The organism is Salipiger sp. 1_MG-2023, from assembly GCF_030547555.1.
In the GTDB taxonomy this organism is placed as follows: Bacteria; Pseudomonadota; Alphaproteobacteria; order Rhodobacterales; family Rhodobacteraceae; genus Salipiger.
This window is the reverse complement of the sequence record NZ_JAUOQN010000032.1, coordinates 1-56,798: the sequence shown is the minus strand read 5'-3', so window position 1 is coordinate 56,798 and position 56,798 is coordinate 1. Positions and strand designations below refer to the sequence as shown.

The window sequence follows — 56,798 nt, the reverse complement described above, 5'->3', positions numbered from 1 at the left end:
TCGACATAGGCGGCGGCGGCATCAAGCGTGGCACTCAGCGTCAGCTTGCGCTCTGCCAGGAACTCTTCGAGCTCGGCATCGACGATGGGGCATTTGCCCGCATTCACCATGTCGACCCGCTCTTGCGAGACATCGACGGCGGTGACCTCGTTGTTCTGCGCAAGCAGCACGGCATTCGACAGGCCCACGTAGCCCAGGCCGGCAACGGCGATCTTCATCTCGGTATTCCTTTTTGCGGCAACGGCCTGACACATTGCGCCCGGTGTAGAATCCTTTGGCCGAGGCCTCAAGACGCCGCTGGGCCGGGTCCCTGCAACGCGCGGTGCTCCAGAGTATTGTTAAGATTTTCGACGGATCGTCGGACCGGTAACGCCATACGGACAGGGCTTTCCTGTCCCGACCGCCGGAGGAACGATGAGCGAGAACACCCCGCAGCTGGGCCTGCCCTGTATTCAGCCCTCGCAGGCACAAAAACACGTCACCCATAACGAGGCGCTGCGCCTGCTCGACACGCTCGTGCAGATGCGCCTTGAAAGCTTCGGCGCCGTGACGCCCCCTGCCAGCCCCGTATCCGGCGAAAGCCATGCGTTGGGGACCGGCGCCACCGGCGTCTGGACCGGCCATGACAACGAGATCGCCAGCTGGGACGGCACCGCCTGGACCTTCCTTGAACCGCGCGCTGGATGGTGCGCCTTTGGCCTTGCCGAGGCCGAGATGCGCACATGGTCGGGCAGCGTCTGGAGACCGCTGGCCTCGGGGGCGAGCACGTTTTCCATGCTTGGCATCAACGCCACCGCCGATGCCACCAACCGGCTGAGCGTCAGCGCCGATGCGACGCTGCTCAACAATGCCGGCGCGGACCACCGGCTGGTGCTGAACAAGGCAGGTGGCACCGACACCGCCAGCCTGCTCTACCAGTCGGGCTGGACCGGCCACGCCGAGATGGGCCTTACCGGAGACAGCAGCTTTCACCTCAAGGTCTCCGCCGATGGCAGCGTCTGGACCGAGGCGCTGGTGATCGATGCCGCCAGCGGGCTGGCCTCGGGCGCGGCGGTGCAAAGCACGGCCACCGACATCACGCCGGGGCGGCTGGCGCGGGCCGATTACGCCTATGGGCGCGGCAACCTCGTGGGCACGGTGGCGCAATCGGGCGGCATCCCGACCGGCGCCGCGATCGAAAGCGGCGACAGCGCCAGCGGCAGCTATGTGCGCCACGCCGATGGCACGCAGATCTGCTCTGCCACGGTGTCGGTCGCGGCCTCGGGCTCCAGCACGGTGAGTTTTGCCGCCGCCTTTGCCGCCGCGCCGCGGGTGACGGTCGCGGGCAAGGGCGCCACGGCAATCATCGCCACCTCGGATGCGGCCAGCGCCAGCACGGTCGATGTCTATGCCTTCGACACCTCCGGCACCCGCATCGCCGCCTCGGTCGAGGTCATCGCGATGGGCCGCTGGTACTGAACGCGGCGGTGGGCCTCTGGCCTGCCGTCAGCCCCCGCCCGGGTTTCGGGCATGATCGAGCGGCGTGCCCAGCACCCGCTCGATCACATCGGGCTTCATCTCTTCACCCAGAAAATCGAACAGCGCCTTCAGTGTTTCGGGCGCGCTGACATAGGTGTCGTAATGGACGCGGTGGCAGACCCGGGGATGCTTTGTCGCATAGGCGGCGAACAGCTTTTCTGCGGTCTTGAGTTCCTTGCGCACCGCCTCCGGATCCATCTTTGCCCACCAGCCCGACCGGCCCACCGCCGCATGATCGCGCGTGTTGAACACAAAGCGGCTTTGCGGAAGGAACCTGCGGATAAAGTGTAGCGTCGGGGCGAACAATCCGGGGCGCAGGTGAAAGCGGATCTCCTTGAATCCCGAAACCCGCGTGCCCGGGTCAGGGTGCAGCACCTCGCGCACGAAAGTGTCGGCCAGCGCCTGCCCCCAGGCATCTGGGTCGATCTTTTCCGCGCCATAAAACGGGTCTTCTGGCGGTGTCGGCACGCCCGCCTTGCGCGCGCCGCGCATCGGCTCGGAGCTGTTCACCGCCGCCCAGCTTTGCGCCAGCGGCTGGATGGCATAGTTGTTCTCACCCCGGATCTGATAGCCGGGGATGGCGTTCAGGATGTTCTGCAGCAGCGTCGATCCCGATCGGCCATAGGTGACGATGAACACGTAGCCGCCGGGGGGATGAGAGAAATTTCCTGTCATGACGAGGGCTTGCAAAGCTGGTCAAGCAGCGCCACCGCCTGCGGATAGCCCGGCACAAGATCCGCGATGTCTTCGGATCCCTGCTTGCCGCCGCGATCGAACCAGCGCAGCGCCGCATCGTCCGGGGCCACCTCGCTGCCCATTTCGGCGGCCAGTTTGCGCGCCTCTACGGCGGAATCGACACCCGCGCCGAACAATTCCTCGAAGTGGCGGCAGCTGTGGGCGATGCCCTCCTGCGCGAGTTGTCCCTTGACCAGCGCCAGCCGCTTGCGATCCTCGGCGAGGCGGCGGCGCACGTTCAGCTCCTTGATCGGCTTGGGCGTGATGCGCCCTGCGCGGATCTCGGGATAGATGCGGCGCGCCTCGGCACCGCCCCAAGCCCCGGTCGACAGCGCCAGGAACAGCGAGCGCAGTCGCCGCGCCTCGTCGCCGCGCGTGTACAGCAGGATGGCATAGCCGCGCGCGGCGCAGGCGCGGATCAGTTCGGCGGTCAGCGCGGGCGGCACCACGTCGAAGCAATGCTTGATGTTGGGCCGCTTTGCCGGGTCATCCCCCAGCGCCTGTGCGATGCCAGCGCGCAGCGCGTCCAGATCCTGAGTATCACGAAAAGCGCGGGTGACGGGGCCGAACAGGCGGTCGATGTTGAACGGCTCGTGCTCGATGCTGGGAAAGGGCGAGATCCCGGCCAGAAACGTGGTCAGCGATGTGCCTCCGGTGCGGCGCAGCGTCAGGATGAGCCAGGGTTTCTGCGGCATGGGATGTCCTTTCGCGGGCACGGGGTCGGCTGACAGAAACCGCCCTTTTCGCGGCAGGTCAAGGCTGCGAAGGGACGGGCCGGGCAGGAAAAAGGGCCCGCAGAGCATGTCTGCGGGCCCTTTTCTGTCGTGCCGGGGCGATCAGCCGAAGATGAAATCGTCGACCGAAAGGTTGGCCAGCGCGGTGTTTTCGATGGTGATCACGTTGATGCCGTCGCCGCCGCGATCATAGATCACGTCATCGCCAACTTGGGCGGCGTTGTTCACGAACTGCGCAAAAGTCGCCACCTCGGCGCCCGCGGCAAAGTGGATCACGTCGTGCTGGGTGTTGAAGGCCGCGGTGGCGAAGTTCGAGATCGTGTCGCTGCCGAAATTGCCGTTGCCGAAGACAAAGCTGTCGGCCCCGGTTGCACCGTTCAGCACGTCGTCGCCTTCCATCCCGTTCAGCGTGTCATTGCCCGTGCCGCCGAACAGCACGTCGTTGCCGGTCGATCCGAACAGATTGTCGGCCCCGGCCTCACCATAGAGCGTGTCGTTGTCGAGGCCGCCTTTGAGCACGTCGTTGCCCACACCGCCAAACACGCTGTCGGCGCCGTCGTGGCTTTCGAGCGTGTCGTTGCCGGCGCCGCCCAGCATGCGGTCATCGCCCGCGTTGCCGAACATGCGATCGTTGCCGCCGCCGCCTTCGACGGTGTCGTTCTCGCCGCCGCCAGCAAGGATGTCGTTGTCGTTCCCGCCCATCACCACGTCGGAGCCCGCGCCGCCGAACATGCGGTCAGAGCCGATGCCGCCGTCGAGGCGGTCGTCGTTATTGCCGCCAAAGATCATGTCGTCGCCCGCATCACCGGACACCCGGTCATTACCGGTACCGCCCAGCAGCGTGTCGTCGCCGATGCCGCCGCGCAGGGTGTCATTGTCTTCGAGACCGAGCACGAAATCGTTGCCGGCGTCGCCCATCACCACGTCGCGCCCGCGATTGCCCGCCAGCAAATCGTCGCCATCGCCGCCCGAGATCGTGTCGCGCCCGGCCTGGCCCTTAATGTCGTCATTGCCGCCCCCGCCGGTGACCGAGTCATTGTCACGGCCCGCCTCGACAACGTCATTGCCGTCGCCGGCGATGATGGTGTCATCGCCCTCGTCACCGAGCAGCCGGTCGTTGCCGCCCTCGCCGAACAGCCGGTCATTGCCGATGCCGCCGTCCAGCGTATCGTTACCGGTTTCGCCGTTGAGCGTGTCATTGCCCGCATCGCCCATCAGGGTGTCGTTGCCGCCGCCGCCAAGGATGTTGTCGTTGCCGCCGCCGCCATTCACCGTGTCGGCGTAGATGCCACCGCCACCGTCCAGCGTGTCATTGCCCCAGCCACCGTCGATCAGGTCGCGGCCAAGACCGCCGACCGCGCTGTCATGGCCCGCGCCGCCGCTCAGCGTGTCTTCGCCCGACCAGCCGTAAAGCTCGTCGTTGCCGGTGCCGCCGTCGAGCACGTCATAGCCCTGACCGCCCTTGAGCGTGTCGTTGCCGCCGTCGCCATAGATGGTGTCGTCGCCGTAATCGCCGAACAGCACGTCATCGCCGTCGGCGTAGGACAGGCTTGCCGGGATGGTGATGAGATATTGCGACGCCGGATCGGAGGGATCGTAGAATTCCGGCCGGATGCGCAGGTTTTCAAGATCGAGATAACCCACGCTGTGGATTGCCGGATCGTAGGCTGCCATGGTGACGTCGTAGAACTGTGTGATCACCCATTCGCGGAATTCGTCCAGCGTGGTGGGGCTGTCGCCGCGGATCAGGTCGTTGCCGTTCGAGCCGTCGATGGCGTCATTGCCGCCCCCGCCAATCAGCGTGTCGTCGCCGAAGTCGCCGGTCATGGCATCGTTGCCCCAGCCGCCGTCGAGCCAGTCATCGCCAAAGCCGCCCAGCAGGTTGTCGCTGCCAGCCTCGCCCAGCATCATGTCGTTGCCGCGATTGCCCTCGGCCCGCTCGTCGCCGGTGCCGCCGATCACGAGGTCGGGCTTGTCGTCGCCGTGGATCTCGTCGTCGCCGTCGAGCATGATGATGATGTCACGCCCGGCGTTGCCGCCGATGTTGTTGCCCTGACCGTTGTCGAAATAGATGTCGTCACCAAACCCGAGGGTCTGGGTTGAATCGCGCAGATCGAGCTGGGTATCGAGCCTTTGCGACGAGGTGAACCAGATGTGGTCATGCCCGTCGGTCTGGCCAAGATCGAGCGCGGTGTCGTCGGCGACCACCACCTTGATACTGTCGTCGGCGGGGCTGTCGTCGATCTCATCCGGGGTGGGATCGACGATGAAATCATCGAGGAAATGCCCGGTGCCCGACTGATCTGCGCCGTCGAGGTTGAAGATTTCGAGCGTCAGGTCGGACAGCAGTGTGTCCTTGAGGATCACCGTGCCGCGCGCCGTGATCAGCTTTACGTCGGCCCCGTCCTGCATCATCTGGCTGAACAGGTATTCGGCGCTGCGATCCGCCGCGCTCATGTCGAGCTTGTCATGCGCCGGGTCGAAATCCATGATCACGTCGGTGCCGTCGGCCGGGTTGGTGATGATCTGGGTCGGCGTCGCCTCGTCGATGAACAGGTAGTCGTGGTTGCGCCCGATGACGAAGATGTCGGTGGCCTGGGGCGCGGCGATCAGGTTGCCGGTGACCATCGAATTCTGGAAATCGAAGATCCAGGCCAGCGCCGCCTGCCAGCTGGCGGTGTTGTCGGCCGCACCCGCAAGGCTGTCGAGCAGCGCGATCTGCGGGGCGAATTCCAGCGCGGAATCGCCGTAGAAGGTGTTGTTGGTGGCGCTGCCCATCAGGATGTCATGGCCTGCGCCGCCCATGATACGGGTGCCGCCGTCGATCTCGAAAGTGTCGCCGTTGCTGTCGGTGATCCGGGTGCGGGCCGTGGTGCCGTCGACAAGGTCGTTGCCCGCGCCGCCGCCGAGAAAGCCGACAAGATCGGCGCCGCGCACCACGTCATCGCCGGTGCCGCCAAAGGCGCCGGCAAAGCCCCACAGCGGGCCAGAGTCGACGGTGATGTCGGCAATGGTGAAGTCGGGACCCGCCTGGTAGACAAAGATCAGCGTGTCATCGTCGGCGCCGCCATGCAGAAAACGGTCGGGGCCGTGGTTGGCCTCGAGATAGTCGTTGCCAGTGCCGCCGAAGGCGACGTCGATGTCGTGATCGCCGAAGACGAAGTCGTCGCCGGCGCTGCCATGCACGAAATCGTCGCCCTTGTTGCCGCCGACATGGTCGTTGCCAAAGCCGCCGAAGATCACGTCGTTGCCGTCGTAACCCGAGACGATGTCGTCGCCATTGCCGCCAAAGACGGTGTCGTCGCCCTCGTTGCCGGTGACGAAATCATTGCCGCTGCCGCCGAAGATCAGATCGTTGCCAAGCCCGCCGCCGATCAGCGGATCGTCGCCCTCGCCGCCGTCGAGATGATCGTTGCCATCGCCGCCGTAAAGCTCGTCGGCGCCGGTTTCGCCAAAGACGGTGTCATTGCCCTTGCCGCCCGACAGGATGTCGTTGCCCTCGTTGCCGCGCAGCAGATCAAAGCCGTCGTTGCCATCCAGCGTGTCGTTACCAAGCCCGCCGATCAGCGTGTCGCGCCCACCTTCGTCGCCGCCCGACAGCATGTCATCACCCACGCCGCCCTCCAGCAGGTCGGAGCCCAGACCGCCGGTCAGCGTGTCGTTGCCCGCGTTGCCGATCAGCGTGTCATTGCCATCCTCGCCGTCGACGGAATCGTTGCCATCGCCGGCGGTGACGCTGTCGTTGCCCTCGTTGCCGTTGATGATGTCATCGCCGCCGCCCGCCTCGATGGTGTCATTGCCAAGCCCGCCATACAGGGCGTTGGCGGGTTCATTGGCGGTCAGAAGGTCGTTGCCATCGCCGCCATACAGCGTGTCGAGGCCGGGGCCCGCATTCAGCGTGTCGTTGCCCGCGCCGCCCGACAGGATGTCGTCGCCCTCGCCGCCCTCGAGCAGATCGAAGCCGTCGTTGCCATCCAGCGTGTCATCGCCCAGCCCGCCGATCAGCGTGTCGCGCCCGCCGCCATCGCCGCCCGACAGGAAATCGTTGCCCTCGCCGCCGTCGATGGCGTCGGTGCCAAGCCCGCCCGACAGCGTGTCGTTGCCGCCCTCGCCCAGAATGGTGTCGTCGCCATCCTCGCCGTCGACGCTGTCGTTGCCGCCGCCGGCGGTGATGCTGTCGTTGCCCTCGTTGCCGTTGATGGTGTCGTCACCGCCGTTCGAGGTGAGGGTGTCGTTGCCAAGCCCGCCGTACAGCCCGCTGCCATCGGAGCCGCCGGTGATGCTGTCGTTGCCCTCGTCGCCCAACAGCAGATCGCTGCCCAGACCCGCGAACAGTGTGTCATTGCCGGTGCCGCCGGTCAGCGTGTCATCGCCATCGCCGCCATCCAGCCGGTCGCCGAATTCGTTGCCGTCAAGGCTGTCATTGCCCGCGCCACCGATCAGCGTGTCGGACTGATCGCCCCCCGACAGCGTGTCGTTGCCAGCCCCGCCATCCAGACTATCGGTGCCGAGACCGCCGGTCAGGCTGTCATCGCCATCCTCGCCCTGCAACGTGTCATTGCCCTGCTCGCCGATCAGCGTGTCATTGCCAGCCCCGCCTTGCAGCGTGTCAGAGCCGTCGTTGCCGTTCATCATGTCGGCGCCGTCGCCGCCCTGCAGGACATCGTTTTCGGTGCCGCCATACAACGCGTCGCTGCCGCTGCCGCCGATCAGCGTATCGGCCCCGTCCGAGCCGATCAGTTCATCGTCGCCGTCCTCGCCCGACAGGCTGTCGTTGCCCGCCCCGCCGACCAGGCTGTCGTTGTCCGCGCCGCCGTCCATCACGTCGTTGCCGACGTTGCCCTGCATGTCGTCATTGCCCGCGCCGCCCTGCATCAGGTCGGCGCCGCCTTCGCCTACGAGCGTGTCGTTGCCATCGCCCCCGCTCAGGCTGTCGGCCTCGTCCGAGGCACCGCCCTGAATCGAATCGTCTCCCGCTCCGCCGTCCAGCACATCCTGCCCGGTGCCGCCCAAAAGGGTGTCATTGCCCCCAAGCCCCGTGAGCGTGTCATTGCCGGCAAACCCGGTGATGCTGTCCGCACCTTCCGTGCCAGCAAGCGCTTCTGAATTCGGGGTTCCGTTCACTACAGCCACTGATGTCTACCCTTGTCCTGAGTCTGGGAGTCGCGCGACCATGGCCGCGCCCGTCTTACCTTCTGGTTAAGACAGGCTTGTCGGCAGCGTCTCAATTCAGATGATTTTCTGTGCTCTCGCCGTTGTTTCGCCGCTTTTCCGCCCGCCTGCCGTGTCCGGAGTGGCAGGGTAACAACCTCAGGAAAGCTGTACAGACTTATATCGGATCACGACCGGTTGTCTGGCCCGGGGACAGCATCGCCCCCGCCTGCCCCGTTCCGGCCTCGCGCCTTCAGGCGGCAAAAGGGTGTCGGATGGGCCGCGCTTTGCCCGGCCCCGCCGCGCATGGCTTGACCCTTGCCCGCATTGTGCTGCACAGACGTTCAAACCTAATGCACCCCGGGGGCCCGCGCTGGCAGAGCCTTCGGCACGGCCCAGAAGAACCAGAAGAACCGGACCACATGGCAAAGACGCTCATTCTGCACATCGGTCACTACAAGACCGGAACCACCGCCCTTCAGGTCTTCTTTTCGCAAAGCGGCCGTTTCCTGAGAAACAAGGGCGTCGATTACCCCGACCTGTGGATGCACAACGCCAAGCATTCGGCCTTTGCCTTTTCGATCCTCAAGGCGGCGGGCGTCACCGGCCCGCTGATGTTCGATTACACCGATGAAACCTCGCCGCGGCAGATGTGGGGAATGTTGCTGGATCATGTGCGGCGCAGCCCGCAGGACCGGGTGCTGATCAGCTCCGAAGAGCTGATGCGCCTTGGTCAGTTTCCGAAGGCCGTCGAGATCCTCAAGGAGTTGCTGGGGCAGCGCGGCGACATCCAGATCAAGGTCGTCGCCTATCTGCGCGAACCCGGTGCGCATGTGCAAAGCTGGTACAACCAGCTGATCAAGATGAACATTCCGGTCTCGGACATGGAAACCGCCCTTGGCGGTGAAATCGAGGACGTGCATTTCGACTATCGCCGCGCGCTGCAGCCGTGGATCGACATCGCCGGCAAGGACAACGTCATCCTGCGGCCCTACCGCTTCGATCGCAACGATCCCAACGCGCTGCACCGCGATTTCCTGAAGGCGCTGGACATCGCGCTGCCGGTCGAACTGGAACGGGCCCAGAGCGATCCGAACCCGCGGCTTGACGATCGCATCGCCGAATTGCTGCGCCTGATGCAGAACCTCGGCTTCCCGCGCGCCAGCGTAAAGGCGGTGCGCAATCAGGCACTGTCCTATCTGGGGGCGCAGGACAAGCTGCGCGCCGAGCGCCTGCGCGGCATGGACGAGATCCGCGCCCAATCGAAGGACGGGCTGGACTGGCTGGCCGAACAGGCTGGCGGCAGCCTGCCGATCGACAGCTTCGCCCAGAACCTGCCCAAGGGGCGTTCGCAGGAAGAGATCGACCGCAACATCCTGATCGGGTTCGTCTTCACCGAATTCATCCAGCTGCGTCAGCGGGTGCAGAACTTCGGCATCCCCGAACTGGCAAAGCGGATCGAGGCGCTCGAGGCGCAGCTTCTCAAGAAGGAAGACTCATGAGGATTCTGTTCTACAACTGGGTCGATTATCTCGACGACGAGCGGCGCGGCGGCGGCGTGTCGATCTACCAGAAGAACGTGATCCATGCGTTGAACGGTGAAGGCGCGACCGACTGCCTGTTCCTGTCTTCGGGCATTTCCTATGACATCCTGTCGGATGTGCCGCGCTGGGAGGCGATGAAGCACGGCCCCGCCGAAGATCGCGCCCTGCGCTACGAGATCGTCAATTCCGGCGTGCTCGCCCCCGGCCATCATTCCTATGGCGATCCGCGTCAGGTCGAAGACCCGGCCACCGAAGCGGCGTTTTTCGATTTCCTGCGCGCCAAGGGCCCGTTCGACGTGGTGCATTTCAACAATCTCGAAGGGATCCCCGCCGGGGTGCTGAGGCTCAAGGAACATTTCCCCGACACAAGGGTGATCCTGTCGCTGCACAATTATTTCCCGGTCTGCCCGCAGGTGAACCTGTGGTATCAGGAAGCGGAAAACTGTCTCGATTACGATCAGGGGCGCAAATGCGTGAGCTGCCTGCCCTACCAGCATGACCAGCGGGTGATCCGGCTGGCCAATGGCGTGGCGTTCAACCTGAAAAAGGCCGGCATCCGCCCCGGCTCGCGCCTGTTCGATCGCGGCTTCGGCCCGGCGATGCGGGTGGCCAACCGCGTGGTGCGGTTCTGGTCGCGGCGCATCCGCCGCTCGCGCCCGGCCTCGATGGCAGCGCAGGTCAGCGTGCAGCGCAGCCCCGGTCAGGTGCTGGAAAAGCTCGAGGCGCGCAACCTCAAGTTCGTCAAGCGCCGCCGCGACATGGCGACCCTGATCAACACCCATTGCGACAGCGTGCTGTGCGTGTCGCACCGCGTCGGCGAGGTGGCCGCACGTTACGGCATCGCGCCCGAACTGCTGGAAACCAGCTATATCGGCACCCGCCACGCCGAGAAATTCGCCCAGACCAGCCCCGCCCAGACCCTGCTGGGCGAAGACGGCACGCTGACCATGGCGTTTCTGGGCTACATGCGCCGCGACAAGGGCTTTTACTTCCTGCTCGAGGCGCTGGAAGAGATGCCGATCGAGCTGGCCGAGCGGGTCCACCTTGTCATCGCCTCGCGCCGCGGCGATCACGAGACGATGGAGCGCGTGGTGGCGCTGTCCGAACGCTTTGCCTCGGTGCAGTATGCCGACGGCTATTCGCACGATCAGCTGGATGCGCTGCTCGAAGGCGTCGGTGTCGGGGTGATCCCGGTTCTGTGGGAAGACAACCTGCCGCAGGTCGCCATCGAGATGCACGCGCGGCACATCCCGCTGCTGACCTCGGATCTGGGCGGCGCGCAGGAGCTGGGCAACAGCCCCGAGATGCGCTTTGCCTCTGGCGACATCGACGATTTCCACGCCCGCGTGCAGGCGATGCTCGACGGCGAGATCGACCTGTCGGACTACTGGTCGCGGGCGCTGGCGCCCTATTCGATGGAAAACCATCTGGCCGAGCTTCATCAGGTCTATGCCGCGCCGGTGCGTCCCATCGGTCTGATGCCCTCGGCCCCCGGCGCCGACCCCGAGATCGGCGCGGAATTGCGCGCAAGCGTTGTAGAGGACGTGCCCGTCGGCGCCTACCGGATCGAACCGGGCGAGATCACCGAAGAGGACAAGTACTGATCGACCTCTCCAGAGCCGACATAGAAAAAGACCCGGTGCCGATCATCTTCGGCACCGGGTCTTTTCATGTCATCGCTGCGAAAGCGCTCAGGCTTTCAGAAGGCCCGCCAGATACTTGCCGTAGTCGTTCTTCTTGAACTTTTCGGCGCGCGCCGCGAGTTCTTCGCGGCTGATCCAGCCCTGATCAAAGGCGATCTCGTCCGGGCAGCCGGTCTGCAGGCCTTGGCGCTGTTCCAGCGTGCGCACGAAATTGCCCGCATCAAGCAGCGAGGCATGGGTGCCGGTATCCAGCCAGGCATAGCCACGGCCCATGCCTTTGACGTCCAGCGCGCCCTCGTGCAGGTACATCTCGAGCAGCGTGGTGATTTCCAGCTCGCCGCGCGGCGAAGGCGCGACAGTCTTGGCCCGTGCCGGTGCGGTGCCGTCGAGGAAATAGAGCCCCGTGACCGCGTAGTTCGAGGGCGGCACCTCGGGCTTTTCGATGATCGAGGTGGCCTTGCCCGCCGCGTCGAACGCCACCACGCCGTAGCGCTCGGGGTCGGCGACGCGGTAGCCGAAGACGGTGCCGCCGGAGGGCCGTGCATCCGCCTCGGCCATCAGCTCGGGCAGGCCATGACCGTAGAAGATGTTGTCGCCCAGCACCAGAGCCGAGGGCGCGCCATCCAGAAACTCCTCGGCAAGGATGAACGCCTGCGCAAGGCCATCGGGAGAAGGCTGCGCCACATAGGTCAGCGAAATACCCCACTGGCTGCCGTCACCGAGGGCGCGCTTGAACTGCTCTTGATCCTGAGGCGTGGTGATCATGCAAATCTCGCGGATTCCGGCCAGCATGAGCACCGACAGCGGGTAATAGATCATCGGCTTGTCGTAGACCGGCAGCAGCTGCTTGGACACGCCGATGGTGATCGGGTAAAGCCGGGTGCCGGAGCCACCGGCGAGGATGATGCCTTTACGATTGGTCATTGGTCTAAAAGCCTCAAGTCTCAAGAAATTGGGGAAAGGTCAGGTCTTGCGGATCGCAATGCTTGGCATAAAGCGCCATGTCATCTGCGTAAAGTTCGGCAACCCGTGCCGCCAGCGTAGCGTCGTAGAGCTGCGCATGAGAGGGCAACCGGCCGCTCCGCTTCAGGGCGGACAGCTCGTGCAGGGGGGTGTCGGCAAAGCCGCCCTCGCGGATCAGCTCGACCCGGTCGGTGCCATGACCGGTCAGGCTGCGGGCATCCTGCACGGCGAGGCCCGCTTCGTCCTGCAGCACCGGGATCGCCTCGCGGAACCGTTCCAGCGCGAAGACGCGGGAATACTGCTCGTAGACGAGGAAATCGATCTGGGGGCGCCAGTGAATATTCAGCTTCAGCAGGTTTTCCTCGTCCAGCAAGGCGATGAAGCTGCGAAAGGTCAGCCCCTCGGGCGCGAAGCCGTCGCGCATCTTGCGGTAGAGCTGCCACAGCTCGGGTGTGCGGTCGACGATCTTGTCGAGGAACACGCTGGCCAGCCGGGCATGCGGGCAGCGCAGGACGACGAAACTGTAGGGCGCGCGTACCAGCTCTGGCAGGGTCGCCGCGAAGGTGCCGTTATTGAGATGGATCCAGGTCCAGTCCTCGGGGCCTGAAATGCAGCTGTTGGCGATGGCCATGGAATAGCGCAACGTCGAACAGGCGTTCTTGGGGATGAAGCTGTAGACCGTCCCCGATTTGTAATGCACCAGCGCGTGATGCGCGGCAAAGCCATGCGCCCCGTTCTTTGGCAGGGCCACGTCATCGCCGCGCGCATATCGCAGCAGGCCGGTCATGCGCCGGCCTGATCCTTTTTCACATCCTCGAGGATCTCGCGCAGGCCCGCGCGCCAGTCGGGGCGGGCGATGCCGAAGGCGGCTTCGGTGGCGCTGTTGTCCATGCGCGAATTGGCCGGGCGCTGCGCCGGGGTGGGATAGTCGCTCGACGGGATGTCGGCGACCTCGCAGCTGATCCCGGCCTCGTCAAAGATCGCCCGGGCGAAATCCGCCCAGCTGACATCAGGGCCGCCCGAGAAATGATAGGTCCCGGACTTTTCCGGTGCCTCGCGCAGCTGGCGCGCGATGCTCAGGCAGGCATCGGCGATGTCGGCGGCGCAGGTCGGCCCGCCGATCTGGTCGGCGACGATGGTCAGCCTGTTGCGATCCGCGCCGAGCCGCAGCATGGTCAGAACGAAGTTCTTGCCATGCGAGGACACCACCCACGAGGTGCGCAGGATGGCAAAAGCGCCGCCTGCGGCGCGCACCGCCTCTTCGCCGGCCAGCTTGCTGCGCCCATAGGCGCCCAGCGGGGCGGTGGGGTGATCGGGGGCAAAGGGCGCACTGCCGCTGCCGTCAAAGACGTAATCGGTCGACACCTGCACGAAGGGGATGCCCTTGGCCGCACAGGCCGCCGCGATGGCGCCCGGGGTCGTGCCGTTGACTGTGGTGGCCAGCGCCTCTTCGTCCTCGGCCTTGTCTACTGCGGTATATGCGACGGCGTTGATCACCGCACCCGCATCAGAGGCGGCGACCAGCGCCGCGCAGGCGGCGGGATCAGAGAAATCCGCCGTCTCGCGGCCGTGCATCTCCAGAACCGCATCGCCGGCCCGGCGCTGAAGCTCCATCGCCAGCTGACCGGTTTTGCCGAAAACCAGAACCTTCATGCCGGAGCCTTCGCGGTGCCGGTGCCGAGCCGCTCGCCGACACCATAGCGCTGCTGCAGGGTGCGCCACCATGTCTGGTTGTCGAGATACCATTGCACGGTCTTCTCAAGCCCTTCCTCGACCGTGACAGAGGGACGCCAGCCCAGCTCTTCGCGGATGCGGGTGGGATCGATGGCATAGCGCGCATCATGGCCGGGCCGGTCGGTGACAAAGGTGATCTGGTCGGCGTAGCTGCCGCTGTCCTTGGGCTGCTTGGCATCAAGGATGGCACAGAGCGCTTTGACCAGTTCGAGATTGGTGCGCTCGTTCTCGCCGCCGATGTTGTAGCTGCGACCAAGCACGCCCTTTTCCACCACCAGCAGCAGTGCGTCGGCGTGATCTTCGACATAGAGCCAGTCGCGGATGTTGTCGCCCGCGCCGTAAATCGGCAGCGGCTTGCCCGCCAGCGCGTTCAGGATCACCACCGGAACCAGCTTTTCGGGGAAATGGAAGGGGCCGTAATTGTTCGAGCAGTTGGTCAGCACCACCGGCAGCCCGTAGGTCTCGTGCCAGGCGCGGACCAGATGGTCCGAACTGGCCTTGGAGGCCGAGTAGGGAGAACGCGGATCGTAGGGAGTGTCTTCGGTGAACATCACCGACGGATCTGCGGGCAGCGAGCCGAACACTTCGTCGGTCGAGATATGGTGGAAGCGGAATCCCTCGGGCTTGCCGGCCTGCATCCAGTAGGCACGGGCGGCTTCCAGCATGTTGTAGGTGCCGGTGATGTTGGTCTCGATGAAATCGCCCGGCCCGTCGATGGAGCGGTCGACATGGCTCTCGGCGGCCAGATGCATCACCGCGTCGGGCTTGTGCTTTGCGAACACCGCATCCAGCGCCGCGCGGTCGCGGATGTCGGCTTGCTCGAAGGCGTAGTTCGGACTGTCCGCCACCGAGGCGACATTGTCGAGGCAGGCGGCATAGGTCAGGGCGTCGACATTGACGACGGAGTGGCCGCGCCCGATGGCAAGGCGCACCACAGCGGATCCGATGAAGCCTGCGCCTCCGGTAACCAGCAGTTTCATATGTCAGTCCTCGTAGGTGAAGGGGCTCTGGAAATCGGCAAGCGTCTGGGCCTGCTCGTCCTTGGGCGAAATGGCAGGGGTGATCCCCTCCAGCGGCCAGTCGATGCCGCAGCTGTCCCAATGCACGGAGCCGTCGGATTCGGGCGCGTAGTGATCGGTGCATTTGTAGACGATCTCGCTGTCGGGCTCGAGCGTCATGAAACCGTGCAGGAAGCCGCCGGGAATCCACAGCTGGCGGGCATTTTCAAAGCTCAACTCGGTGCCGAACCATTGCCCGTAGGTCGGGCTCCCGATACGCACGTCGACAGCGACGTCAAAGATGCGCCCGCGCCCGCAGCGCACCAGCTTGCCCTGGGCGTTCGGCGGCGCCTGGAAATGCAGCCCGCGCACGGTGCCGACCTGGGACGACATCGAATGGTTGTCCTGGACGAATTCCGGCAGATGTACGCCCTGTGCCTCCAGCGCCTTGCGATTCCAGCTTTCGGAAAAGAACCCGCGGTGATCGCCAAACCGGGGCGGGGTGATGAGCAGGACATCCTTGAGCGGAGTCGTCGCGATCTCTAAAGGCATTAAGTTATCCAGTCTGCGTCACGTTCAGGGCCGGAATAGCATAAATCAAGGAGGGCTGCACCGAAAACTCCAGCAACGGTGGCATGATAGGGCGGAAACCTGCTGGAAGTTCAAATCCCCGCCGAGAAATACAACTGGCTCATCCGCTGAGATCCTTTGCGTGCGCCCGGCGTGTTCTGTATCAGGTCGGTCTCACTGGGCCGCTTCAGGCGCAGGCCGTCATGTACTCAGCCTGAGCCGAGTCTCTGCATGGTCCGATCGACATGCTCGTGGGACATGCCCTCACTCGGATGCCCCTGGGTTACCTCCCCACGTATCGATATCCGCGCGATGCGCGCGCCCTCCTGCTGTCCCAGAGTCAGGCCCAAAAGCCGCTCAAGCCCATGCTCGAGCGCCCCATCCGCCTGGTAGCCGCCGCGATAGCCACGCAGCTGCCGCACCAGCGGCACCAGCGGCAAGAGCGCCTGCGGGCGTATCCAGAACATGGTGCCGGCAACGAAGCCCCAGTCAGCGCTACCCTGACGCAGCCGCCGCCCCAGTCCCGCACGCTCGGCCAACGGGACGAGCTGCGTCATGCTGGCGGCGGGGGTGTTGCGCAGGCCATGCTTGTAGAAATCGGCAGCGCAGGCCATCATCAATCGGTCGTCAGCGCGAAAGAGCTCGAGAATATCACGGACGCGATCCTGTGTGCCAAGGATCGGCTGCATCAACCCGCGCCGCCAAGCGCCGCCCCAAGGTGCCACGTCGCGCTTGGTGTGGATCTTCAGCACCAGCGCATAAGGCTTCAGAGTCGATATCAGCTCGAGGAACGGGCCGATATCCGCGCCGAGATTGGGAAAGACCAGAATCCGTGCTGCCGGGTGGCGCGCGCGCAACTGAGCCAGTGCCGGGTGATCCGCTGCCAGCGAGGTGGTGACAAAAAGATCGAACGGCTCCCCCAAGCTGTCCAGATGGGCCAGGCATTCCAGACATTCCGCCAGAAGATCCGGGTGATAGACATGCAGCACCGCCGCGATCCGCCCGGCTGCGGCATCGGCCACCACCGGGGCGCGGAGCGCCAGCTCTGCCGACGCGTTCCGGACCCGCTCGATCAACTCGCGGGTCTGGGTTTTCGCGGTGCCGATGCGGTTGGTGATGCGCGCCTCGGAACCGTCGTAATAATTGACCCCGACCCAAGGCAGCCCGGTGAGCCGCGTCGTCGCGGCGATGCGCAGAATGTAATCCCAGTCCACCAGACGCTGCAATGTCTCGTCGAAGCGGTGCGCTGCCAGCGGCCCCTGCCAGCGCAGGAAAAATCCATTCAGATCTATGAAATTCCCGCGCAGACAGCTTTCGTAGTCGAAATCCGCGTAGAGTACGTATTTGCCCTGGCCCGCATCGTCCTGCACATGCACGGCGCAATACCCCGCCGAGCTACCTGAAGTCCGGGCGTGGGCGAGCATGGTCGCGAGCATCTGCGAATGCCAGGTATTGTCGGAATCGAGGAAGAACACCCAATCCCCCCGCGCCAGATCAAGCCCGGTGTTGCGGGCGCCCGACACACCCTTGCTGCGGCGGTTGGCGGTATAGATGATGCGCCTGTCCTGAAACTGCGCGACCACGGAGGCCGTATCGTCCTCACTGCCGTCGTCAACAATGATCAGCTCGAAATTGCCATGGCTTTGCCCCAACGCAGAGCTGATCGCGGCGCTGATCCGCGCCGCGCGGTTGAAGGTCGGCATGATGATCGAGACCAGGTGCCCCTGCGCCGCGGCTGGCGCTGCCAGCGCCTTCTGGGCGCGCCAGTCCCAGTCCTGACGGTGGCTCTGCAGCAGCCGATGGCAGGCATCCGTGTCTCCCGACGGCGTGGGGCGCATCAAACGCCCCTCCTGTTGGCCCGAGCGCAGGTAATGTACCAGCGGATTGATCCCGGCGGTCCGCACGTCGGGATTGGCCTCGCAGTAGGCCGACAGGCTGAACCGTGATGATGGATCGCGGCCGATCCGGTACCCGAGCCAGAGGAAGTGGGTCAGCGGATCCAGTCCTGACATGACAACATCTGGATGACGCGCAGCATACCACTCTGCATCAAACAACGCCGTGTCCCCGACCAGCCGGGCCTCGGCGGCGGAAATGGCCGGGCGGCGTCTCATTCTCCTGCGCGCTTCATCTCACCGAGTTCGTTCAGCAGCCTGTCCTTCTCCTGGCTGATCCGACGCAACCGGTCGATCTGATATGCGCGCTCGGCGTCGAATCGCCGCTCGGTCTCAAGCAGCAGGTCCGACAGGCGCAGGATTTCCTCGGACTGCTTGGCCAGCTGCGCCTCGAGCGCGCGCAGGCTCTGCCGCATGATCTCTCGTTCCTCGTCCTGCATCGGCACGATACCGCGATCCTCTGGCTGGGAGAGCATGTCGGGCTTCGCCATCAGGTCTCTCGCAGCCGCGCTTCGCCGTGCGCGGCATCGATACCGCCCAGTCGGACCTCGGCTTCGCCCAGCGACGGCACCTGCGTGGCAGTCTCTTGCTGTGCCGTGCCTGTCGAGGCCAGTTCGGCCAACTGCGCCGCCAGTTCCTCGAGCCGCCGCGTTGCCAGATCCTGCACCTCCGCCGAAGCGCCCAGTTCGTCTCTGAGCGTGGCTATAGCAGCCTCCGAGTCCCGGAGGTCCTCGGCCAGACGCCTCTCGCGGGCATTTTTTTTCGTCAAGGTTTCAGCAAGCAATCGCTCGGCGGCCTGTCGCGCTGCGTCAGCCTTCTCGATCTCCTTGCACAGCGTCGCGATCTGCTTGTCCTTCGCCGCGCGCTCTGCGTCGAGGTCAGCTTGGGCTTGCCGACGTTCCTCATCCCGGGCGGCTTCCAGCGTCACCTTCGCGGTCTGCACCTCGCCAAGACACTCCTGGGCCTTCGCCAACTCGCCGCGCAGACTTTCGAGCGCCCCGTCTCGTTCGGCGATCTTCGCGGCGCTCGCGGCCAGCTCGCTCTTCGCCATTTCTACCCGCCGCGCGGTTTCGCGGCCTCGCGTCAGTAGCCCGCCGAAGGCCGGGCCCGAAGCGTTTAACATCTCGCGGATCCTGTCCAGTCGCGGATAATCGGCGCTGTCCTCGCCCTTCCGACTCCAGCGCTCGACGATCTCCAGCGTATCGCGCATCCAGCTTGATAGTGTCGGGTTGGTCAGCGTCAGCTCCACCCGCTCCGCGTGATGTTTGAGATCCGACGTCAGGAAGTCGCCAACCTCCGCCGCTGCCAGCTCTGGCAGCCTCGGCCAGCTCAGCTTCATTGAGCGTTCGGCTTCGGTGACCACCCGGGCCCATCCCTCCAGAAGCATGGTGTAGCTGGTGAAATGCCGTGGGAGATTGCGACTGCCGTATTCGGCATCAAGCACGTGCCGCATCCACAGGAGATATGCATAGCTCGGGTCTATCCCGTCACGCTTTTGCAGCGAGCTGGCCACCTCGATCGGGTTGCGGTGGATATGAAGCGCCTTGGGGATGATTTCGGCTTCGGCCAAAAGTGCCTTCCAGAAGGGCATCAGCCGACAGATCCGCGGATCCTTCAATACGAAAAGCGGTGAGTTGCCAAATTCCTCTTGCAGCAATTCAAGCCCGCGCTCCAGAAATTCCTCCATCCGCGCCGAGGAGAACCAGCCCGGATTGATCTCGCGCCAGTCGTCCCAGCTCGATCCAGCGGAGGACAGCAGCGCCTCTTGGTATTTCCAGACCTTGTCGGATTCGAAAAAGCCCTTTGGGTTTGTCGCATGGGCCGGCATCAGCGTCGCCGGGGCATCAACGCCAAGCTTGTTCAGCACCCCCGAGAGAGCAGATGTGCCCGACCGGTGCATGCCGAGTACAAGAACGCAAGTCCGCCGGTTCTGTCTGGATTTCGTCATCGCTGGACACTCCCTTGTGACGGCCTTGCTTCCGTCGCCCACCCCTGGTCCGGAGCGGATGTCGTTGTAAGTCGACCCGTTCCTGCCTGGCCCGCGGGGGCGGGCCAGTAACAGCCGTCCCCTTGTACCGGTTCAGCGTTGATCCTGCCAAGGCAGGTTGGCCGAGAAGGCGGCAAGATTGGCGCGCCCGTCCCCCTCGTATGGTTCCATCACGGCACCTTCGGCCCATTCGTTCCAGGCGTTCACAAAGAGGAACGGTGTCATCGTCGCCCCTGTGGCCCGCTTGGCGACGGTGGCGTGGGCGGCATTGCGCACCCATTTTCCGAAGCGCTCTGGCGTGGCCCCCACGAGGATATGCGCTTTCTGCGCCCGTCGCGAGGCGTTGTCCCAGTCCGGACAGACCCCAGGCTGGAGCCGCGGAACCATGTCCAGCGCCTCGAGCGAGTGCTGCGCGACCGAGCTGTAACTCTCGAAGAAATCCTCACGCGAAGGATCGAAGATGCGCGGTCCCTTCTCACCGCGCAGCAGGTCGCGGTCGCGCTTGCGCGGCGTCCGATGCGGCGGAAATTGGGCGACGAAATCGACCAACCCTGCCCACTCTTCACGGAACTCCGGATTGTAGGTGGTGCCAAGGCAGATCTCTATCCCCAGCCGTGCCCGCATGCCCTCACGAAAGCGATTCAGCGTGTTCTCGAGGTCAGGCAGCTTGTTGAGCTGGTAGATCATGAACACCGGCTTTCCGTCGACGCGGATGTAGCGGGTGTCCGAGCAGACCCGGACCAGGTCATCTAGGATCAGCGAGATCGTCCGGTCGGAATAATCCTGCTTGAGGTTCACGTCGTCCGAGCGCCCGTCCCATGCCCGGGTCCAGTCCTCGTTGGCCCAGCAGTAGAAAAAGCGCAACGGTACGGTGCCATTGGCCAGCAGCACGTCGGTCGGCTCTTCCATCAGGCGCTTGTCGCCGAAACGGTAGTAGTAACACGCCATGCCGTGCAGCCCGTGCAGTTCTGCCAGCTCGCCCTGCGCGCGCAGCGTATCTGGTGTGCGCAAGTCGTAGTAGCCAAGATCACCCGGCAGGCGCGGCTGATGATGCTCGGGGAACCGCGGGCGTGCCCGCACCACGTTGCGCCACTCGCTGAAGCCTGCGCCCCAAAGTGTATCGTTGGTCTCGAACGGGTGAAACTGCGGCAGGTAGAACGCCACTGGCGAGACTTGCGGCGACACAGTGCGGTAGCGCCGCAGCAGCCGGTCAAGGAAGACCTTTGCCGAATCTGGCTGGTCTGCGGTCTCGCCTCCGGGGGCCAGCATCAGCGCCGAGAACACCAACCGTGGGCGCAGCTTGCCGAGCGCATCATCGGAAAGCTCGGCAGAGAGCACTTGCATCGCCACATCGCGGCGCAGCAGCATTGGCCGCGCCCCGGGCGTCGCAAGGGTGTCGGTGGGCGCATTCCAGGCCTCGGCGGCCTTGCGGCATTGCGTGGCCAGCCGATCCGACCAGAGCCCATCGGCTTCATCCATGCCCGCCAGCACCAGTGGCGCGACCGCAGGCACCGCGGCATCGGCCGAAAGCGCCATGGATAGCGGGTCGATCCAGCCCGGAGTGGGGAGGATCCCCGGCGCCAGAAGTGCAACATGATCGCCGCGTAGCGCGGCGGCGGGCGCCGCCTCGCGCAGATCACGCGGGTTGCGTGCCAAGTGTCTGTCGATCACCGCCTCGAGAGGCGCGGGCAATGCCTCTTGCGGTACCACGATCAGTCGACAGCGCGCATCGGCGAGACTTTCAAGCCGCTGCAACGTGCGGGCCAGAGCATCGGGGCTGTCACTTGTGGCCACCGGCAGCACCACATCGATACAGCTGCTCAGCGCCTGGCGCTGACGTGCCGTCGGACGCACGCCGCCCTCGTACATCAGTTCGGAGATGCGCGGCATCACATCCGCATAGGGATGCACCGCCGCCGAGGCGCCAAAGATCCGCAACCGCGGATCGGCGGACAGGTCACACCCGTTGGCGTAAAGCCGTGTCACCCGCACTCCACTCTCGTCACACGCCAGATCGAAGGCCAAATCTTGCCCCGCCGGCAGCGGCGCCAGCGTCGCGGCGCGGGCCTGCCAGCACTCAAGCAGCGCCCGCATGTCCGGGCGGCGCAGGTCCATGACGATCAGATCGAGATCCGATACCGGCTGTTGCTTTGACACCGTCTGTGCCCCCAACGCCATCTCGAGATCCGCCGTGGGATGGCGGGACGCCAGCCGGGAAATCTCGGCCTGCAAGCTCTCGCGGTCCGGCAGCTGGAAGACACCGCAGACGCCTTTGTCTCGCATCATGTCAAAGACATGGCTGGTCAAGTCCTCGACCACTGATACCCGGGGGGCGACCCAGATCGCGATGTCGGTGTCCTTGGCCAGCGCCGCTGCCGCGGCGGCGATCCATCCACCCCCTGCCACATCGGGCATCTTGCACATCTGCCACTGTCCGCAGCGCGCGCCCTCCTGCAGCGGTGCGTCGGTATAGAACAGGTAGCGCGCATCCGAGAACAGGTGCTCGTAGGGCAACGGCTCAGCGCCGGGACCGCCGCTGATCACGGCCGTGCGCAGGGATGCCGGAGCACTGTCCTGCGGCAGGCTCGGGGCCTGCTCGGTGCGCAACGCCGCCAACCGGGCCGAGACATAGGGCTCGTCGCCAAGCACCATCGAGCCCATGCTGAAGGGCCGCGCCGCACGGATCTGGCGGAAGCTGTAGCCGAACTGGCGACACAGCAGCGCAAAGCTGCGCTCGATGGCGTGGGCGAGGGTGCCATCGACCTGCCCGGCCTCGGCACCGAAGTCCTCGAAGCGGAAACTGCCCGCCAACAGCGGGCGCAGCAACGCGCCGCGGATGGCAAAGAACGACCCCGCCGGGAAGGGCGTCAGGTCGGTTTCATACAGCCGCGCCCCGGCACGGGCCATAAGCTCGCGGCAGGTGGCGAAATTCGCCCCCCACTTGATCTGCTTACGCACGCTGGGATGGTAGGTCGGGAAAACCAGGCCTAGGTCGGGACGGTCTTCGAACATCTCGAGCATCGCGGCGGCATGGCCGCGCGACCCCAGAAGGTGGTGTCCCATTTGCACCGACCAGTCGCGCTTTCCCGGGGTGTGGCTGCTCTTCTTCGAGTGCATGTGCAGCACGAGATCATAGGGCGCCAGCCGCATGCCGAAGCCCGCGATCATCGGCGCAATGTCGCGCCCGACGTTGGGAAAGCTCACTGCGGTGATGCGGCGCACGTTCTCGAGCCTGGAAAAGACGCGTTCGGCCGTGATCACTTCGGAAGTGTGTGGCACGCTGACGAACAGGTCGAAAGGCACCGGGATGGCATCTAGCCAACGGCGAAAATCCAACGCCATCTCGACATGGAAGAGGTGCAGATGCACCGCCACCGTGCCAGCGAACCGGCAGTCCCAGCCGGGCACCACCGGCTGCAGGATCTCGGCCGGACCGACATGGCTGGAATTGAACCGGCCAGGTTCCTCGAAGGCGGGCTCCGGACATGGCAAAAAATCCGGATTTTCCGACCCGTCGATGCGGCGATCGAAGGCCGGGTTGCGCAGCGAGCGCTCGCGCAGCGCCTTCAGCAGCGGGTTGCCGGCGTCATGATCCGGCGTGTGCCGCGTGAAGTGCGGTCCCGGTGCATAGCCCAGCCGCCAGCCATCGTTGCAGTAATGCTCCGCCGGATCGCGGCCTGACAATGCCACCTCGGGGTAGGTCTGCCGGTACCAGTCGGCATCGAACAGGAAGGATTTGTCCAGAAGGGCGATATCGCTGGCAGACGCAACATCCGGCTGATCGGGCGCATCATCGAAGAAAGTGTCCGTCACGGTCATACCTGTGTCTCGAAGGATTGCGCCGCAGGCAGCAGCATCTGAATGCGGGGATCCGGGGTGCCCAAGGTGTGATGGGCGCTCCAGACCAGCTCAAAGGCCGCCCTGCGGCGTCGCAGCAACTCATCCGGGGTGCCCAGCAGCGTCAGCAGCGCGATAACGAGGCCAGCGGCGCTCTGCCCGCTCACCGCCAGCTCGCGGATGCCCGCCTGCTGCATCAGCCCTTCGGCAGAACTTCCAAGCACCGCTGGCACGAGGCCGAGCGCCATCACCTGCAGCAGCCGCGCCGCACCATCCGCCCGGGTAACGAAGCCGCAATCTGCCTCGACATTGTCGATGAGCCAGCGCGCTCGGCGTCCGTAGCTGTGGCAGCCTTCGGGCCAGGGGGTGGCGGTGATCCAGGGCAGGCTGGGCAGATCGTCGGGCGCGAGCCCCACCACCTGCAACTGTAGCCCATCCGGCTGGTGCCTTGCCAGCCGCTCGACCAAGGTCCTGAGTTCCGCCGCATCCTTTCCCGGATCGACGATGGCCAGAAGTCGCAGGCTTCCGCGCGGACCGGCCTCGATCAGACGCGGGTTTCGGTAGCGCCGCCAGATCCGTGGATCGAGCCGCTCGGGCGCTGTCTCGCCCTGCGACCAGCTGGCCGCAACGGCGGCATCGCCGCTCCAGACCCGTTCCAGGCGCGTCGTCAGCGGCGCCCAGCCACTGGAGCCCTGCGCCTGCGGCGTGTCGAGAAAAACCGGAAGCCCCTCTTTCAGGCGCGCCTCGATGGCGGCCAGAAGCGCCGCATCCGGGGCGTCACCCGCCTCGCAGACAATGATTGCAGACAGGTCACCCTGGGCGCAATCCTCGGCACTCTCGATCTCGATCAGCTGCAGTTCAGTCGCCACTGCATCGACGGTCAGCGGCGCCAGGATACGCTCGAATGTCCGGGTCATGGCCGGGCTTTCCGGCGCGCTCCAAGGCGCAAGCACCCCCACCCTCGGGCGCCGCGGCCAGTGTACCCGCGGCTCTGCGTTTCGGTCCGGGGTCTCGGCCTCGAGCTCGTCGGCCAGAACGGCTTTCGGCACAAGTGTGGACCGGATCCAATTCACCAGACTGGTGGCACGGCGGTCGAAACTGTGCGCGTCCTGCACCGCAGCCGCCAGTTCCTGTCGTTGCTCCCGCGAGCGGGACATCGCGCCCTGCTCCACCGCCGCGCGCAGCGTCTCGCTGCTGTCCACCGAGATCACCGCGTCGCCGAACAACGCTTCGATCGATGGCAGCCGGTCACTGATCAACTGCCCGCCCGCGGCCAGGACGTCGAAAACACGGTTCGATACGAAACCGAAATCGCGCATCGAATGCCAATGGTCGTTGAGCACGAAAGCCGCCTTGCCGTACCAGCCGGCAAGCTCTGTATTCGGGGCGTTTTCGGCCAGAACGTTGTCTGCGGGCAGGTAGGTTTCCCAGTCGTTGCCGATGACATCGAGCGGAAGGTCAGCCTCGACCGCCCACTTGACGATCTGGCGGTACTCACGCCGGGAATTGCCAATGAAAATGCCGCGCTCGGGGTCGCCGCCGCCTTCGCTGTCGGGTTCGGGCGGAGTGAAACGAATGCGGTCGGTACATTGCCACAGGGTTCCCACCTCGCGCCCGAGCAGCGGGCCGAGCAGTTCCGCATAGGAGCGCGAGGCAACGAAGATGCCTTGGTAGCCGTCGTATTCCTCGGGCGTAACGGTGTCGGGGTGGCTGATGCCCCAAAAGATGTTGAGCTGAGACGGGCGCGGTCGGTACGCCTCAAGCCCGCGCAGCACGATGGCCACATCGTCGGCGCTGACCGGGTGGTCATACCATCCGCCGCGAAAATCGATGCGCACCTGATGGCCCTGCCGGCGCAGCGCCTCGGCCAGCGATTCCGCATAATGGTAATCCCCCCAAGCGTTGCGGTCGGCCCAGGGGGCGAACATCTTGATGGCGATGTTGTACTTCAGGTCAACCACGGCGTCGTGCAGATCGCAGTTGCGCGCGTTGCGATCATATACCAGCTTGCGAGAGACGATAGGCTGCGACGTGGTGATCCGGCCCATATCTGCGCCGTCCTCGTAATAAACGCAGCCAATGAAGGGGGCATAAAAAACCGGCTCACCGCGGGTGTAGCGCAGGATCAGATCCCAGTCGACCATACGCTTCAGGCCGCTGTCGAAGATGCCGTGGGTGTCGATGAAATCGCGGTGGTGACAGAACACATTCATATCGACGTAGTTCAGCGCAAGGCAGGCTTCCCAGTTGTAAGGTTCGCCGCGATACCCAATGAGGAACTCACGCGGAGATTGCAGCCGGGTGCCCCCGTAGCCGCAGCGCGCGCCGCTGTGCTGCATCGCCTGCATCATCAGCCAGATGAAATCCGGGGTCCAGGTGTTGTCGGAATCGAGGTAAAAGATCACCTCGCCTTTCGCCTCCATGAGCCCCGCGTTGCGCGCCCCGCTAACGCCCGAACGGCTGCCCTGCAACAATCGCAGCCGCGGATCGTCATAGCTGCGGATGACCTCGGCGGTGCTGTCGGTGCTCCCGTCGTCGATCACCAGCAGCTCGAAATTGCGCCAAGACTGTTTCAGCACCGACTCGATGGCAGCGCCGATCTGACGCTCGCGATTGTAGGCGGGCATGATCACCGAGACCAGCACGTCGGGGGTCTCTCCTGCCAACATCTCGGCGGCGGCAACGAAGCGCTCTGCGTTCGCGATGTCGAAATGCTGGTACATGCGCACAGGTTCACCGCTGATCTGGGTGGTCAGCATCCTGCGCAGATAGTCGCGGGCGCGCTCGGGGTCCGCGAAGGGGGCGGTCCTTGCCGGGCGCTGCGAAGCGGCCAGCGCAGGGTCGCTGGCCGCGCAGTCCAAAATCGCCGGCAGGATGTTGCGCCCCTCGAGACGGCCCCATTTATCGTAATGCACCAGCGGGTTGATGCCCACCTTGCGAATGTCAGGGTGCTTCTGCAGGTAGAAGCGCGTCGAAAATCCGGGGCCGGGGTTCAGCAGATCCGCCACGCCCTGCATCACGTAATGGGCCGCAGGACCGAAGGCATGGTTCGCGGCCTCGGGATACTGCTCAAGGTACCAACTGGCATCGAACAGGCGGCAGGCTCGCACAGTCTCGATGTCCTTGATCTGCTCCGGGGTCGGCCCGACAGTCAGCCCGTCGCTAGCAACGCTGTGTGGTGCCGCCTGTTGCCGCGCCAGCGCGACCAGTGGGCAGAGCCCTTGCTTGCGCAGATCGGGATGATCCTGCAGGTAGCTGGCGGTACTGAAATCTGGGCCCGGATCGCGTCCGATGCGCCAACCCACCCGCATGTAATGCTCGGCCGCGGGCAGCCCGGTCAGAGCAACATCCGGGTAGCGCCCTGCATACCAGTCCGCATCGAAAAACGGGCTGTTCGAGACAAGGTCGATAAGCTCAGGTCCGTTATTCGACATGGAAACCTCTTCGAGTGGCCGCTGCTCACGGGCGGCGCGCCGATCATTTTCTGTTTCAGGGCCCAAGAGACGTCAACTCCCAGGGCGCAGATGTTCCACCACCCAGCGCAGCGGGCCGGTCAGTCGCCATGAGGTCGAACGCAGAAGCGCAGAGCGATGCGTCTCGATCTCTTGCATTTGTGTCCGCAGCTGTTCCAGCTCTTGCTGAAGCGCCTCGGCACCCTGCTCGCCGTCGCGCGCGCGCCGATCCAGTGTCTCAAGCAGATCCTTGAGCTGCCCGGCGAGCGCCGGGACGGTTTCGGACTGCGGCTTTGGCGCGCCGGGGTGTAGCATGGACCACGCCGTAACCAGTTCCTCTCGGGTAGAGCGCAGCGCGGCGTTGCGCTCGGCGAGGCGGCCGCGCAGAGACTCGGATTCAGTCTCCGCCTTGGTCGCCCGGTCCGCCTCAGTGGCGGCGGTGGCGGTGGCGGCATCTCGCGCCCGGATCATCTCTTCGGTCTCGGTCTGCTGCGCGACCAGCACCTTGCCCAGTTCGGCCAGCTCGCGATCCTGCACCATGCTGCGCCCAGTCGCTTCATCGCGCTCCCGCCGCGTTGTCTCCAGTTTGCAGCTCAGCTCTGCCCCTTCAGCCCGCAGGATCTCGTGCGCGGCCCGCGCCGCGCCCAGTTCGCGCTCTTTGACGGAAAGCGCCTCGCCTTGTTCCAGAAGCTGGCGGGCAAGCACAGCCAGTTCTGCGTCGCGTCGCTCGTTGTCGGTCTTCAGCCGCGTCTGCTCCAACAGCGTCTCGGCCAGCCGCCCCTCGAGGGCCTCGACAACCGCCGCATCCGGCGCGGCCTCTAGCTCGGCCTGAGTGTCGTCGAGCTCGGCCTGGCGTTGCGCCAGCGTGCTGGTGAGATCATGCACCAAAGCCTCGAGCCGAGCGCTGTCTTGGCGGGCGCTTTCGAGCTGACTTTCCAAGTCAGCCCGCTCATCGCGTGCGCGCTCACGCATGTCTTCAAGCTCGGTGTTGCGGGTGTCGAGCTGCGCGCGCAGCTCGACCAATGTCTTGCGCAGCGCAGCCTGCTCCTGCTCGGCCGCCATGGTCTTGGCGTCTACTTGGGCGGCGATGGCCCCTAGCCGCCCACGGGCACGCGCCTCCTCGAGTTCTCGGCGCAGCGCAGCCTGCTCACGGGCGGCGCTTTCTGCTCTCCCCAGAATGCTGCCGAACAGTGATGTCGCCGCATCGAACCCGGCACGGATATCATCGAGCCGCGGATGATCGGCGCTGTCCTCGCCTGCCTCGGACCAGCGCTGAAGGATGTTCAGAGTCTCGCGCACCCAACCGTGCGGCTGCGCAAGCTGATCGCTCGACACCGCCTGCAACGGCTCGCGCTCAGCAAGCGCGTCGAGATCGACCCAGCGACGCGGCAGGCCGCGGCTATCGCACTCGACATCAAGCACGTGGCGCAACCAGAGCAATCGCACTTTCAGGGCATCGATGTCAGACGCTTCCGTCAGCGGCTGCGCGGCTTGCAAAGGGGCCGCAATGGCAAGCGTACAGTGCAGCTGCAGGCCGGCCATGGCGGCGGCCTCGGTCCAGAATGGCAGGGTCCGGCAAAGCCGCGCATCGTCGAGCAGACGCGGACAGGCTTTGCCAGCCATCGCCTCGGCGGCTCTCGGCAGCAGCGCCTGCACCTCCGGGGTGGCGAAACAGCCATACTCGAGCGGAGACAGATCGTGCCAGACAGCTTGCAGCACCGCGAGCAACTGCTCGGAAATATCGCGGAGGGCTGTGCCGGGCTCCCCCTCTGGAGGCAGCCCGAAGGCGCTCAGGTCCGTAATGTCAGAATTTTGCGGAAAGAGCACGAGGAAGGCGCGCTGTTCAGAACCGTCTTCAATCTCAGGCTGCTCGTTCATTTTGAACCGTGTCTTGGTACTCGTGAGCATCTTCGGGCATCCGAAGACTGAAACAATGGATGCCCGAAGGGCATGCCGTACAATCATGTTATCCAACTCTGGCAGCGGGCTTTGAATGTCAACCGCAAACCCCCCGGATCAGGCCAGGCAACCCCTGTCTGCGCTCCCTTTCGAGTGACTTTTAGCCAGACAATTCCCTTTCAGGGGACGGCCCGCCCGGATGCCCTCCGCGCCCTTGCTCAGGCCGTGCCGCGATACCGTGCGAGGCTCAGGCTGCCGGAGGCGTCTCTCAACTCGATCAATTTTCCCGAGGCAACCAAGAGCTCGGGCGCAAGATCGAGGGCCCGCGGCTCTGGCCCCAGCCACAGCTGCCGAGACATCCGCCCTCCGATCACCAGCACCGCCGGCCCCGGCATGGCAGCCCGGGCATGGAGCCTGCCCTGCGACAAAATCAGCTCCGCCCCCGCCGGAGAGGCTGGCAGCAACAGCTCCTGACCGCCGAGGTGCAGCATCGGCACCGCTTCCATATCGCCGAGATCCGCCTCCCAGGACTCGGAAGGCAGCGTACCGACGTCGCTCCCGACCACCAGCAGCGGCGACAGCGTGGGATTGCCCGCCGGGCCTGACAAGAGCACAGGCCGGGTCATCAGCACCACCGGGGGTCCCTCGGCGCTGCCGCGTCGCCCCCAGTAGCGCAGCGACAGATGCAGCACCCGGTCCGCGCCGATCTGAGGAATCACGAGTTGCACCCCCTGAAAGTCGCCGTCCGCCCGCGTGCCCTCGAAGCCAGAAGCGATCTTGACGGTATGGGTCTCGCCGCGATCGCGGTCCTCGAGATCGGACCAGCGCATGACGAGATCGGCGTCGGCGCGATGCGCAGCGAGCCCAAGGCAGAGCCGCTGCCGGCCATCTCTGCGCGGGATCACGGTGTCGACCAGGGGCAGTGTGCTGCCTGCATCCTCGGGGGCAAAAACCATGGTCAGCGTCTCGACACCGGGACAGCCCCAGTCGCCTTGCGCGGGTGAGACACCCGGCCCAGTCTGGGGCACTGGGCAAAGCGGCAGCACCCGGCAGGTGGGGGGCGGACCGTCCCGGCGCTGCATCGGCAGCGTCTGCCCGCCCAACGACAGCACGGGCGGTGGGTTGCCGGCCCTCTGTGCAAGGCTCAATCGCCCACCCGCAAGGCACAGCGTGTGCAGCGTTGCGCGCAACGGTTCCAGCCCGACCCCCACTTCGGCGCGGGATATCGAAGACAGGAAATCCATCCGCTCCTGCGCCGCCATGCGCCAGCGCAACCGGCGTTCGTCGGCAAAGTAGCGGGCGCGCTCGGCCTCGGGCAACTGGCAGAGGAATGTCCACATCTGCGCCCCCGCCGCCTCGTCGCCGTAACCCCGCGATGGCGGGTGGGTGATGCGAGTCCGAAGGTCACGCAGTACGCTCAACCCGAGCCTGCGGGCGATGGCGATAGCCGCCCAGTCAATGCCCCAGCCAAGGTTGTTGCACTCGAAATCCAGCCCTGCCAACGGCGCGCGCAACACCGGCGCAAGCGCCAGAACGATGGCATCGGTCTGCAGCACCTCGATCAGGTCCGGCCCTGGGCTGCGCCCCGTGGCAACACGGTTGTTGGGATAGGGCGTACCGTCGATGGTCGGGGACCACAGCCCCACGTCCGGGCCCATCGCCTCCGCGCAGCGGCACAGCAGCCCCGGCCAGTCGTCGCAATCCGCATCGGCTTGCACCAGAAGCATTGTCTGCCCTGGCAGGACCTGTTCCAGCAACGCCCTAAACTTCGGCCCGAACCAGGCGCTGTCGGGCAACTGCACCCAATGGCCAGGTCCATCCTCGGGAGAACCGTCTACGTTAGAATAAACCGTGCTCACTGCGCCCGCAAACGGTAGAAAAGCCGCTGCGATGGCGCGGGCAGCATCGTGATGCCCCGGCCAGGATACGATGCAGACATGGATCCCGGAGACCGCGCGGCTCATGGCCATCCTTTCGAAAACTGCCACCCGCGGCTCAGAAGATTTTCAGATCGCGCAGGTCCAACACGAAGTCGCGCTTGGGCAGCGGCATGACCAGTGTGTGATAAACTGTCTCGCCACAGGCCGGATCCCATTCGCGCATCCAGTGCAGCAGCGGGAACAGCCCGCGCCCTGGTCCGAGACTGAGCTCGCCGCGCAGCGGCGTATCGCGGTACCCCGCAGAATCCGAAGAGCGCAGAAAGGGGAAAATGTTGATTGCGTGCCCGTCGGCTGCGGTCTCTGGTCCGGTCTCGGCCAACAGCCCAAGCAACTCTCCGGGGCCAAAACCGCAGGAGCCAAGCCCGATGTTAAAGGTCAGCCAGCCGGGATCTCCGCGCACCGTCTGGCGTAGGCGCAGCAGCCCGCCCGGTGCCCTGTCGAGTGCGATCGAGACCTCCCCTGCCCCCATATCCCAGCTGAAATAGACATCCGGCACCAGCTGCTCGCCCGGGCTTGCTCGGTCTGGCAGAGGTGTCAGCCTCAACTGGGTCAATCGCTCTAGAATAGAGGCGATGCCGGACTGCTCCATGCTCTTCTCCGTCGACTCCCGGCCTGCTCGGTCAGAAGCGCCTTATCTGCGGGCGTAGATGTCCTCGTAGCGGATGATGTCGTCTTCGCCAAGATAGCTGCCGGTCTGCACTTCGATCAGCACCATCGGCACCTTGCCGGGGTTTTCCATCCGGTGCACCGCGCCCAGCGGGATGTAGACCGACTGGTTTTCCGTCACCAGCTTCACCTCGTCATCGATGGTCACCCTGGCGGTGCCCTCGACCACGATCCAGTGTTCCGAGCGGTGGTGGTGCGATTGCAGCGACAGCGCCGCGCCGGGGGTCACGTGGATGCATTTCACCTGAAAGCGCCCGCCGATCACAAGGCTTTCGTACCAGCCCCAAGGGCGGTAATCGCGCGGCAACTGCACCGCCTGGCTTGCGCCCTTGGCCTTGAGCGCGGTGACCGCATCCTTGACCTTTTGCGCCTGAGACTTGTGGGCCACCAGCACCGCGTCGGGCATGGCGACGGCGACGATATCGTCAAGACCGATGCCCACCAGTTCCAGCGAGGGCACTTCGGAGCGCAGCAGCGTATCGGTGCAATCGATGGCGGTGGCGTGCTCGGAACACACGTTGCCCGCATCGTCGGGGCCGCTTTCCATCCACACCGCGTCCCAGCCGCCCAGATCCGACCAGTCGCCCGCATAGGGCATCACCGCCAGATTGGTGGATTTCTCCATGATGGCGTAGTCGATCGAGATGTCGTCGGCCTCGGCCCAGGGGCCCGGCGCAAGGCGGGTAAAGCCCAGATCCTCCTGCGCCTCGTCCAGCGCCTTTTCGACGGCAGTGACCAATGCCGGCGCATGGGCGCGGTAGGCATCGACAGCGGTTTGCGCGGTGAACAGGAAGATCCCGGCGTTCCACAGGAAATTGCCCGCCGCCAGCATGTCGGCGGCGCGCGCCTCATCGGGCTTTTCGACAAAGCGCGCAAGGGTTTGCGGCGCGCTCGCCTTGGGGTCGGCCCCGGCGGCCATTTCAAGGTAGCCATAGCCGGTTTCGGGGCGGTTGGGCGCGATGCCGAAGGTCACCAGATCGCCCGCCTGCGCGCGCGGCACGGCGGCCTGAACGGCGCTGCGAAAACCGCTCGCGTCGGGAATGACGTGATCCGAGGGCGCCACCAGCATCAGCGCCTTGGGGTCCTTGCGCGACAGCCACAGCGCCGCAGCAAGGATGGCGGGGGCGGTGTTGCGCCCTTCGGGTTCGATCAGAATACCCGAGGGGGCCTGTTCGATCTGCGCCAGCTGCTCGGTGACGATAAAGCGGAAAGGCTCTCCGGTCAGCACCATGGGCGCGGCAAAGCCATCCGCCGACAGGCGCCGGGCCGAGGCCTGAAACAGGCTGTCATCGCCCATCAGCTTGGCGAACTGCTTGGGATAGGATTTGCGCGAAAGCGGCCACAGCCGTGTGCCGGATCCGCCGCAAAGGAGGATGGGGTGGATCGTCATCGCTTGCTGCCTCACTGTCTGAATATTTCTGAAAAGTAACTCCTGCGGGGATCAGCCGCGAACGGTCTCGGTCTCGCAGAACCAGCGATAGGTTTCCGCAACCCCGTCTTCCAGCCCGACCCGCGCCTTCCAGCCCATGTCCGCAAGGCGGCTGACATCCATCAGCTTCTTCATGGTGCCGTCGGGCTTGCTGGGGTCGTTGGAGATCTTGCCGGTATAGCCGGTCACCTTCGCCACCAGCTTTGCCAGATCGAGGATGGAGATGTCGCTGCCGGTGCCGACGTTGATATGGCTCAGCATCGGCTCGGTGTTGGCCTCGTAGGTCGCCTTGTCGAGATCAAGCACAAACAGCGAGGCCTCGGCCATGTCATCCACATGCAGGAATTCACGCATCGGCTTGCCCGAGCCCCAGATCACCACTTCTGGCGTTCCCGCCTGCGCCGCCTCGTGGAAACGGCGGATCAGCGCGGGCAGCACGTGGCTGTTCTCCGGGTGGAAATTGTCGCCGGGACCATAGAGATTGGTCGGCATCACCGAGCGGTAATCGACGCCGTACTGGCGGTTGTAGCTTTCGCAGATCTTGATGCCCGCGATCTTGGCAACGGCATAGGGTTCGTTGGTGGGCTCGAGCGTGCCGGTCAGCAGCGCGTCTTCGCTCATCGGCTGGGGCACCGCCTTGGGATAGATGCACGAGCTGCCCAGTTGCAGCAGGCGCTTGACGCCCGCATCGAACGCCTGATGGATGACGTTGCATTCGATCATCAGGTTTTCATAGATGAATTCCGCCGGGTAGGTGTTGTTGGCATGAATGCCCCCCACCTTGGCCGCAGCAAGGATCACCACGTCGGGCTTTTCGGCCTGCATGAAATCACGCACCGCCGCCTGGCTGGTCAGGTCAAGCTCGGCATGGGTGCGGGTCAGCAAGGTAATGTCCTCGCCGGCGGCGCGACGTGCCTCCAGCCGGCGCAGGATCGCCCCGCCCACCATGCCGCGATGGCCCGCAACGTAGATCCTCGTCATCGTGAAATGCTCCGGTTTTTGATGGGCCCGCCTTGACGGTAGAACCCTTGGTCTTGGCTCACCTAGACACGTCTCCAGCGCAGCCCTGCAACCTTTTCCGGTGCGCTGCGCTGGGAATATGCACGTCCATCCAACCTTCGCGCCTAGCCTTCCAGCGCGATCGGCAACTCGTAACCGTGTTCCTTGAGCAGCGCATGGCGCTGCGCGGTGCGCAGATCCGAGGCAACCATCTCGGCGCACATTTCCTGCGCGGTGATCTCGGGCACCCAGCCCAGCTTTTCCTTGGCCTTGGTCGGATCGCCCAGCAGCGTGTCGACCTCGGCGGGACGGAAGTAACGCGGATCGATCTTCATGATCACATCGCCGGTCTTGACCCCCGGAGAGATCGCGTTGTCGACCGATTTGACGGTCGCGATCTCGTCGACGCCGGTACCGGTGAATTCCAGCTCGATGCCCAGCTCTGCGGCGGTCCAGGTGATGAATTCACGCACGGAATACTGCACGCCGGTGCCAATGACGAAATCCACCGCCTCGTCCTGCTGCAGCATCATCCACTGCATGCGCACGTAATCCTTGGCATGGCCCCAGTCGCGCAGGCTATCGATGTTGCCCATATACAGGCACTGCTCCAGCCCCTGAGAGATGTTCGACAGCCCGCGGGTGATCTTGCGGGTCACGAAGGTCTCGCCGCGGCGCGGGGACTCGTGATTGAACAGGATGCCGTTGCAGGCATACATGCCATAGCTCTCGCGGTAGTTCACCGTGATCCAGTAGGCGTACATCTTGGCCACAGCATAGGGCGAGCGCGGGTAGAAGGGGGTGGTTTCCTTCTGCGGCGTCTCCTGCACGAGGCCGAACAGCTCGGATGTCGAGGCCTGATAGAAGCGGGTCTTCTTTTCAAGGCCAAGGAAGCGGATCGCCTCGAGCAGGCGCAGCGTGCCGATGCCGTCGACGTCGGCGGTATATTCCGGGCTTTCGAACGACACGGCGACATGGGACTGGGCGCCGAGGTTGTAGACCTCGTCGGGCTCGACCTCGCGCATGATGCGGGTGAGGTTCGAGCTGTCGGTCAGATCGCCGTAATGCAGCTTGAAATTCTGGTCCGAGACATGCGGATCCTGATAGATGTGATCCACCCGGCCGGTGTTGAACAGCGAGGCGCGGCGCTTGATGCCGTGGACCTCGTACCCTTTGGCAAGCAGGAATTCCGCGAGATACGAGCCATCCTGACCTGTTACCCCGGTGATCAGTGCCTTTTTAGTCATGCGTAGCAGCCTGCTGAAAATGGGCCGCTATGGCCCTTGTTTCGGAAAAGCATTTGCCGACGATATGTACCGGAAATTCCGGCCAAAGCCCGCGCGTCTTGTTAAGGAAGCGCTAACAAATGCGCTTGCGGCTCACAAGGCGGAACAAGGTGAAAAATTGATCCCTTTGCCTTGCCTCTCCGGCCTGCCGAAAAATACAGCGCCATCAACCCTTCAGCACGCTGCCCAGTTTTTCGAGGTGGATCGCCAGCAGCTCGTCGGCGCGCGAGGAGCTGGCCGCTTCGGTGTAGCAGCGAAATTCCGGCGCGTTGCCCGAGGGGCGCAGATGCACCACATCGCCGCCGTCAAAGCTGACGCGCAGCCCGTCGGTCAGGTCGATGCCGGTTTCTGGACCGACGCCCTCGAAGAACACCGCCCGTGCACCCGCATCGGTGCCCAGCTCGTTGAGCAGCCGCCCCGAGGCTTCGGGGGCAATGCCGGTCAGCCGATCGGCGGCGGTGAAGCGCGGCGGCAGCGCTACGGCCAGATCCGCCAGCGGCACGCCCCCTGCCCTGGCCGCGGCCAGCGGCGCGAGGATCGGCAACAGGCAATCGCGGGTCATCAGCGGCGCCAGCGGCCCGGCGGGCGCATCGGCGGTAAAGCCCAGCAGAAAGCCGCCATTGGCCTCGTAGCCGACAACCTTGGCCGACGGGTCGGCGGCCAGCGCCTCTTCCATGGCGGCGATGACGAAGGGCGAGCCGATGCGGGTGCTGTCGACGCGCGCGAACTCCTCCATCTGCGCCACCAGCGTATTCGAGGACACCGGCGTGCAGATCACCTTGGCCCCCAGCGCGCGGGCGGTGAGCGGGCCCAGCACATCGCCCGGCACGATGGCGCCCTGCGCATCGGCCACCATTGGACGGTCGGCATCGCCATCGGTGGAGATCAGCGCATCAAGATGATTGTCCGCGCACCAGCCCGCCAGCCCGGCGCGGGTTTGCGGATCGACCGCCTCGGTGTCGACGGGGATGAAGATGTCGGAGCGGGCCAGCGACACGGGCGTGGCGCCAAGCGCCGCGACCACCCGCACCATGATGTCGCGCGCCACCGAGCTGTGCTGGTAGACGCCAATGCGCATCCCCGCCAACGCCGCCGGGCCGAAGGCATCAGCGTAGCGCGCAACATAGGCATCCGAAGCGGCGCTGCCCGCGTCGATGCGCGCGCCTGCGCCGCTGCCCGCCGAAGCCGACAGGCCCGTCTTGATGCCCTCTTCGTCGGCCTTCGAGATCTCGCCCATGGGGGTGTAGAATTTCAGCCCGTTGCGATCTGCCGGAATGTGGCTGCCGGTGATCATCACCGCGCCCTGCCCCGCCTGCAACGAGGCCAGCGCCAGCGCCGGGGTCGGCAGCGCGCCATGCACCACCGCATCCAGCCCGGCCGCCTGCACCGCCGCGATGACGCTATCGGCAATCTCGGGCGAGGAGGGTCGCAGATCCCAGCCCACATGCACCGCCCCGCCCGAGGGGCAGGCGGCCAGAAAGGCGCTTGTGTAGTCGCGCACGAGGTCGGGTGTCAGCTCGGTGACGAGGCCGCGCAGACCGCTGGTGCCGAATTTGGGAGCCATGTGAGATATCCTTGCAGCGAAATTACTTGAGAATGGCGCGCACGGCGGGGCTATCGAGCCACGGCACCGAGATTGCCGGATCGAAGATTATCTCGCGCCCTTCGGAGACAAGCGCAAGATAACGGCGATATTCCTCGGCATTGTTGAAATGCTGGCCGCGGGCGACCTCGTCCAATGCCTTTTGCCGGAAATGCGCACTGTATTTGAAATGCGCCAGCAGCATCTTTTGCGGCGCGGGGCGAATGCCGGCGGCGTAATGCAGCCCGTCCGACAGCCGCATCCACGGGCGATATTTCAAAACCGCGTATTTCTGCGCCACGAACAGATCGGGGCGGCTGCCCGCCAGCAGGCGGTGGCGCAGCGCCGAGGTCACAGTGGACGCATCGGAATAGGGCCCCCGGCTGAGCGTGCCCGACAGGAAGGGCTCGCGGTCGACATATCCCGCCTCGGCGAACAGATCGCCCGAGGCGAAACTTGCCGCCTCCAGCGGGCCCTTGGGGTACATGTCGAGCATGCCGGTCCAGATGGCGTCGGCCTCGGCGTATTCGGGGCGGTTCAGCACCTTGGCGATGCCGCCGCGCTGCCATTTGGGGAACACCAGCATCTCGTCGATGTCGGCCACCACCGACCAGCGCCCGACCCGCAGCTGCGACAGGATCGCCAGCTGCCAGGCCACGCCGTAATGGGAATTGCGGTAATCGGTGTCGGCCGAGAACACCGCCACGTCGGGCTGCTCCAGCAGATATTCCAGCGAGCCGTCATCCGAGCAATTGTCGATGAGCAAGAACCCCTCGACCCCCAGCTTGCGATAATGGGCGAGGAAATGCGGCAGCATGACCATCTCGTTGCGCAGGCAGGCGACCACCGCCACCGGGGCGGCATTGGCCTTGGCCAGCTGCGCCTCGTCCGAGATCAGTTCCAGCGCGCCCGACTGATAGCCCAGCCTGACCGGCGCAAAGCTCGGCCAGATCTTTTTCGGGAACAGTCCCGGCGCGGCCAGACGGGCCTTGGCATCTGCCATCTGCTCATGGGTATCGAGATGCACCTGAACCACACCGCTCGAGGGGCCCGGGTGAAAACTGTTGAGCCATTTCGCGACGGGAACGCCGCCCGATTGGCTGCGGCGGCGGATCGACACGAGGTAATCCTCGTCCTGCACGGTGAGCCCCTGCAGAGCGAGCAAATCGCCGACGATCTTGTCCTCCATGAAAGAGACATTGATCAGCCGCCGCCCTTCGGGCGTTCCGGCGGCATAGAGCAAGGTCTTCATCGCGTGGCGCGACAGACAGTAGCCGCTGCCGCCATCGGCGTATTCCGACGGCTCGGGCGAGCGGTCGAGCTCAAAGCGGCCACGCTCTGAGCGAGCCTTGGTGCAATGCCAGGAGCGGTCGGTCTGGCCGAGCTCGCGGCGCAGCTTGCGACCGTAGTAATGGTGCTTGCGGTAGGACTGGTTGTAAAAGAAGGACTCGACGTCGAGGAAACAGTCGTCGTCGATCTTCAGCATGTGGCTGAACTCGGTGTGGTCATGCACCCAGCGCACCGCGGCGAGGGTCTTTTGCGGCAGGCTTTCGTAATCATCCGGGGCGGTCAGGTGGATGGTGTCGCCCCGATGCGCGCCATCGCCATCGCCCACAGCGATCAGATAGGGGATGCCCATGGTGCCCAGCGTGTTCAGCCAGGCCTCGCGCATCGCCGGGATGCGGGTGTCGAGGTTGGGCTTGCAGGACATCACCACCACGACCGTGTCGAACAGCGGGCTGACCCAGCTCCAGTCCGCGATCCGGGCAGGCGGCGGCATCTCGACGCCGGGTCGGTAATTCGGGAACAGCGCCAGCGCCGCAGCGGCAAACCCGCTAGGATTGCCGCGCGCCGCCGGGCTCAGCGCCATCAGCGCCGCATGGATCGCCGGGCGGGTGTACAGATCGCTGCGCTGCTCTTCGGGCAGCTCGCCGCGCACCGCGTTCAGCCTTGCCAGAACCCGCGTCGCCAGCGCCTCATGCCCGCCGCGCTGCAGACCGTTCAGCAACATCAGCATCATGCCGATGCCAAGGAAGCCCGAGCGCGCCGCCGCCAGCGCCGTCATGCCGTCAAGCAAGGCCCCCAGCTGCGGGTCGACATCCCGGCCCGCGCCAAGATCGGACAGAAGTTGCACGGTGTCGCGGCTGATCTGCCGCTGCAGATCAAGCTGCGCGCCCTTCGCCATGTCGCCATAGCGCGCGCGGATGGCGCGGCGCGTCAGCGGGACCAGCGCAGCGGTATCCTCTGCACTCAGCTTGCCGCCGGGAAAGGCCTGCACCCGGATCGCAGCGGCCTCGCCGCGTGCACCCTCTGCGCTGAGCTGCGCCGCCAGAGCGCTCCCGGTCACGGGGCTGGCCTGACCTGCGGGGCCGCAAAGCTCGATCTTCCAGCGCGGCAGATCGGGGGTGTCGAAACGTTCGAAAAACGCGAGATCCTCGGGCGCAGGATTTTTTCCCGCAATGGCCGCCTCGCGCAGCCGGGAAAAGGCAGCGGCAGCCGCCTCAAGCAGCGGGCTGTCGGGCGTGCCCAGAACCTGCCAGAACATTGGCGACAGGCCGTAGGCGCGCAGGGCGAACGTCTCGATTTCGGGGCCCATCGCGTCGGGCAGTCGCGCGCGCGCCCGCACCAGCCGCGCGGCGGCATCGGTCAGCGCGGCGCAGGGGGTACGATCCCAGTAATGCCCTGCCCGCGCCAGGACCAGCTGCATGAATCCCTGCAGCACCTCTTCGGCCGCCCTGTCGCGGTCGGGGCGGTGCGGGCGGCGCAGCAGCTCACGCACCACGAAGGCGATGGCCGGGGTGGCCAGCCAGCCGCCCCGCGGCGTGGCCAGCCGGTCCAGCAGGCGGCGCAGCTCGCCCAGCCGGCCCTCGAGGCACAGGAACGGCAGGATCACCGAGTTGTACCAGGGCCCGTCTCCTGGCTGAAACCGATGGAGGTCTTCCGAGGCCGCATGGGCATAAAGCGCGCCGAAGGCATCGGCGGCGCAAAAGGCATCGCTCACCGACAGGTACAGCTCGCGCCGTTGCGGCGGGGTCAGCCCGTAGCGGTCGAGCACCTTGGACAGATGGGCCATCAGGTCGGGCGCGGCATCGCCCGCCACGGCCGCGGCGAATTCCGCCTGAGCCCGGCGCAGCGGCAGTTTCTCGGGATCTTCGGCAAGCGCCACGGCAGGCGCGGGCGCCGGTTGCGCCCCCCCAAGCCAATCGGTCAGCCCATGGCGCGCCGCCTTCTCGAAGAGCTGTCCGCGCGCCTCGTCGGACAGCGCTTCGACAAGCCCGGCAAAGCGCACGTGTTCAATGGCCAGCAGGGTCTGTTCCAGAGGGGCCTTGTCGTTCCCGAGAATTGTCGTGACATGTTCCAGCACGCCCTCGCGGGTCAGGTCCAGCTCGTTGCCGCAAGGCGCACCGTTGTTCCAGATCCGGATGCGCAGCGGCGCGCCGGGTTCCACCCCTTGCCAGACCCGGCCCGGCAAGGCCGCCGCAACGCCGATCATCGGGCGCCGCACGTTGTGACGCTTTGCCAGTTCCGGACGCGCCTGACGTTCCGAGCGCAGCGGATGGCCGGTGCCCTCGACCCGAATTTCCGGGCGCTGCACCAGCAGCACCGGATCGGCCCCCCAGCCCCTGAGTTGCAGGGGCGCGATGAATTGCAAACTTCCCGACGTCTGCCGCCTGGCGTTGCCCTCGCCCTCGATCCAGAAACTTTCCTCGATCAATCCGCCGGTGAACTGCATCACGGAAATCAGCTCGGTGCCGGGGTAGCGCTCGCCATCCGTGATGATCGCGGTGCCGTTCAGATCGACCTGCACGCCCGCGTCGCTGAAGCGGATGATGACACGGTCACCGTGTTTTGCCAGCGACACCTCGGTCGCGGCCTCACCTTGCCATTTGCCACCCCGGCGCGCGTTGGTCACCGCAAGCTGCTTGTTCTCCCGCAGGGAAAGATGAAACAGGATATCTCCGCCCGGCGCTTCGAGAAACGAGATATTGGCGAAATCATCGGTTTCGAAGTTCACCGTGTAGTGAAAGGCTCCGTTCCCGTCTGCCCGGAATTTCTGCATCTCTTTCGTCCTGACGTCTGTTCTTGCCGGGGGCGCCCCCCTCTTGCGAGGTTGTTTGAAGAGTTTTCCCGCAGAGCGCAATCACACCCGGCCGGGTTGCCCCCCTTTAAGGCTGGATCCCCAGCAACGCGCGCAGTCTTTGCCCGACATAGGGATCGACATCGACAGCGCTTTCGGGATGGGCGGCGCCGAAGGCGGCGGCGGCCTCGGCTTCCCAGGTGGCGGCGCCCTCGCCCAGATCGGCAAAGTTCAGCTTTTCCCAGATCGCCCGTACCAGCAGCCGCCCCGCCACGGGCCCGGGCAGGCCCTGCGCCATATCCGCCACCGCGCGCGCCAGCGCCGTGGGCGGCGTCGGCTCAAGCCAGAACGCCCGGGTCGCAGGTCGCGACGCCAGCTTGGGTGGCAGCCCCGGCAGGTAGAGGATGCGCTCCGCCTGCCCGCCCGCGCGCAGCAGGAAATCCCAGGACGACAGCGGCGCGGGGGCAAACCGCAGGCCGCGCGCTTGCACAAAGGCCCGGTCCCAGATCTTGGCCGAGGGGTGGGCATGGATATAGACCGTGTCGCCGGGCTGCGGCGCAAAGCCTTCAGGATCGTCCAGCCGCCCCTCGAGCGGGCGGCGGTCGTGCAGCCCGCTGTGGGGCGCATCGGGGGCCATGACAAAGCGCGCAAAGCCCATGTCGGCCCCGGCCTTGCGCAGCCGCGCCTGCCAGATCGCCAGCGCCCGCGGCGGCAACGCATCCCCGGCATCGAGAAACACCAGCGCGCCGCCGGTCGCAGCCTTTAGTCCGGCGTTGCGCGCCCCCGCCGTGCGGGCGTGCATGTCGGCGCCCCCGGGGCCGACGACCAGCCGCGTCCCCGGACAAAGTGCCGCCAGATCCAGCCCGCCAAGCGCCTGCCCCGCGGCGGGGCTGTCGGCGACCACGAGGATTTCGGCCTCGATCAGGCTGCGGGCGGCGAGCGCATCGAGGCTCTGGCGCAGGGCGTCCGCATCGCCGTTGGACGGGATCACCACGCTGACCGGCACCCGCCCTTCCAGCAGATCCAGCCACCAGCCGGGCACGCCCAACCGGTCGTCGGGCGGCAGGCCGGTGGCGGCCTGCGCGGCGCGGGCGGCGTTTACGAACCGCGCCCGGCGGGGGTGGTCGGTGATCGCCTCGGCCCGCTCGAAGGTCAGGCGGGTGGTCAGCTGCGCCATAGCCTCGGGGCCGCCCGTCTTTTGTGGCCCGGAGGTGATGGTGCGCAGGATGTCCAGCACGGCGAATTGTTCGAACACCCGCTCCGACCCGTCGCGGGTGATCTGGCCGGGGCGGCCCTGACGGCAGCGATAGAGCGGCGCATGCAGATGCACGAGGCGGTCGGTGCGCGCGGCGCAGCGCTGAAAGAACGCGTGGTCCTCGTAGTTCAGCCCCTCGTCAAAGCGGAGGCCCTCGATCAGCGACCGCCGGTAGAGCTTGTTCCAGGCCGAGGGGAAATGGCAGACCACATCGCGCCAGTCGTCCAGCCGGTAGGTCTGCGGCAGCGGCAGCTCCGGCTGCTGCTCCAGCAGGCGCGGCGCGTCGTGGCGGGCGGAATGGCGCATCTCGTGATCGGGGCCATGAAAGAGAATGCCGCAGGCGACCCAGTCGGCGCCGCTGTCGCGCAGCGCCTGTTCCAGCCGTTCGAGATACTCGGGCGCCAGCATGTCGTCGCTGTCGACAAAGGCGATCAGCTCGCCGCGCGCCGCATCCAGCCCGGTGTTGCGCGCCGCCGACAGCCCGCCATTGGCGCGCGAGATCAGGCGAAAGCGCGGATCGCCCGCCGCCGCAGCCGCGGCCAGATCGCCGCTGCCGTCGGTACTGCCATCATCGACGGCGATCAGCTCGAAATCGCCAAAGCTCTGATCGAGGATCGAGCGGACACACGCGCCGACATACTCGGCGACATTATAGATCGGCAGGATGACGGAGATCATTCGCGCGCCCTTGTGTCGAGCCAGGCCAGGAAGGCGCGATCCGGCGAGGACAGCTGCGGCTGTCCGGTCGATTGCCACCACGCCTGCCATTGCGCCACCAGCGCATAGACATCGGCCCCCGGCAGGCGGGCACGGGCGGCGTCGAGCGCATCGGGGCTCAGCAGCGGGCCGGTGCCCGGCTCGATCACTGCGGCGGCGCGGCTGAACAGCACCAGATCGCCGCCCAGTTCGGACAGGGTGTAATCGGGCAGGGTCGCGCCCGCGATCATCCGGCGCACGGCAGCGCGGAACACCCGCAGCGGCGCGGTGCTGCCCGACTTCTTGTGCAGCACCGCCATGCTGACCTGCCACTCGGGCTGGCGGCCGCAATGCTTGCGGGCGATTTCATAGACCCGCCGTTCCAGCGGTTTGCGCAGCTGAAAATAATCGCGCGACAGGGTCAGAACCGATTTGGCCAGCACCGAGCGGAACAGCCACTCCGACAGCGTCACCACCACGCTGATCATCCGTCCCGAGCCCGACCGGCGCACGATGCGCCAACTTTCGATCAGGCCGAACCCCTCGGTGGTCTCGATGCCGCCCGAGGCAAGGTTGGTGGTGATGCGCGTGCCGGCCAGACGCTCGAAGGCGTCGCGCAGCCGGGCGTAGCTGTCGCCCCCGGTGTCGCGGTTGGTCGCCACCAGAAAATCATGCGCGCGCAGCCGCACCGTGCGCGTCACCTCGCGCCCGGCATTGATCGCCGCCATCAGCTGCGAGACGCAATAGATCAGGATGTCCTTGTCGTGGATCGTCGCCCGCCCCAGCACCGAGGGCGTCACCTTGATCGACACGCCGTTGTGCTCGTAATCGAGAATGCGCCGGTCGGGCTTGGTCGACAGCGAGAACACCGGGTGTTCCATCGTGCCAAGATCGTCCTTGGGGCTGGCATCGAAGATGTCGCACAAGAAGAAGTCGGCCACCGGATGCCGATCGGCCGCGACCCTCGGGAGCGCCCCGCCGTCTGAAGATATTGCCATGACCGGACCTGCTCGATTGCCGGGGAATTTGCCTGCACTGCCCCCGTTTTTCGTATCGGGGTTTCAGTGACACTCACCTTATCCACAGGAGGCCATGGCGTCCAGCAACCATCGGGGGGTCAGAGTCGCCTGTTCGGCGGATCAGAGTCGCCCTATCGTCGGATCAGAATCACAAGCTGGTTGAGAGGATCGATCAAGCTCATGAAAGATTATGAAAAATCCGGGCAGGTCAGTTTCCATAACGGACTATATAACAGAAAATAACAGCATCTCTGGCAACCAGGGCGATAAGCAGAGCGCAATATGCATTGAAAATCCTCTGACATCCGAAAAATCCTGTCATGTACGCAAAATAGTGGTATCGTCATGAAAAATGCGCACATCCTTGGGTAACCCTGCGTTGAAGCGCTTTCTGAAACCCGGCGCGAACTCCGCGCCTAAGGCAGCACAGGCAAGGCGACATGGCAGTGAAATCCAGCCCGAAATCTGGCCCCAGAGGCGAGGCGAGCAAACCCGTTCCTCCCTATTTCAACATTGATCCGAACCGCTCCATGGAGCAGCTGGGCGCGCCCACGCGCACCTCGGATTTCGAACGCATCGCCGAGGCCTGCGCCACCGGGCGGCGCGATCTGGTCGGCCGCGGCCTTGAAGAGGGCGGCGCGCGGCGGCTGCGGCTGTTCTCGACATGGGAGATCACCCAATACCTGATCCCGGTCGCCACCGCGCATTTCCGCCGGGTGCTCAAGGCCAACCCCGACCTGCCGCAGGGCAGCAGTGAAACCGCCAACGGCACCCGCTGGTTCAGCCTTGATGAGGTGCTCAAGCTGCGCGCCTTTTTCGGCACCGAAGGCGCGCGCAACAAGCAATACCTGCCCTACCGGCCCAAGGGCCTGCCTGCCAAGATCGTCGCCGTGGCCAATTTCAAGGGCGGCGTCGGCAAGACCTCGACCGCCGCGCATCTGGCGATGAGCGCGGCGCTGGATGGCTACAATGTGCTGGTGGTCGATCTGGATTCCCAAGGCTCGATGACTTCGATCTTCAACGGCAAGGTCGAAGACGAATGGCAGACGGTGTTCCCGCTGATGGCCCGCCATTACGCGCAATACCTGCGCGAGGAAAACCAGCGCCGGATGGACCGGGGGGAGGCACCCGTGCCGCTGGACGATACGTTGACCGATGCGCTTGAGGTCAAGGCCGCCGATCTGGTGCAAAAGACCCACTGGCCCAATATCGATCTGATCGGCGCCCAGCTGAACCTCTACTGGGCGGAATTTCAGGTGCCGGTGTGGCGCATGCAGGGGCGCGGCTGGAAGCTGTGGGATGCGCTGACCGATGTCTTCGCCGCCGACGGGCTGCTGGATGAATACGACGTGATCTTCGTCGATACCCCGCCGGCGCTTGGGTACCTGACCATCAACGGGCTGGCCGCCGCCGACATCCTGCTGGTGCCTCTGGGGGCGTCGTTTCTGGAATTCGACAGCACGGGGCGGTTTTTCGACATGCTGCATTCCACCTTCGGCTCGATCGAGAGCGCCGAGAACATGGCCGCCCGGGCGCTGGGGCGCGATGGCATCTCGTTCCAGTGGGATGCGGTGCGCGCCGTGGTCACCCGCTATGACGACAGCCAGCAGGCGGAACTGGCGGCGCTGATGCAGGCCTATCTGGGCCAGACCCTGTCGCCGCACCGCCAGCACTTCACCGCCCTGATCGGGCAGGCGGGCGAGCAGGTGCAGGGCATCTACGAGGCCGATTACCGCGATTTCAACCGCGAGACCTATGTGCGCGGGCGCGAGGCCTTCGATGCCACCTATGCCGCCTTCAAGGCGCTGCTGCTGGGCAGCTGGCGCCGCGACGAGCTGGCCGCCGAAACCTCTGCCGCCTGAGGAGCCCTGCCATGAGCAAACGCAAGCGGCTGTCGCCGCCCTCCTTCCTGTCTGCCCCCGAAACCCTGGTGCCCGGGCCCGCCGAAGCCTTGCCCGGTCTTGCCCCGCGTCGGCGCGCCGCGCCGATCGCGGATGTCGCTGCCGACAGTTCTGCCGTGGCGGCGCTGGACGAGCTGAGCCGCACCATGAGCGATGCCCGCGAGGGTGGGCGCATGGTGCTGGAACTGCCGCTCGAGGCGGTGGATCTCGACCATCTCGTGCGCGACCGCCTGCCGATCGAGGACGAGGACATGGCGGCCCTGCGCGAGAGCCTGCGCGCCCGTGGCCAGCAGATGCCGATCGAGGTCACCCGGCTGGAAAGCGGGCGCTATGGGCTGATCAGCGGCTGGCGGCGCTGCCACGCGCTGCGCCAGCTGGCGTCCGAGACAGGCGAGGCGCGGTTTGGCACGGTGCTGGCGCTTCTGCGCCGCCCGGATCTGACCACGGATGCCTATCTTGCCATGGTCGAGGAAAACGAGATCCGCGCCGCGCTCAGCCATTACGAGCGGGCGCGCATCGTGGTGAAGGCGGTTGAGCAAGGGGTGTTCGCCTCCGATCGCGAGGGGCTGCAAGGGCTGTTCGGCGCTGCCAGCCGCGCCAAGCGCTCGAAGATCGGCAGCTTCATCACCATCGTGCGGGCGCTGGATGGCGATCTGGCCTTTCCACGCGCTCTGGGAGAACGGCTGGGGCTGGCGCTGGCAAAGACGCTCGACGAGCGTCCGGCGCTGGCGCAGGAGCTTGGCGCGCTGCTGGCGGGCAGCCGGAATCCCGAAGAGGAACAGGACCGCCTGCGCGCGGCGATCGAGCCCCGGCCCACGCCAGCCCCGGCCAAGGAACCCGCCCCGGCACCGCAGGTCGACACTCCCTGCCCCGGCATCAAGGTCTCGCGCGGTGCGTCGGGGGCGATCACCCTCAGCGGGGCTGCGGTGGACGATGCGCTGCACGCCCGGCTGCTGGAATGGCTTGCGGCGGGGCGCTGATGTTTCGCGCGCGAAACGCGTGATCTTTCGGGGCGCGACCGGGCAGTGTTTCGCGCGCGAAACATTTTCCAGACCGCCCTGCTGCCCCCGGTGTTTCGCGCGCGAAACACTGCCCGCTCTGGCCAGCCCCCCTGCCCTGCGCTAGAGCGGGTGCCACCCAAGTCCGAGGCCGACGTGATCCCATCTTCAAGAACCCTCGCCGCCGTGGTGGTGACCTTCAATCGGCTCGATAAGCTGAAGGACACGTTTGCCGCGCTGCTGGCGGTCGGCCCGCACCAGCTGCATCACCTGCTGGTGGTCGACAATGCCAGCACCGATGACACCGCAGACTGGCTTGCCACGCAGGGCGATCCGCGGCTCGAGGTGCTGCGACTGACCACCAACACCGGTGGTGCGGGCGGGTTCGAAGCGGGGATGCGGCGGGTGGTGCGCGATCACAACCCGGACTGGATCGTTGTCATGGACGATGATGGCCGCCCTGCACCCGGCGCGCTTGCCAGCTTTCACGAAAGCACCCCCGAGGATTGGGAGGCGGTGGTCTCGGCGGTCACCTACCCCGATGGGCGCATCTGCCCGTTCAACCGCCCCGGCATGAACCCCTTTGCCGGGGGCGGCCCGCTGCATCTGGGCCCGCAGGCCTATGACGGCCCGACGCGCGCCGTCGAGATCGCCTCGTTTGTCGGGCTGTTCATCTCGCGCCGGGCCATTCAGACGGTGGGCTACCCGGATGGCAGCCTGTTCGTTTATGGGGATGACGGCATGTACACGCTGCGCATCACGCAGGCGGGGCTGCGCATGGGGTTCCTGCCCCATATCCGCTTCGAGCACGATTGCGGCACTTTCGCGGGGCTCGAAGGCCGCCTGCAACCGGCCTGGAAGATCTATTACTACCATCGCAATCTGATGCTGTTCTATCGTCAGGCGGCGGGGGCGCGGTTCTGGTTTCTACTGCCGCCGCTGCTGGCGAAATGGGCGCTCAAGGTCCGGCTCTATCCCGGCCAGCGCCGACTGTTTGCGCGGCTGGTGGCGCGGGCGGTGCGCCATGCGCTGGTGCGGCGCACCGGCACCGATCACGCCGCGCTTCTGGCCGAAACCGAAAGGGCGACAGAGCGGGCCGGCGATATGAAAAAGGGGCGCTGAGCGCCCCCTTCCCTGTCCTGTCCCGAAACCGGGCTGTCAGGCATTCAGGATGTCGCGGTGGAAGCGGCCCAGCAGCAGCACCCCCAGCGCCGTCAGCCCGAGCCCGATGCCGACGACATAGGCATGGCTGACGTATTGCGGCTCGTAGGTCGGGTAAAAGCCGCTGCGGAAAATCCCGCTGATGTGCATGAGAGGGTTCCACCAGAGGATGTCCTGCGCCGCCGAGGGCAGGCTCTCGTAGGTGAAGAAAATCCCGGACGCCAGAAACAGTGGCCGGGTGACGATCGACCAGACCTGATTCCAGACCGGATAGAGGCCGGAGATCACGCAATTGACCAATCCCACGCCGAGCGCAAACAGAACAAGTTCCGCCATGGCGGTCAGGATGGGGGCGAATTGCAAGGTGCTGCGGGTCTCACTCAGCAGCATGATGCTGGTGAACAGCAGGAACCCGACCATGAGTTCGGCGACGGTGTTGAGCAGCAGACGGGCAAACAGCGCGTCCACCCAAGTCACCGTCGGGTAGAGCAGCAGCGGGCGAGAGAACTGAATGAGACTCGCTGTCGAGCTTGACAGGGTCAGATAGGCGGTAAAGGGCAGGTAGCCGGTGGCATAGAACAGCGGGAAGCTGTTGCCGAGTGGCGGGGCCACGGCCACCATAGAGAAGACCACTGTCAGCACCACGATGGCGCCCAGCGGTTCGGCGATTGCCCAGACATAGCCCCCCGGAGAGGCGCCGTAGCGGGTCGACATTTCGCGCAGCATCAGCGCAATGATGGTGCGCAGGGTGGCAAAGCGCCGCCGCTTGGCGTTGACAGGTCTCAGGGCTTCTGGAACAAGGTGCTCCGCCGACATGGCTCGATTTCCTTTCATCTCGGCTCGGGCGCCAGTTATGTCGAAACGCGGCACGAGATCAAACGGCTTGTTCAAAGGACGGCGGCTTGCCTGACCAGAAAGACCCCAACGAGCGCACAGGCGGGCAGGCATCTGCCGCCGATACCGGTCGCGCACCCCAGCAACAGACCGGCCCGGCACGGCCCGGTGGCGCAGGCGCAGGCGCAAGACCCGGACCCGGGCCTCGCGCTGGCCAAGGCAATCAGGGGGGGCAGGCCGGCCTGAACAGGCAGGCTGGCAATGGCGGCCAGAGCGGCCCCAAGGGTGGCCGTGGCCCGGCCCAGGGCAAGCCTGCGGCCGTGGTCGAAGTTGCGCCCATCGCCGCCCCGGCCCGCATGAAACGCCGCCACTGGGGGCTGATCCTCAGCTTCGTGCTCATGGTGCTGCTGCCGTTTGCGGTGACGGTGGTCTACCTCACCGAGGTGGCGGCCGACCAGTATTCCTCGACCACCGGCTTTACCGTCCGGCAGGAGGACAGCAGCAGCGCCACCGATCTGCTCGGCGGTCTGGCCAGCATCACCGGCTCGTCGACCTCGTCAGAGGCCGACATCCTGTATGAATTCATCCAGAGTCAGGAAATCGTCGAACGCATCGACGCCGAGCTCGACCTGCGCAGCTATTACGCGCAGCACTGGTCCACGGACCCGGTGTTCTCGTTGTGGCCGGATGCCACCATCGAAGACCTGCTGTGGTTCTGGCCGCGCGTGGTGCGCATCAGCTACGATCAGGGCACCGGGCTGATCGACCTAGAGGTGCTGGCCTTCGATGCGCCGATGGCGCAGAAGATTTCGCAGCTGATCGTGCGCGAGAGCCAGGAGATGATCAACCAGCTCAACGAGGCGGCGCGCGAGGATGCGATGCGCTATGCCCGCTCGGATCTCGAGGATTCGCTGGCCCGGCTCAAGACCGCGCGCGAGGCGCTGACCCAGTTCCGCACCCGCACCCAGATTGTTGATCCCGCGACCGATCTTCAGGGCCGCATGGGGGTTTTGAACAACCTTCAGCAGCAGCTGGCCGAGGCGCTGGTGCAATATGATCTGGTGCGCGGCGACGCCCGCGACGGCGATCCGCGTCTGGTGCAGGAACGCCGCCGCATCGAGGTGATCCGCGCCCGCATCGCCGAAGAGCGGCAGAATTTCGCCTCAGCCGACGGCAGCGCCGAAACCGGTGGGCTGTCGGAAAGCTATCCCAGTCTGATCGGCGAGTTCGAAAGCCTGACGGTCGACCAGTCCTTTGCCGAGGAAACCTATCGCGCCGCGCTGACCGCGCTGGATGTGGCCCGGGCCAATGCCTCGCGCCAGAGCCTGTATCTGGCTGCCTATGTGCGCCCGACGCTGGCGCAAAGTTCTGAATACCCACAGCGCGGCATGATTTCGCTGCTGATGGGGCTGTTCGCCTTCCTGGCATGGGGCACGCTGGCGCTGATCTATTACAGCATCCGCGACCGGCGCTGAGGCGCGCATGATCCGGTTCGAGAATCTGACCAAGAGCTTTCGGGTCAACGGGCAGCGGCAGGTGGTCATCGACAACTTGACCGCCGAGCTGCCCTCGGGCAAGTCGCTGGCGCTGCTCGGGCGCAACGGGGCGGGCAAGTCGACGCTGCTGCAACTGATCGCGGGCACCTTGCAGCCCGACAGCGGGAGCATTCTCAGCGACGGCACGATCTCATGGCCGGTGGGCTTTGGTGCCTCGTTCCACCGCGAGCTGACGGGCGCGCAGAACGTGCGCTTCGTGGCGCGCATCTATGGGGTGGATACGGACTCGCTGCTGGCCTTTGTTGAAAATTTCGCCGAGCTGGGGGCGCATTACCACATGCCGGTGCGCAGCTATTCGGCGGGGATGCGCGGGCGGCTGGTGTTCGGCACCTCGATGGGCATCCATTTCGACACCTACCTTGTGGACGAGGTCACCGCTGTGGGCGACCAGCAGTTCCGGCGCAAGAGCAAGGCGGTGTTCCTTGAGCGCATGAAGACCTCCAGCGCCATCATGGTCAGCCACGAGATGGCGCAGGTCAAGGCGTTCTGCAACGCCGGTCTGGTGCTGGACCGCGGTCAGGTGACCTATTTTGACGATCTTGACGAAGCCATCGATATGCACGAACGGCTTCTCGCGTGATTGGTTCGAGTTTTCGCTTTTTTCCATGACGCGGCCCGAATTGCCGCCCGCTAGCCGCCCTTGTCTGTCGCGATGACTAGGGGGGCCGCTGCTGCGCAAGATGTTTCGCAGCAAGCGCGGGGGCGCGGGCAGCCACGGGGATACCCCGGGCACGGACGGGATATGAGAGATGAGGACCACGGGCAGCAGTGGCACGGCTTTGGCCGAGAGTCTGGATGAGCTGATCGAAGGGACGCCCGGCAACGACACGCTGGACAGCGGCGCGGGCAACGACACGGTACGGGCGGGCGAGGGCAACGACCGGGTGTCGCTGGGCTCGGGCGATGACGTCTACTCCGACAGTTCGGGCGCGGGCAACGACAGCGCCTGGGGCGGGGCCGGCAATGACACGCTGAATGGCGGTAACGGCAACGACCTGCTGTACGGCGAGGATGGTGACGATGACTTCTGGGGCGGCTGGGGCAATGACACGCTTTGGGGCGGGGCGGGCCATGATCTGCTGCGCGGCAGTCTCGGCGCCGACCGGCTGTATGGCGAGGATGGCAACGACACGGTCTGGGGCGGCAACGGCACCGACCTGACCTGGCTGGGGGCGGGCAATGACCTGTACGGCGACAGCACCCAGGGCGGCAACTGGGGGCGCGACACGGTCTGGGGCGGGGCGGGCAATGACACCATCCGCACCGGCGGCGGCAATGATGTGCTGCATGGCGAAGCGGGCCGCGACCGGCTTGAAGGTGGGGCGGGCAACGACCGGCTGACTGGCGGGGCGGACAACGACGTGCTTCTGGGCGGCGACGGGGCCGATACGCTGGACGGCGGCATCGGCAATGACACGCTGCGCGGCGGGCGCGGCACCGACAGCGCCACACTGGGTGATGGCGACGATCTTTACACCGACACCGGGCAGGGCGGGGCATATGGCGCCGACAGCGTCTGGGGCGGGGGCGGCAATGACACGATCAACACCGGCGGCGGCGACGATTACGTGCGCGGCGAGGCTGGCAACGACCGGCTGGTCGGGGCCTATGGCAACGATACCCTGCGCGGCGGCGACGGCGCCGACAGCCTGTATGGCGGCGTGGGCAGCGACCGGCTGGTGGGGCAGAACGGCAATGATCTGCTGCTGGGCGAGGGCGGCGACGACCGCCTGCTGGGCGGGGCGGGCAACGACACGCTGAACGGAGGGGCGGGCGATGATCTGCTGATCGGCGACGGTGACAGCGATGCCTTTGTCTTTGCGCCGGGCGGCGGGTCGGACCGGATCGACGATTTCGAACTGGGCATCGACAAGCTGCACCTTGACGATGGGCTCTGGTCCGGCTCGCTGAGCGCCGCCGAGGTCATCGACCGTTTCGCCACCGTGGTCAGCGATGGCGTGGTGCTGGATTTCGGCGCCGACCAGATCCGCCTTGATGGCATCGCCAACCCGGAGGATCTGGCGCCCGATATCATCCTGTACTGACAGGGCAGGGGGGGGCGGGCGCCCCGATCAGACCAGCGTGATGTCATCGGCGATGGCGGCGATGTCGGTGATGCCCGCAAGCGTCACCGAATAGCCCGGCTCGAAGCTGAACACGAGCGCACCGCCCGTCACCTCGGCAAAGCTGTCGAGCATTTCGGCCACCGTCAGCCCGCCGTTCCAGATCTGTTCGGTAAAGGTCAGATCGTCGATGCCCGGCTGGTAGTCGGTCACCAGATCATCGCCCTCGACCGAGGCGATGACAAAGCTGTCGGCCCCGGCGCCGCCGGTGGCGGTGTCATCGCCGCCGCCCATCAGGATGGTGTCATTGCCATTGCCGCCCCAGATGCGGTCGTCGCCATAGGCCACCTGGTCGTCATCCTCGTAATAATCATTGCCATTTCCCAACCAGGCCTGATCGGCGCCGTTGCTGCCGACCACGGTGTCATCGCCGTCGCCGCCATAGAGCAGGTCGTTCTGCCGCCCGCCGTTCAGCAGGTCGTCCCCGATCCCGCCCGAGATCACATCGGCCCCGTCGCCGCCATAAAATCGGTCAGCCCCACCGCCGCCGTTGAGGGTATCCGCGCCGCTGCCGCCATATACCGTGTCCGAGGCAAAGTCGCCGGTCTGGGCGTTGTCGTTGAACAGATCGTCGCCGGCGTGGAGCCAGGCACGGTCGCGCCCATTGCCGCCCCAGACCGTGTCATTGCCCGCGCCGCCATGCAGCGCGTCGTCTTCGTTGCCGCCCTGCAGCAGGTCGTTGCCGCCATCGCCCCACAGCGTGTCGGCGCCGCTGCCGCCGCTGAGCGTGTCGTTGCCCGCGCCGCCATGGGCCGCGTCTCCGCCCCAGAAGCCGGTTTGCGAGGTGTCGGTGTAAAGATCGGCGCCATCTGCAAGCCAGACGACATCGCGCCCGTTGCCGCCAAAGACCCGGTCGTTGCCATCCGCGCCCCACAGCGTGTCGGCCCCAGAGCCGCCATTCAGCGTGTCGTTGCCCGCGCCGCCGCCCAGCCTGTCGGCCCCGTTCAGTCCCGACAAAACGTCATTGCCCGCACCGGCAAGGATCAGGTTGCCTGCGGCATTGCCGGTCAGCGTGTCATCCCCCGCGCCGGTATAAAGATCCTCGATCACCGTGCCGAGCGCCACGCCGATATTGCCGGTGCCGCCCGCCACGTCGGAAAACCGCCCGGCGCGCAAATCGATGCGCATCGGGTTCACCCCGAAGCCAAGGTCGATCAGGTCATGCCCGCCCACGTCATAGAGGGTGAAGGCCATCGGGCTGCCAAGATACAGATCCGCATCGGTGCTGTTGGTCACGATCAGCGCGAAATAGTCATCCAGATAGGTGCCAAGGCTCGATCCGCGCCCCCAGACGGTATCGCCGGCGCTGGCGCTGTCGGCGCCGGGCGTGCCGTAGATCTGCTGGATCGCCAGAATGTCGACCATCATCGGGCTCAGCAGTTCGGCATAGCTGGCATCGGTGGCGGTGTTGTCGGTCTGATCGAAGTAGGACATGATCGAGATCTGCCAGCTGTCGTTGGCAAAGGTCGCATCATCCGGATAGACCGCGTTGCCATCGTACTCGCCCAGATGCCCCAGCCCCAGCGCATGGCCAAGCTCGTGCATGTAGGTGGAAAAGGCGTAGCTGTCGAGCCTGGTGCCGTAGCGGTCGACCCAGCTGCCCGCGACATTCATATAGGCGCTGCTGATTGCTCCGCGGCTGTAGGTGCTGCCCGAATAGGCCCCTTGGTAGCGATCTGAAAACGTGATCTGCGCGTCGCGCGAAGTTTCGACGAAATCGATGTCGGCCACCGCCTCCCATGCCTGCATCGCCCAGCGGGCCAGCTGCTGCCCGTCGGCGGACAGATCGGCAATGTTCACCGTGATCCGGTTGCTGGAGGAGGTGTCGAAGGAATGCGGCGTCCAGTACCCCGACACAAGGTAATCCGCGAGCTCCTGAAAGGTTCCTGTGCTGGGCATGATCTGGCCTTCTGTCCCTTGGTCTGTCCCGGCGCTGCGCCCGGGTCTGTCGATGGTGGCTCCGAAGGACAGCCGCGGCGGGGGGCGTGGCCGATCCGCACCGGGCTGGTCCATGGCGCATGGGCCTGTCCACCGGCGTGGCGGGACAGTAGTGCGTCAAAATCGGCATTAGAATGGCAAGATGCTACCATGACGTGAATTTTCCGAAGGCGGGCATATCCTGCCTCGGTTGCCACGCGGGGGGATCTGTGGAAAAAGGCCGCGCACGCGTACTCAGGAGGCGATGGTCGTGAAACTGCTTTTCGTTGGCGCCGGCATGTCCGGCGCAGTCGCAGGCCGACACTTGGCCGAAGCGGGCCATGAGGTCCACATCATCGACCGCCGCGATCATGTGGCGGGCAATTGCCACACCGAGCGCGACGCGGACACCGGCGTCATGGTGCATATCTACGGCCCGCATATCTTTCACACCGATGACGAGGGTGTGTGGAACTACGTGAACCGGTTCGCGAATTTCATGCCCTACAAGAACCGGGTCAAGACCACGAGTCAGGGGGCGGTCTATTCGCTGCCCGTCAACCTGCACACGATCAACCAGTTCTACGGCAAGACCATGCGCCCGGCCGAGGCGCGCGCTTTCCTCGAAGAGCAGGCCGACACCTCGATCACCGATCCGCAAACCTTTGAAGATCAGGCGCTGCGCTTTGTCGGCCCCGACCTCTATGCCGCCTTCTTCAAGGGCTACACCGAAAAGCAATGGGGCTGCTCGCCGACGGATCTGCCCGCGTCGATCCTCAAGCGCCTGCCGGTGCGGTTCAACTACGACGACAATTACTTCTTCCACCGCTTTCAGGGCATGCCCGAAGACGGCTACACCGCGCTGGTGCAGCGGATGCTGGACCACCCCGGCATCACCGTCACGCTGGGCACCGACTATGCGCCGGACATGGCCAAGGAATATGACCATGTGTTCTATGCCGGGCCGCTCGACGGCTATTTCGATTACAAGCTGGGCCGCCTTGGCTATCGCACGCTGGATTTCGAGAAATTCACCGACACCGGCGATTATCAGGGCTGCGCGGTGATGAACTACGGCGATCGCGACGTGCCCTACACCCGCATCACCGAGCACAAGCATTTCTCGCCGTGGGAAAGCCACGAGGGCACCGTCTGCTACCGCGAATTCTCGCGCGAGGCGCAGCCCGAGGACATCCCCTATTACCCGATCCGCATGGTGGATGAGAAGGCGCTGCTGGCCGATTACGTCAAGCTGGCCGAGGACACCGGCGGGGTGACCTTCGTGGGCCGCCTTGGCACCTATCGCTATCTCGACATGGATGTGACCATCCGCGAGGCGATGGACGTGGCCGAGGCGTTTCTGGTCGCATCGGCCGAAGGGCGGCCCATGCCGGCCTTCGCGGTCTCGCCGCTGTAAACGCCATGTCCGGGGAGCTTCTTCTCGGACCCGAGGGCAGCGATCCGCTGGTGTCGGTCATCGTTCCGGTGTTCAACGCCGCCGCCGTGCTGGAGCGCGCGGCGGCGTCTGTCCTTGCGCAGGACATGCCCGATTGGGAATTGCTGCTCATCGACGACGGCTCGGTAGATGCCAGCGCAGAGGTGATCGAGCGCCTCGCCGCGCGCGATCCGCGTATTCGCGGGCTGACGCAGGGGCGCAATTCCGGGGCGGCGGCGGCGCGCAACGCCGGGCTGGGCGCGGCGCGCGGCCGTTACATCGCCTTTCTGGATGCCGACGATGCCTGGCTGCCACAGAAGCTGCGGCTGCAACTGGCGTATATGCAAGGGCAGGGCGCGGCGCTGAGCTATACCGGCTTCTGGCGGATGACCGGGGCAGGGCAGTTCCGGGTGCGGGTGCCCACCCGGGTGGACCGGGCCGAGCTGCTGCGCCACAACGTCATTGGCTGCCTGACGGCGATCTACGACCGCTCGGCTCTGGGCTCGGTGCCGATGCCCGATTTTACTCGCAGCCATGATTACGCGCTGTGGCTCGACATCCTGTCGCGCTGCGATTTCGCCGCCGGGCTCGACGAGCCGCTGGCGCTGTATTTCCGCTCCAAGGGCTCGCTGACCTCAAGCCGGCTGAAATCGCTCGCCGGCACCTGGGAGGTCTACCGCGTGCATCAGAAACTGTCGCGCAGGGCCTCGGCGGGGAACTTGGCAGGGCATGTCTTCGGGCGCTACCGCAAGCGGCCGTGATCCTCTTTGGGCGTCAGGCGTACCCTAGCGATTCAGCAGGGCGGCGAGGTAGCGGCCGTAATCGTTCTTGCGGAACATCTCGGCACGTTCCGCCAACTCGTCCCGGCTGATCCAGCCCTTGTCATAGGCGATTTCCTCGGGACAGCCGGTTTGCAGCCCTTGGCGTTCTTCAAGCGTGCGCACGAAATTGCCCGCGTCCAGCTGGGACCCGTGCGTGCCGGTGGCCAGCCACGCATAGCCGCGCCCCATGCGCTGCACGTCCAGCTTGCCCTCATGGAGGTACATTTCCAGAAGAGTGGTGATTTCCAGCTCCCCGCGTGGGGACGGCGCGACCTGTTTCGCCCGGTGAGTAGCCGACCCATCCAGAAAATACAGCCCCGTCACCGCGTAGTTCGACGGCGGCTCCTGCGGTTTTTCAATGATCGCCGCGCCTTGGCGCGGGGCCCGCGGTCGGAGTTCATGGTCGACCGGGCGCGCGGCTACTGAGCAGCGCGGGGGAGGG

37 protein-coding genes and 1 pseudogene are annotated in these 56,798 nt (G+C 65.5%); 11 read left to right on the top strand and 27 right to left on the bottom strand.

From position 1 onward, the window contains the following. A pseudogene (locus Q4543_RS15270) lies at positions 1-218 on the bottom strand (UDP-glucose 6-dehydrogenase); the annotation flags it as partial. A gap of 196 nt (positions 219-414) precedes the next feature. On the opposite strand from Q4543_RS15270, the gene Q4543_RS15265 reads away from it, so the two are divergent. Then, entirely contained in the window at positions 415-1,458 is a 1,044-nt protein-coding gene (locus Q4543_RS15265) for a DUF2793 domain-containing protein (RefSeq protein ID WP_303439475.1), read from the top strand. 27 nt (positions 1,459-1,485) lie between these two features. Here Q4543_RS15265 and Q4543_RS15260 read toward each other — a convergent pair whose 3' ends face one another. The 3 genes from Q4543_RS15260 to Q4543_RS15250 form a co-directional block, all read right to left on the bottom strand. Beyond that, positions 1,486-2,193 (bottom strand): sulfotransferase, encoded by a 708-nt coding sequence (locus Q4543_RS15260; protein ID WP_303439474.1) that lies wholly within the window; start codon positions 2,191-2,193, stop codon positions 1,486-1,488. Next, positions 2,190-2,948 (bottom strand): hypothetical protein, encoded by a 759-nt coding sequence (locus Q4543_RS15255; protein WP_303439471.1) that lies wholly within the window; start codon positions 2,946-2,948, stop codon positions 2,190-2,192. The genes Q4543_RS15260 and Q4543_RS15255 overlap by 4 nt, the downstream gene beginning before the upstream one ends. 141 nt (positions 2,949-3,089) lie before the next feature. Further along, positions 3,090-8,120 carry a hypothetical protein gene (locus tag Q4543_RS15250; protein WP_303439469.1) on the bottom strand — a complete coding sequence of 1,677 codons (5,031 nt, stop codon included), beginning with the start codon at positions 8,118-8,120 and terminating at the stop codon, positions 3,090-3,092. A gap of 440 nt (positions 8,121-8,560) precedes the next feature. On the opposite strand from Q4543_RS15250, the gene Q4543_RS15245 reads away from it, so the two are divergent. Together Q4543_RS15245 and Q4543_RS15240 are read left to right on the top strand one after the other, a co-directional pair. Next, positions 8,561-9,640 (top strand): sulfotransferase family protein, encoded by a 1,080-nt coding sequence (locus tag Q4543_RS15245; protein WP_303439467.1) that lies wholly within the window; start codon positions 8,561-8,563, stop codon positions 9,638-9,640. Beyond that, a complete protein-coding gene (locus Q4543_RS15240; protein ID WP_303439465.1) occupies positions 9,637-11,286 on the top strand; it encodes a glycosyltransferase in 1,650 nt (549 codons plus the stop codon). Before Q4543_RS15245 ends, Q4543_RS15240 begins: the two co-directional genes overlap by 4 nt. A gap of 87 nt (positions 11,287-11,373) precedes the next feature. Here the strand turns inward: Q4543_RS15240 and rfbA are convergent, their stop codons facing one another. The 20 genes from rfbA to Q4543_RS15140 all read right to left on the bottom strand — a co-directional run bounded on the left by rfbA (position 11,374) and on the right by Q4543_RS15140 (position 43,589). Further along, the gene (rfbA, locus tag Q4543_RS15235; RefSeq protein ID WP_303439464.1) at positions 11,374-12,249 is read right to left on the bottom strand and encodes a glucose-1-phosphate thymidylyltransferase RfbA; all 876 of its coding nucleotides are present in this window, start codon (positions 12,247-12,249) and stop codon (positions 11,374-11,376) included. A 13-nt stretch (positions 12,250-12,262) separates the two neighbouring features. Further along, entirely contained in the window at positions 12,263-13,075 is an 813-nt protein-coding gene (locus Q4543_RS15230) for a sulfotransferase family 2 domain-containing protein (RefSeq protein WP_303439462.1), read from the bottom strand. Beyond that, positions 13,072-13,941 carry a dTDP-4-dehydrorhamnose reductase gene (gene rfbD / locus Q4543_RS15225; RefSeq protein ID WP_303439461.1) on the bottom strand — a complete coding sequence of 290 codons (870 nt, stop codon included), beginning with the start codon at positions 13,939-13,941 and terminating at the stop codon, positions 13,072-13,074. Before rfbD ends, Q4543_RS15230 begins: the two co-directional genes overlap by 4 nt. Further along, the gene (gene rfbB / locus Q4543_RS15220; RefSeq protein WP_303439460.1) at positions 13,938-15,002 is read right to left on the bottom strand and encodes a dTDP-glucose 4,6-dehydratase; all 1,065 of its coding nucleotides are present in this window, start codon (positions 15,000-15,002) and stop codon (positions 13,938-13,940) included. Before rfbB ends, rfbD begins: the two co-directional genes overlap by 4 nt. 3 nt (positions 15,003-15,005) lie before the next feature. Further along, entirely contained in the window at positions 15,006-15,572 is a 567-nt protein-coding gene (gene rfbC / locus Q4543_RS15215; RefSeq protein ID WP_303439458.1) for a dTDP-4-dehydrorhamnose 3,5-epimerase, read from the bottom strand. A gap of 227 nt (positions 15,573-15,799) precedes the next feature. Beyond that, complete coding sequence (locus Q4543_RS15210) at positions 15,800-17,704, bottom strand: glycosyltransferase (protein ID WP_303439456.1); 1,905 nt, start codon at positions 17,702-17,704, stop codon at positions 15,800-15,802. Continuing rightward, positions 17,701-17,976, bottom strand: a complete 276-nt coding sequence (locus Q4543_RS15205; protein WP_303439454.1) for a hypothetical protein — start codon at positions 17,974-17,976, stop codon at positions 17,701-17,703. Before Q4543_RS15205 ends, Q4543_RS15210 begins: the two co-directional genes overlap by 4 nt. Then, positions 17,976-19,433, bottom strand: coding sequence for a sulfotransferase family protein (locus Q4543_RS15200; protein ID WP_303439452.1), 1,458 nt, complete (start codon positions 19,431-19,433; stop codon positions 17,976-17,978). The genes Q4543_RS15205 and Q4543_RS15200 overlap by 1 nt, the downstream gene beginning before the upstream one ends. Before the next feature lie 132 nt (positions 19,434-19,565). Continuing rightward, entirely contained in the window at positions 19,566-23,291 is a 3,726-nt protein-coding gene (locus Q4543_RS15195) for a glycoside hydrolase family 99-like domain-containing protein (protein WP_303439450.1), read from the bottom strand. Beyond that, on the bottom strand, positions 23,288-26,743 hold the full coding sequence (locus Q4543_RS15190) for a glycosyltransferase (protein ID WP_303439448.1): 3,456 nt from the start codon (positions 26,741-26,743) through the stop codon (positions 23,288-23,290). The genes Q4543_RS15195 and Q4543_RS15190 overlap by 4 nt, the downstream gene beginning before the upstream one ends. Before the next feature lie 72 nt (positions 26,744-26,815). Continuing rightward, the gene (locus tag Q4543_RS15185) at positions 26,816-28,735 is read right to left on the bottom strand and encodes a hypothetical protein (RefSeq protein WP_303439447.1); all 1,920 of its coding nucleotides are present in this window, start codon (positions 28,733-28,735) and stop codon (positions 26,816-26,818) included. 143 nt (positions 28,736-28,878) lie between these two features. After that, positions 28,879-30,387: a hypothetical protein gene (locus tag Q4543_RS15180; RefSeq protein ID WP_303439446.1), complete on the bottom strand. Its 1,509-nt coding sequence runs from the start codon at positions 30,385-30,387 to the stop codon at positions 28,879-28,881. A 268-nt stretch (positions 30,388-30,655) separates the two neighbouring features. Then, positions 30,656-31,189, bottom strand: coding sequence for a hypothetical protein (locus Q4543_RS15175; RefSeq protein ID WP_303439445.1), 534 nt, complete (start codon positions 31,187-31,189; stop codon positions 30,656-30,658). A gap of 42 nt (positions 31,190-31,231) precedes the next feature. Next, positions 31,232-32,656 carry a mannose-1-phosphate guanylyltransferase/mannose-6-phosphate isomerase gene (locus tag Q4543_RS15170; protein WP_303439444.1) on the bottom strand — a complete coding sequence of 475 codons (1,425 nt, stop codon included), beginning with the start codon at positions 32,654-32,656 and terminating at the stop codon, positions 31,232-31,234. Between the two features lie 51 nt (positions 32,657-32,707). Then, positions 32,708-33,676 (bottom strand): GDP-L-fucose synthase, encoded by a 969-nt coding sequence (locus Q4543_RS15165; protein WP_303439443.1) that lies wholly within the window; start codon positions 33,674-33,676, stop codon positions 32,708-32,710. Positions 33,677-33,819: 143 nt separating this feature from the next. Next, positions 33,820-34,941 carry a GDP-mannose 4,6-dehydratase gene (gmd, locus tag Q4543_RS15160; protein ID WP_303439441.1) on the bottom strand — a complete coding sequence of 374 codons (1,122 nt, stop codon included), beginning with the start codon at positions 34,939-34,941 and terminating at the stop codon, positions 33,820-33,822. A 205-nt stretch (positions 34,942-35,146) separates the two neighbouring features. Next, positions 35,147-36,544: a phosphomannomutase gene (locus tag Q4543_RS15155; protein ID WP_303439440.1), complete on the bottom strand. Its 1,398-nt coding sequence runs from the start codon at positions 36,542-36,544 to the stop codon at positions 35,147-35,149. A 22-nt stretch (positions 36,545-36,566) separates the two neighbouring features. After that, positions 36,567-40,622: a glycosyltransferase family 2 protein gene (locus Q4543_RS15150; protein WP_303439437.1), complete on the bottom strand. Its 4,056-nt coding sequence runs from the start codon at positions 40,620-40,622 to the stop codon at positions 36,567-36,569. Between the two features lie 106 nt (positions 40,623-40,728). Beyond that, on the bottom strand, positions 40,729-42,573 hold the full coding sequence (locus Q4543_RS15145; protein ID WP_303439435.1) for a glycosyltransferase: 1,845 nt from the start codon (positions 42,571-42,573) through the stop codon (positions 40,729-40,731). Beyond that, positions 42,570-43,589 (bottom strand): replication initiator protein A, encoded by a 1,020-nt coding sequence (locus Q4543_RS15140; protein ID WP_303439433.1) that lies wholly within the window; start codon positions 43,587-43,589, stop codon positions 42,570-42,572. Before Q4543_RS15140 ends, Q4543_RS15145 begins: the two co-directional genes overlap by 4 nt. A gap of 461 nt (positions 43,590-44,050) precedes the next feature. Between Q4543_RS15140 and Q4543_RS15135 the strand changes: the two genes are divergently transcribed. The 3 genes from Q4543_RS15135 (at position 44,051) to Q4543_RS15125 (ending at position 47,631) form a co-directional block, all read left to right on the top strand. Continuing rightward, positions 44,051-45,472 (top strand): AAA family ATPase, encoded by a 1,422-nt coding sequence (locus Q4543_RS15135; RefSeq protein WP_303439431.1) that lies wholly within the window; start codon positions 44,051-44,053, stop codon positions 45,470-45,472. Between the two features lie 11 nt (positions 45,473-45,483). Further along, positions 45,484-46,491: a ParB N-terminal domain-containing protein gene (locus tag Q4543_RS15130; RefSeq protein ID WP_303439429.1), complete on the top strand. Its 1,008-nt coding sequence runs from the start codon at positions 45,484-45,486 to the stop codon at positions 46,489-46,491. Positions 46,492-46,665: 174 nt separating this feature from the next. Continuing rightward, entirely contained in the window at positions 46,666-47,631 is a 966-nt protein-coding gene (locus Q4543_RS15125) for a glycosyltransferase family 2 protein (protein ID WP_303439427.1), read from the top strand. A 36-nt stretch (positions 47,632-47,667) separates the two neighbouring features. Here the strand turns inward: Q4543_RS15125 and Q4543_RS15120 are convergent, their stop codons facing one another. Beyond that, positions 47,668-48,486, bottom strand: coding sequence for an ABC transporter permease (locus tag Q4543_RS15120; protein ID WP_303439425.1), 819 nt, complete (start codon positions 48,484-48,486; stop codon positions 47,668-47,670). 338 nt (positions 48,487-48,824) lie between these two features. Here Q4543_RS15120 and Q4543_RS15115 point away from each other — a divergent pair, with 338 nt between their 5' ends. The 3 genes from Q4543_RS15115 (at position 48,825) to Q4543_RS15105 (ending at position 52,105) form a co-directional block, all read left to right on the top strand. Continuing rightward, positions 48,825-49,979, top strand: coding sequence for a sugar transporter (locus Q4543_RS15115; protein WP_303439424.1), 1,155 nt, complete (start codon positions 48,825-48,827; stop codon positions 49,977-49,979). Positions 49,980-49,986: 7 nt separating this feature from the next. Continuing rightward, entirely contained in the window at positions 49,987-50,640 is a 654-nt protein-coding gene (locus Q4543_RS15110) for an ABC transporter ATP-binding protein (RefSeq protein ID WP_303439422.1), read from the top strand. Between the two features lie 169 nt (positions 50,641-50,809). Beyond that, positions 50,810-52,105 (top strand): calcium-binding protein, encoded by a 1,296-nt coding sequence (locus Q4543_RS15105; RefSeq protein WP_303439420.1) that lies wholly within the window; start codon positions 50,810-50,812, stop codon positions 52,103-52,105. 27 nt (positions 52,106-52,132) lie between these two features. Here Q4543_RS15105 and Q4543_RS15100 read toward each other — a convergent pair whose 3' ends face one another. Beyond that, entirely contained in the window at positions 52,133-54,082 is a 1,950-nt protein-coding gene (locus Q4543_RS15100; protein WP_303439418.1) for a M10 family metallopeptidase, read from the bottom strand. A gap of 289 nt (positions 54,083-54,371) precedes the next feature. On the opposite strand from Q4543_RS15100, the gene glf reads away from it, so the two are divergent. Together glf and Q4543_RS15090 are read left to right on the top strand one after the other, a co-directional pair. After that, positions 54,372-55,517, top strand: a complete 1,146-nt coding sequence (glf, locus tag Q4543_RS15095) for a UDP-galactopyranose mutase (protein ID WP_303439417.1) — start codon at positions 54,372-54,374, stop codon at positions 55,515-55,517. Positions 55,518-55,522: 5 nt separating this feature from the next. Beyond that, positions 55,523-56,296, top strand: coding sequence for a glycosyltransferase family 2 protein (locus Q4543_RS15090; RefSeq protein ID WP_303439416.1), 774 nt, complete (start codon positions 55,523-55,525; stop codon positions 56,294-56,296). Between the two features lie 24 nt (positions 56,297-56,320). Here the strand turns inward: Q4543_RS15090 and Q4543_RS15085 are convergent. Further along, the coding region (locus tag Q4543_RS15085; RefSeq protein ID WP_303439415.1) for a sugar phosphate nucleotidyltransferase at positions 56,321-56,798 on the bottom strand (478 nt) is incomplete at its 5' end.

Excerpts from the sequence above, each read along its gene's own strand:
- Q4543_RS15265 (WP_303439475.1), top strand. The coding sequence starts at position 415 with ATGAGCGAGAACACCCCGCAGCTGGGCCTGCCCTGTATTCAGCCCTCG.
- Q4543_RS15260 (WP_303439474.1), bottom strand. The coding sequence starts at position 2,193 with ATGACAGGAAATTTCTCTCATCCCCCCGGCGGCTACGTGTTCATCGTC.
- Q4543_RS15255 (WP_303439471.1), bottom strand. The coding sequence starts at position 2,948 with ATGCCGCAGAAACCCTGGCTCATCCTGACGCTGCGCCGCACCGGAGGC.
- Q4543_RS15245 (WP_303439467.1), top strand. The coding sequence starts at position 8,561 with ATGGCAAAGACGCTCATTCTGCACATCGGTCACTACAAGACCGGAACC.
- Q4543_RS15240 (WP_303439465.1), top strand. The coding sequence starts at position 9,637 with ATGAGGATTCTGTTCTACAACTGGGTCGATTATCTCGACGACGAGCGG.
- rfbA (WP_303439464.1), bottom strand. The coding sequence starts at position 12,249 with ATGACCAATCGTAAAGGCATCATCCTCGCCGGTGGCTCCGGCACCCGG.
- Q4543_RS15230 (WP_303439462.1), bottom strand. The coding sequence starts at position 13,075 with ATGACCGGCCTGCTGCGATATGCGCGCGGCGATGACGTGGCCCTGCCA.
- rfbD (WP_303439461.1), bottom strand. The coding sequence starts at position 13,941 with ATGAAGGTTCTGGTTTTCGGCAAAACCGGTCAGCTGGCGATGGAGCTT.
- rfbB (WP_303439460.1), bottom strand. The coding sequence starts at position 15,002 with ATGAAACTGCTGGTTACCGGAGGCGCAGGCTTCATCGGATCCGCTGTG.
- rfbC (WP_303439458.1), bottom strand. The coding sequence starts at position 15,572 with ATGCCTTTAGAGATCGCGACGACTCCGCTCAAGGATGTCCTGCTCATC.
- Q4543_RS15210 (WP_303439456.1), bottom strand. The coding sequence starts at position 17,704 with ATGAGACGCCGCCCGGCCATTTCCGCCGCCGAGGCCCGGCTGGTCGGG.
- Q4543_RS15205 (WP_303439454.1), bottom strand. The coding sequence starts at position 17,976 with ATGGCGAAGCCCGACATGCTCTCCCAGCCAGAGGATCGCGGTATCGTG.
- Q4543_RS15200 (WP_303439452.1), bottom strand. The coding sequence starts at position 19,433 with ATGACGAAATCCAGACAGAACCGGCGGACTTGCGTTCTTGTACTCGGC.
- Q4543_RS15195 (WP_303439450.1), bottom strand. The coding sequence starts at position 23,291 with ATGACCGTGACGGACACTTTCTTCGATGATGCGCCCGATCAGCCGGAT.
- Q4543_RS15190 (WP_303439448.1), bottom strand. The coding sequence starts at position 26,743 with ATGTCGAATAACGGACCTGAGCTTATCGACCTTGTCTCGAACAGCCCG.
- Q4543_RS15180 (WP_303439446.1), bottom strand. The coding sequence starts at position 30,387 with ATGCTTCTGGTGCAAGCCGATGCGGATTGCGACGACTGGCCGGGGCTG.
- Q4543_RS15175 (WP_303439445.1), bottom strand. The coding sequence starts at position 31,189 with ATGGAGCAGTCCGGCATCGCCTCTATTCTAGAGCGATTGACCCAGTTG.
- Q4543_RS15170 (WP_303439444.1), bottom strand. The coding sequence starts at position 32,656 with ATGACGATCCACCCCATCCTCCTTTGCGGCGGATCCGGCACACGGCTG.
- Q4543_RS15165 (WP_303439443.1), bottom strand. The coding sequence starts at position 33,676 with ATGACGAGGATCTACGTTGCGGGCCATCGCGGCATGGTGGGCGGGGCG.
- gmd (WP_303439441.1), bottom strand. The coding sequence starts at position 34,941 with ATGACTAAAAAGGCACTGATCACCGGGGTAACAGGTCAGGATGGCTCG.
- Q4543_RS15155 (WP_303439440.1), bottom strand. The coding sequence starts at position 36,544 with ATGGCTCCCAAATTCGGCACCAGCGGTCTGCGCGGCCTCGTCACCGAG.
- Q4543_RS15150 (WP_303439437.1), bottom strand. The coding sequence starts at position 40,622 with ATGCAGAAATTCCGGGCAGACGGGAACGGAGCCTTTCACTACACGGTG.
- Q4543_RS15145 (WP_303439435.1), bottom strand. The coding sequence starts at position 42,573 with ATGATCTCCGTCATCCTGCCGATCTATAATGTCGCCGAGTATGTCGGC.
- Q4543_RS15140 (WP_303439433.1), bottom strand. The coding sequence starts at position 43,589 with ATGGCAATATCTTCAGACGGCGGGGCGCTCCCGAGGGTCGCGGCCGAT.
- Q4543_RS15135 (WP_303439431.1), top strand. The coding sequence starts at position 44,051 with ATGGCAGTGAAATCCAGCCCGAAATCTGGCCCCAGAGGCGAGGCGAGC.
- Q4543_RS15130 (WP_303439429.1), top strand. The coding sequence starts at position 45,484 with ATGAGCAAACGCAAGCGGCTGTCGCCGCCCTCCTTCCTGTCTGCCCCC.
- Q4543_RS15120 (WP_303439425.1), bottom strand. The coding sequence starts at position 48,486 with ATGTCGGCGGAGCACCTTGTTCCAGAAGCCCTGAGACCTGTCAACGCC.
- Q4543_RS15110 (WP_303439422.1), top strand. The coding sequence starts at position 49,987 with ATGATCCGGTTCGAGAATCTGACCAAGAGCTTTCGGGTCAACGGGCAG.
- Q4543_RS15105 (WP_303439420.1), top strand. The coding sequence starts at position 50,810 with ATGAGGACCACGGGCAGCAGTGGCACGGCTTTGGCCGAGAGTCTGGAT.
- Q4543_RS15100 (WP_303439418.1), bottom strand. The coding sequence starts at position 54,082 with ATGCCCAGCACAGGAACCTTTCAGGAGCTCGCGGATTACCTTGTGTCG.
- Q4543_RS15090 (WP_303439416.1), top strand. The coding sequence starts at position 55,523 with ATGTCCGGGGAGCTTCTTCTCGGACCCGAGGGCAGCGATCCGCTGGTG.